The following is a 55,028-nucleotide window of genomic DNA, read 5'->3' on the forward strand; positions in this document are numbered from 1 at the left end:
CTGCGTGTCCACCGTATTGCCGTCCATCGACGGCTGCGTGGGCGTGCGATACGCAAGTTGCTGCGCCGACTGCGCCTGCGGATTGATCTGCCCCGGCTGCGTGATGGTCATGGCCAGCGTGTTGCTGTTGCCACTCGCATTGGCCATGGCCTTCTTGAAGTCGACGTCGCGCGCGAGGTAACCGGGCGTATCGGCATTGGCCAGGTTGCTCGCCAACACTTCGCTGCGCCGCTGCCACGTATCAAGCGCCTGCGTGTGCAAACCGAACAGATTGTCGTTGATCGAACTCATCACTCACTCCTGCGACAGGGGCCGCGGGACGGTTTGAGCAATTTGCGTGCCACGGTTCACGCTGTGGCTGGCAGCCCGCGCCGCTGCTGGATTTGCGCAGGTTTCGCGTTCGGCCTTGGAGTGGGTTTTCGGGTGGGAGTCGGAATTTCGACGCGGGTGGTAGCGGGTTACCGACGCCTGGACTGAGGGAGTTTCCAGTCATGCTCTCGATCGCATCAACCCTCAGCCATTGCCACACCTGGCGCTTGCCTGTGGGAGCGCACCCTGTGCGCGACAGCCACGCTGCGGTGTACCGCTCCGTAGGTTTGTCGCGCACAGGGTGCGCTCCCACAAAGAGCCGACCGGCACCGGGCTGCATGTCCCCTTGTAGGAGCGCACTTGTGCGCGACCGCAGCGCCCGGATCTACCGCTCCGTAGGCTGGTCGCGCACAAGTGCGCTCCTACAAAAAGAAAGACGCCCGGCAATGTGGGACGTGGGGCTCTTGATGCGGCTCTTGATGCGGCTCTTGATGTGGCTCTTGATATGGCTCTTGATGTGGCTCCGGCTCTGCCCCCGGGGTCCCCGTATGACGCGGCGGGCGGGTGGAGGAAAGCCCCCAGGGTGGCCGCATGGATGCGGCCAGTTTTTCGACAGGACAGGGATGTCCTGTCGAAAAACTCCGTAACCCGACCGCGCACCTGGAGGGTCGAAGACCCGGAAGGCGCGTCATCCGGGGGGCCCTTTCTTTTGGTTACTTTTCTTTGGGCAAGCAAAGAAAAGTAACTCGGGCCGCGGCAGCGGCCCGAAAGCCCGCGCAGGCGAGCCAGATCGCCGCATCGCGACAACTAAACACCGAGACTCTGGATGACCAGCCTTCGGCTGTTGAAAAGCGCTTCCGGCAAACGCCGAGATGACGAGCAAGGGAGCCAGCAGTACATACAGACGGTGAGGCTAGATTGGCCCCTCACCCCAACCCTCTCCCCGCAGGGGAGAGGGAGCAGTCGCAAAGACCGGAGGGTCGGCAACGCCAGCACCCCAAAAAATCAAAACTCCTCAAACCTCTCCGGCATCAACTCCAACACCGTCTGCGCCAACAAATCCGGCTGAAACTTCGCAACGAAGCGATCCGCATTCACCTCGCGCACCATCGCCTCATTGAAGATCCCGCTGATCGAACTATGCAACACCACCTTCAACGAACGCAGCGACGGCGTTTCGCGAATCGCACGCGTCAACGCGTAACCATCCATGCGCGGCATCTCGATATCCGACACCACCAGAGTCACGCTTTCCTCGCCCTGCGTTTCCGCCAGCGCCTCCAACCGCTCCAGCGCCTCGCGGCCGTCCTGGGCGATCACGCACTCCACATCCATCTGGCGGAACAGATTCACCAGCTGGTTGCGCGCCACCAGCGAATCGTCCACCACCATCACACGCCGCGGCTGCAGGTCGTGCACGCGGGCGATGCGCTGCATCGGTGCGGACAATTCGGTGGTGTTGGCATTGAGCGTGGCCAGCACGTGCTCCACGTCGACCACGGCGACCAGGGCGCCGTCCACGCGCGTCACCGCATTGACGCGGCTGCCAAAGCCCAGCGCTGCCGAGGGCGCAGCCAGCGATTCGCCATCGCAATGCACCAGCCGTTGCGGCTCGGCCACCAGAAAGCCCTGCACGCTGCGGCTGAACTCCGTAACCATAAGGTGTGCCGAGCTCACGTCACGCAACGACGGGTAGCCCAGCGCCACCGCCAGATCGATGACGGGGATGGTGGTGCCGCGATAATCGCAACTGCCGGCAATCAGCGGATGCGCATCGGGCATGCGTTCCATCGGCGGGCGGCGCATGACCTCCCTCACCTTGAATACATTGATGCCGAAGAGTTGCTCGTCGCCCATCCGGAACAACAGCATGGCTACGCGGTTGTGACCCGCCAGCCGGGTCTGCTGCTCCACCTTGTCCATCCACGCGCTCATGCGGATTCCTCGCCGCGGCCCTGCCGCTTTATCTCCCGCGTATCGGCCGCCAACGCATCGGCTTGAGCAGGCGCATCGCCATGGCACGTCGCTTGCTTCTCAAGTTCCGACGTTCGCCGCCGATGCCGGAGGCGACCCTATAGGAAGGAAAGATCCACCCATGAGTCTGATCTGGAGCCAGCACCTCGCCGAACTTGCCCGCGCTGCCGCGGCGGGTGATCGCGCCCAGGTCGCACAGCTGACGGCCCGCCATCCGCGCGCAGCGCAGGCCATGGCGCCGCTGCTGTCGGCCGTTCTCACTGCGAAGCCGCCGGTGGCCGTGGCCATGCAGACGATGGAGCAGCTGGGTCTGGTGCTAGGCGCGTCGCAGCAGCTCGCACGCGAACAGGCGTCCATGCATCAGTCGGCCCAGGAGAGCCGCGACGACGTCGGTCGTTTGACGGATGGCAGCGCCGGAATCTCGACGTCGCTCCAGCAAGTCGGCACCGGCCTGGATTACGCGCGCCAGACCGGCGAGACCAGCGAGCGCAGCGTGAGCGAGCTTGACGGTCAGCTGCGCCTGCTGCGCACGGCCCTGTCGGCCATGAACCGCAACCAGAGCAAGCTCGCCGAACAAGTGGCGCAGATCCGCAAGCTCACCAGCGTGGTGCAGGAAATCGCCCACCAGACCAACCTGGTGGCGCTCAATGCCGCCATCGAAGCGGCCCGTGCCGGCGAGGCCGGCCGCGGTTTTGCCGTGGTGGCCGACGAAGTGAAGCAGCTGGCCGAGAAGACCAGCCTGGCCACCAATGAGATCGAAACGGTCACCGGCTCCATCGGTGATTTCTCGCTGCAGCTGGACGGCGATGTGCAGCAAGGCCTGCAGCGCCTCGACCGCGCCCAGGGCGGTCTCACCCAGACCGAAACCTCGCTGCGCGACAGCGGCGAAGCGCTGCGCCAGATCGGCGAGCGCATCGGCAGCATGCAGAAGAACCAGGATGTCCATCACGCCCGCGCCGTCGCCGCGCAGGCCGCGCTGGGCGCGTGGCATCGTCGTTCGGCCGAAGCCACCCGCCAGTCCGAAGCCTTGAGCCGCGGCGCCCTGCTCGGCCATCGCCTCGCGCTCGACTGGCTGGAAACCGAAAGCGGCGAAGATCCGGCCAGCCTCAGCCTCACCGTGCGCGAGGCCGCCCAAGGCCTGCGCCAGGCGATGGAGCTGGCGCTGCAGGAGCCGGCCGCGCTTGATCGCCGCTGGTTCGACACCCAGGCCCTCAGCCGCACGCTCGACCGCCTAACCGCAGGTCGCTCCAGCAACGCGGCCGCCGGCGCACTGTCGGCCGCTGGCGCACGCATGCGCGAACAAGGCAGCACGTTTGCCACCCTGCTGTGCGATGGCCAGCTCGATCAAGCCGGTCAACTGATGCGACAGCTCGAAGGCGAACGCGAAACCCTGCTGACCCAATTGAACGTGCTGCTCGCCGATCTATGAAGCCTCCTCTGGCTGCCCTGCTGCTCGGCGCCTTCGTGCTGCCCGTCCATGCGACGGAGCCGGCACAGGCGGCGCGTACGGCGGCGGAACAGTGGTTGCGTGGCCAATACGAGACAGCCGGCAGCCGCGTCGTGGCACAGGCGGCGGAGCTGGATACACGAACGCTCCAGCCCGCGCCCTGCCCGACCTCATTGACGGCGGGGCTTCAAGCCGGCGCCCGACTGATGCCACGCATGAACGTGCTGGTAAGGTGCCCGGGCTCCGAAGGCTGGACCCTGCACGTGCCGGTGCAATTGCAGGTGCTCCGCCAGGTGCTGGTCCTGACTCATCCCTTGCAGCGCGGGGACGGCGTTCGCGCCGACGACGTGCGCAGCGAGGAGCGCGACATCACGCGCCTGGGCTATGGCTATGTCAGTGACATGGCGGAGTTGCAGGGGCGCACGCTGTCCCGTGCCCTGGGAGCCGGCTCGGTGGTCACGCCGGCGGCACTGGGCGGGCGCAGCGCGGTGAAGGCGGGCGACCAGGTGCAACTGGTGTCCCGCCTGGATGGGATCGAAGTCCGTGCCAGCGGCGTCGCGCTGGGCGGCGGGGACAGCGGTTCGCGCCTGAAGGTGCGCAACGGCAGCTCCGGCAAGGTGATCGACGCCATGGTGACGGCCCCGGGGGAAGTCCTGGCGCTACCCTGACTGCAGTGCACAAGCGATTAAAGTTTGCGGCCCCCCGGCCGATCCTGTAAGCAACAGGGCCAGATATCCAAGAGAACGGACCCATGAATACCACGATCTCCAACAACGGCTTGCCCAAGCTTCCTCAGCCCGCCACAGGCCAGGCCAGCGGCTCCACGCAGGGTGCTTCCAGCACGACGGCCAGCGATGCCGCCGGCAGCAGCACGGGCGCAAACGACCGCGTCCAGCTGACCGACTCCGCGCGTGCCTTGCAGGAAGCATCCCGCACGAACAGCGGTGCCACCATGGACACGAAGAAAGTCGAGCACATCCGCCAGCAGCTGGCGAGCGGCACGTACAAGGTCGATGCGGGCAAGATTGCCGATCGCATGATGTCCCTCGAAAACCAGCTCAACGGCAAGTCATGAGCCCGTCACTGCAAGCCGAACTGGACCATGCGCTGACCGCCGCGGTGGACGAGATGCGGCTGGCAGTGGGTCAATTGATGGATGCGCTCACCACCGAGCGCACCGCCCTGGAAACAGCGGACGTCGATACGCTCAATCAGGCCGGCGCCAGCAAGCACGAATTGATGGTGCGACTGGAGCAGCTCGACAGCGAACGCGTGCAGCTCAGCCAGGGCGCGCCGGAAGCCAGCCGCACGCTGGCTCCCCGGTGGCAAGAGATTTTGCAGTCGCTGCGTGCCTGCCAACAGCTCAACCAGCGCAACGGTTATCTCGTCGGCCTTCGCCTGCAGCAGGTACGCAAGGCGCTGGCCGTACTGACCGGCAACGAAGCGGAAGCGAGCGTGTACGGCCGCACAGGTGATCTGCGCACGAGCCTGCGCTCGCAGTCGTTGGCCGAGGCTTAAGCCGTTATGACGCGCGTGCAGCCATCTCATACGCGCGGTTGTTTGCAGGCGGCAATCGCCGCTCCTCTCCACCATCGTCACCACATCGACTGATCATGAGCGAAGCTGCGGCCATCCCCTCCGCCACGGACGCCTCCACCGCCAGCGAACAAGCGCTGCCGGTGATCCGTCTGCCCATGCTGGACAGCAAGCGCGAACTATTCGCCTATGAAATCGTCTTCCAGGACGATGCAGAGGACGAAGCCACGCTGATGCGTCGCGCGCTCGCCACCATCACCGACGGCGCGCTGGCGCGCCTGGTGCGCGGCAATCGCACCTTCCTTCGGCTCACGCACGAATTGCTGATGGAAGAAACCGACGTGCTGCAGCACCAGCCACGCTTTGGCGTGCTGCTGCAGCCGGAGGCTGCCGCGGATGCCGCCCTGGTGGAACGCCTGGCACGCATGGCGCAACGCGGTTGCCCGCTGATGCTCGATGCCGGCGACACCACGCTGGAATTCAATCCAGCAGTGGAACCCTTGCTCAAGATCGTCCAGTTCGTACGCCTCGATGCCAGCAAGCTCGATCCGGCCACGCTGCGCTCACGCAGCGAATACCTGCATGCGCGCGGCACCCATGTCGTCGCCGGCCATGTCGACGATCACGACACCTATCACCGCTGCGAATCGCTGCCGTTGCAGGCGATCCAGGGCCAGTTCCTGCTCAAGCCCGAACCTGTCGCCGTGCCGGTGCTCTCCGCCAGCCGCCTGAGCCTGCTGCGCCTGATGAAGGCCTTGCAGGAAGGCAACCCGGGCCCGGTCGAACTAGGCCAGATCGTGCGCGACGACGCCATCCTCAGCTACAAGCTGCTGGGCTGCGTCAACTCCGCATACTTCGCACTGCCGCGCCAGCTCAAATCCGTGCAGCAGGCCGCCATCTTCTTCGGCGCCGCACGCCTTCGTAACTGGATCTACACCATGGCGCTGAGCGGCACCGGCGACCGCCCGCCGGAACTGCTGCGCGCCGCACTCATCCGCGCCCACATGTGCGAAAAGCTCGCCCAGCACATGCCCGCCGAACAACGCGAAATGGCCTTCACCGCCGGCCTCTTCTCGCTGCTCGACGCGATGATGGAAGCCCCCATGGATTTCGTCCTGTGGCACCTGCCGCTGGCCCGCGAAATCAGCAGTGCACTGCTCGAGAACAAGGGCCCGTTCGCACCGCTGCTGGAACAAATCCGCGCGTGGGAAGCTGGCAACCTGCGTGGCGGCGAAGTGCAGCCGCAGGTGATTCGCCGCATGGCGGCGATTTATCTCGAAGCGACCCAGTGGGCCGATCACGTTTACGCGTTTGCGGATCAGCGGCCGAATTGAGGTTGCTGATTTCGGCGCCGCGCCGAGGTTGATGCAAGCCTGCCTGTGGGAGCGCACCCTGTGCGCGACCGTCACGCCCAGGTGTACCGCTCCGTAGGTTTGTCGCGCACAGGGTGCGCTCCCACAACCGAAAGTCACGACGTGCGCGACCGCAGCGCTTGGGTGCACCGCTTCGTCGGCTGGTCGCGCACAAGTGCGCTCTTACAAGAGAGCCGCCTGCCGAGCGATTAGAACCTCAGGCAGCCGTGGCCCTCAACCTCCATACCGCCACCCCCATCCCCGCCAACGCCACCCCAAACCACATCGCCCCCACCGTCATATCCGTCCCCAACCACATCACGCACGCGACGGCGGAAATCAGCAGCGCACCGCTGCCGACCGCAAGCAAGGCATCGTGATGCGTACGAGGACGCTCGGGGAGCAACAGCAGCGCGCCCAGCATCGCCAGCAGCATGCCGCCGATGCGGCGTGCCCACACGAACGAAGGCGGCGCCGGAACGTCGGGAACGACGTCCACCAAGGAGCGCTCGCCGATCTGCACGTCGAAACCCTTGCCATCGGTGGCATTCGCCGAAGGCACCAACTGGTCGCCGTTGATCTGCGCGAACACCGTGACCACCTGCGCCGGCACAGCTTCCCAGCTGACGCGAAGATCGCCCAACACCGGATGATCAGGATGCTCGCTGGTGGTGAAGTAGTTGCCGTTGGGCGCAAAGCTCGCCGCCAGATTCGCCGGCAGCGTCTTGATGTTCGGCTCGATCAGATCGCCGCCAAGCAGGGCATGCAGCAGCGGTGCGGACAGCACATAGTTGCCCAAGCGCGCCTGGCCGGAATCAAATTGCTTGCCTTCGATCGGGAATCGCTCGGGATTCACGTGACCTGACGCATGCGCAAAACGCTGCGAGTCGACCGGACGATCGACCCAGTCCTGTTCGTAGTGCACGTCGCCGCCCATGCGCAGCTCGCGCCACTGGAACATCTCGACGTGACGGATCAGCACCGGCGCATGCGCGCGCTGTCCGAACTCGGGATCGAAGGGCTCCTCGACCACGCGCACGGCGCCGCTGACGCGCACCAGGTTGCCGTGATGACCTGCGCTCGACGAATCGCCGCCGCCCAGGTCGTAAATCTGTCCGCCGTGGCGATCGGAGGCATGGCGATTGTCGAGCAACCCCTGCTCGGTCATCGCGACCAGGCCCGCACCTGCCAACAGCAACAGCACACCCAATACGCGTCGCAACCAAGGCTGCATGGTGATCCCCTCCCCCTGTGGACGACCGGTCAGGCCGCCTGTCCCCGCATCGCTGCTTGTTCGTCAGCCGTACCGTAACGCCCCCGCTCGTCCCGCACCACACGCGCCACGGCACAGTCGTGGTCGTGGGTGAAAAACAGACGCACGTCGCCGGCCAGCTTGTCGTCCAGGAACGCGCGCTTCTCTTCGATCAATTTTTCCGGATAGCGGTCGTAGCCCATCGTAATAGGCAGGTGCACCCAGAAGCGCCCCGGGATGAGATCGGCGCAGAACACCATGCCGGCCACTTCCGCCAACATCAGTCCGGGCGTATGGCCATCCGAATAGCTGAAGCGAACGGCGTCACCCAGCGCCCTGGAATGCTCGCCCTCGACCAGCTCCAGGCGACCGCTTGCCTCGAGCAGCGGCTGCAGTTCCGGCACGAACGAGGCGCGATCGCGCGCATGCGGCTGCAGCGCGCGACGCCAATGCTCGGCGCCGACGATATAGGTGGCCCTCGGAAACAGGAGGCGCGGCGACTGCCCTTCTTCCCACGCAGCAAGCAAGCCGCCAGCGTGGTCGAAGTGCAGATGCGACAACACCACGGCGTCGATGTCTTCGTGCGTGAGTCCGGCTTCGGCCAGTGAATCGAGCAGCACGTGGCGCTCTTCCACCACACCGTAGCGCTCGCGCAACGCAGGCTCGAAGAACGCACCGATGCCGGTTTCGAACAGCACGTTCTTGCCGTCGAGGTCTTTCACCAGCAGGCAGCGGCACGCCAGCGGGATGCGGTTTTCCGCATCGGGCTTGATCCAGCGCGACCACAGCGCCCGCGGAGCGTTGCCAAACATGGCGCCACCATCAAGCTGCTGCGAGTTGCCAGTAATCGACCAGAGTTCCATATCAAATACCTCGCGTTGCCACGGATTCGCCGGGAGCAAATCCGGACGCCGCAGGCGGCCCCGCGCGAAGCGCGGGGTGAGGCCCATGGATGGGCCGAACAAACATGGCGCCACCATCGAGCTGCTGCGAATTGCCAGTGAGAGACCACAGCTCCATCGTTACTGCACCTTGCCCAGGCCAGACTCGCGGCGCGGATCGCTGGCCGCATCGAGCTTGTTGGTCTTCAGATCCCACGTGACCACGTTCATGTAGCCCCAGGGGCTGCGTTCCTTCAGCTCGTGGCCCATCTGCTTGAGCGCGTCGGCGGTGGCCGGATCAAACGTGCCCGGCTCCACATCCACGCGATCGGGCATGTACTGGTGGTGGTAGCGCTTCTGCGCGGCGATGCCTTCGGCGTTTTTGCCGTCCATGAAGGCGAGTATGCCTTCCAGCACCTGGGTGATGATGGTCGAACCGCCCGGCGAACCGATCACGCCGACGCGATCAGGACCGAACACGATGCTCGGCGTCATCGACGACAACATGCGCTTGCCCGGAGCCGGTGCATTCGCCTCGCTGCCCAGCAGGCCGTAAACGTTCGGCTTGTTCGGCACCAGCGCGAAGTCGTCCATCTCGTCATTGAGCAGCACGCCGGTGCCGGCGGCCACGAAAGTGGAACCCATGGTGTAGTTCACCGTCGAGGTGATCGAGGCGATGTTGCCGTCCTTGTCGATCACCGAGAAATGCGTGGTATGCATGCCCGGATCAACGCCCGTGCTGCCCGGCAGCATCGACGAGGGCGTGGCCTTGTCGGGCAGGATGGTCATGCGCAGACCCGCCGCGTAGTAGGGCGACAACAGCATGTCCAGCGGCATCTTCACGAAGTCCGGGTCGCCGAGGTAGTCGTTATGGTCCCGGAACGCGCGACGCATGGATTCGATGACCAGGTGCGTGCGATGGGCTTCATCGAGCTTGCTGAGGTCGTAGCCGGACAGGATGTTGAGGATCTCCGCCACCGCCACGCCGCCCGACGAGGACGGCGGCGCCGTGACCACGCGATAGCCGCGATAGTCCACCGTGATCGGCGTGCGTTCCTTCACCTGGTAACTCTCCAGGTCTTTAGCCGTCCAGTTGCCACCGGCGGCACGCACGGCGTCGACCATCTTCTTGCCGATCTCGCCGCGATAGAAACCATCGGCACCCTGCTCGCCCAGCACTTCCAGCGTGCGGGCCTGGTCCGGATCGCGCCATGCCTGACCGGCGACGGGCGGCTTGCCGTTCGGCAGGTACTTGGCCACCGACGCAGGCCAGCGCTGGATGTCCTGCTGGCGTTCGCTGATTGCGTTGATCAGGCGGGCATCGGGCTGGAAGCCGTCGCGCGCCAGGCGGATGGCCGGCGTCAGCGAGTCCTTCAGCGGCAGCTTGCCGTAGTGCTTGGCCAGCCACGCAAGACCGGCGGGTTCACCGGGAATGCCGGCCGAAAGCGGCCCGTTCAAGGCAGTGTCGCGATTGGGCGAACCGTCCTTGTTGAGATAGTCCTTGGTGTTAACCGCTGCCGGCGCGGTTTCGCGCGCATCGATGAAAATGTCCTTGCCGTCCGATGCGCGATGCAGCACCGCCATGAAACCGCCGCCAATGCCTGAGCTTTCCGGCTCCACGATGGACAGCGTGGAGGCCACCGCGATGGCCGCGTCGAACGCATTGCCGCCCTTGGCCAGCACTTCGAGACCGGCGTCGGTGGCGTGGAAATTCGCGCTGGCGATGCCGGCATGGCCGGGACGCTGCGCGATGACGTGCGAGGGAGCAGTGGTGGCGGGAGCAACGGCGGGGCGGGTGTCGGCGTACGCAACGCTGGAGGAAACAAGCAGGGCCAGCAGCGTCACGCGCCAGTTCAACGGGTACTTCATGCGTCGTCCTTTGTGGATACATGACCCGACGGCGCCGCGCTATCGCCCTGCGCCATCAGGAATCGGTACTTGAGGTCGAGCTGATCGTGGGTTTCGGTGTGCTCGGGGTCGACGATGATGCACTCGACCGGGCACACATCCACGCATTGCGGTTCGTCGTAGTGACCGATGCACTCCGTGCACAGCGACGGATCGATCACGTAGTACTCCTCGCCCAGCGAGATCGCCTTGTTCGGACAAACCGGTTCGCAGACGTCGCAATTGACGCAGGTATCGAGGATTTTCAGGGACATTCGCTGAGTTTACATGGTGGGCGCGGATGGTGCGCCGCAAGATCCGGCGGTTGGAACCATCAAGATGGATGCGCGCTTGAAAAACAAAAGCCCGCGGCACTTTCGCACCGCGGGCTTCGAAACCGCTCCGGAATCCGGAACTTACATGTTCACGTAACGGATCGTGGCGCCGGTCGGCTGCAGCGCCGCGGTCACCTTGTCCTTGTCGCCGGCGTCGCCGATGACCAGCACGATCACGTCCTTGAAGGAACCGGCCTTGGCGTCCTTGAAGGCATCGGTCACGAACTCGGAGGTCTTGGCCGAATCGGGGCCGGCGAACACCAGCATATTGCCCGGCAGCACGCCGCGGGCCACGGTGTCCTGCACCTGCTCGAGCTGGCGCTGGCGCAGCGCGTTGGCGTCTTCGGTATCGCCGCCCGGCACCAGGTACGGGAACGGACGGTCGGCCGTCATGCCCTGCATGTTCTTCTGGACGATCTGGCCGAGGTAGGCGTTCCACGCCTTGGCATCGTTCGGATCGGTCGGCTTGGTAACGGCGGCGACCTGCTCGGTCGGCTGCTGGGCGGACTCGTCCTGCTGGCTGCAGGCGGTGATGCCGGTGATCGCGATGGCGGCGAGAAGAGCGTACTTGTACATGGTGGTCACCCTGGAATGATGAAATCTGGTCATGGGATCCGTTGGATAACCGACCTTTCGGCCGTCATGCGACAGAGCCTTGTTGGACCGAGGGAATCAACCGGTTCCATGGCGGCCGAGCCACCACCGAAACCTTGCCTACCCCTGATCCGCGGCGAGCGACTGTCCTGTCCGCAGGATGCGGGCGAGGATACACGACGACGCCCGCGCCGGACACCGTCAGACGTGTTGCACTGCGGGTTTGCGGGGGCTCAGTCGTCCGAGGCGGCGCGGTCGCGGTGCCAGCGCTGGCGCATCGCCTGTTGCACGGCGGGATGCACGAAACCTGAGATATCGCCGCCCAGACGTCCGATCTCGCGCACCAGGGTCGAGGAGATGAAGCTGTACTGCTCGGCCGGCGTAAGAAACAGCGTCTCGGCCTGCGGGATCAGGTGGCGATTCATGCTGGCCAGCTGGAATTCGTATTCGAAATCCGAGACGGCGCGCAGGCCGCGGATGATCACGCCAGCGCCCACTTCCTCGACGAAATGCGCCAGCAGGCCATCGAAGCCGCGCACTTCCACATTCCTCAGGTCGGCCAGCGCCAGTCGCGCCAGGGCGATGCGCTCGTTGAGGCTGAAGCCCGGCCCGCGGCCCTTGTTGGGGCTATCGGCCACCGCCACGATGATGCGCTCGAACAGCGGCGCGGCACGTGCCACCAGGTCGGCATGGCCATTGGTGATGGGGTCGAAAGTACCCGGGTAAACGGCGAGGCGCTGGTTGACCGGCGGCTTGTTCACGTGACGAGTCACTGTCAGCGGAGGGGCGGCTAGCTTAGGCCCGTTCGAGGCATCCGCCTAGCCTGTTTCCTGAACCCGGAAATCCACGGACAGGCCCGCGCCCACCCTTGTAGGAGCGCACCCTGTGCGCGACCGCAGCGCTGGGGTGTACCCGCACCATCGGCTGGTCGCGCAGAGCATGCGTCAAGCCCCGCGTCGATAAAGCGTGTAAAGCACATCGCCCGCCGTGCCCTGCCGATGCAACGTCCAGTTGGCGGGCGGCACCGGCGCCGCTTGCCGAGGCGACTCCAGATAGACCCACGCCGACGGCGTCAGCCACCCACCCTGCTCCAACTGCCGGGTCAAGGGCGCCCACAGATCAAGGCCAAACGGCGGGTCGAGAAACACCACCCCAAACGGCTGCGCAGCCCCCTGCAGATAGACCTGCGCGTCGATCGCGGCGACCTGCCCACCGCTTGCCTTCAGCCGCGCCAGATTGTCCCGCAGCGCCTGTGCGGCCCGCGCATCACGCTCGACAAACTGCACGCCGGCCGCGCCACGCGATAGCGCCTCCACGCCCAGCGCACCGGTCCCAGCACACAAATCCAGGCACCGCACCCCATCGATCACCGGCGCCAACCAGTTGAACAGGGTTTCACGCACGCGCTCCGGCGTCGGTCGCAGGCCGGGCAGATCGGGCACATCAAGGCGTGAATTGCGCAACTGTCCGCCAATGATGCGGATGCGCCCGCTCGCGCCCTTCATGGGCGCCATGGCTCAGCGGTGAGTTTGGAAGGGGGTGGTAGCATGCGGGCCATTGTCTTTGAATCGCTGCCGCAATGCTCAAGTTCTGGAAGAAGAAACCCGCTGACGCCGCACCGGGCCAGTCGACCGCGCCAGCGGACGAGATCGCTCCGGCAGCCGGCTTCGCGCATGACACGGATGCCGTCTCGCTCGACCACGCCAGTCCCACCCTGGACGAAGCGCTGGCCGAAACGCCGCCCGCGCCCGATGCGCCCGCCGAAGATGTCGCCACCGAACTTGCCGCAGTCGTCGAAGCCGCCGCTCCATCCAAGCGCAGCTGGCGCGAACGCCTCTCCGGCAGCGGGTTTGCACGCAGCCTCACTTCCCTGTTCATCCGCCATCCCAAGCTGGACGACGATCTGCTGGACGAGCTGGAAACCACGCTCATCACGGCCGACGTCGGCGTCGAGGCAAGCACGACGCTGGTGGAGGATTTGCGCAAGCGCATGCACAAGCGCGAGTTCGCCGATGCCGGCGCGCTGCTGGCCGCTCTGCGCCAGTCGCTGATCGCCATGCTGCGTCCGGTCGAACAGCCGCTGGAGGTCAGCGGCCTCAAGCCGTACGTGATCCTCACGGTCGGCATCAATGGCGTTGGCAAGACCACCACCATCGGCAAGCTCGCCCGTCGTTATCGCGACGAGGGACGCCAGGTGATGCTCGCCGCCGGCGACACCTTCCGCGCTGCCGCCGTGGAACAGCTCAAGACCTGGGGCGAACGCAACAAGGTGCCGGTGATTTCGCAGGGCCAGGACGCCGATGCCGCCAGCGTGATCTTCGATGCACTGCAGGCCGCGCGGTCGCGCAACGCCGATGTGCTGATCGCCGACACCGCGGGCCGCCTGCACACGCAAGGCGGCCTGATGGACGAGCTGGGCAAGATTGCCCGCGTGCTCAAGAAAATCGACACCGCGGCGCCGCACGAAGTGCTGATGGTGATCGACGGCACCACCGGCCAGAACGCCGTGAGCCAGGTGCGCCAATTCCGCCAGATCGTCGGCGTCAGCGGCCTGGTGGTGACCAAGCTCGATGGCACCGCCAAGGGCGGCGTGGTGTTCGCGCTGGCGCGCGAATTCGGCCTGCCGATCCGGTACGTGGGCCTGGGTGAAACTGCCACCGACCTGCGCGTGTTCGATGCCGAGGCTTATGTCGACGGCCTGCTTCCCGCCAGCCTGGGTCAAGGCTGAGGAGCGCTGACGGGTGCCACGCTGGCTCCGCCTCGCCCTCATCGTGCTCAGCAGCGCCACGCTGCTGTTGGTGGCGGTCGCGCTGATCGCGGTACATGTGCTGCTGCAACCGGAACGCATCACCGCGATGCTGCAGCAACAGGCGCAGGATGCCGGCCTTGAGCTGAGCCTCGCCAGCCCCGCCACGCCCGCGCTGTTTCCGCGTCCCGCGCTTGAGCTCGAAGGCATCACGCTCAGCGCGCGCAACGCCAACATGCCCATTCTGCTCGCCGCGCGCGGCACGCTCGCGCTGCCGTGGCGCACGCTGCTGCACGGCGAAACCGTGATCTCGCAGATGCAGATCGACTCGCCGCGCGTCGACCTCGATGCGCTGCAATCGTGGCTGGACGACCTGCCCTCCGGCCCTTCCGCGGTGCCTGCGGCGATACCCAGCATTGATGCCGGTGTGCACATCACGCGCGGCAGCCTGGTGCGCGGCAACCAGATGTTGCTCGGCGATGTGGAGCTCGATGCAGGCCGGCTCGCCGCCAATCATGCGTTTCCGCTCACCATCACGGCGAAGGATGCGCAAGGTATCCCGACCCAATTGCGGCTATCGGTAACTCCGAGCATCAAGAACGGCTCGCTGCTGCTGCAGAACATCGCGCTGTATGTGGCGCACAGCACCACACTCACGTTGCATCTCACCGGCGACGCACGTTGGCGCGGTGCGGCCGATGCATCCGCACAGCTGACGGGCAAGCTCGATCACGCCAACGCGGGCGAATACGACGCCGTGATCCAACTCACTCCTGCCGACCAGAGCGATCCGCTGATGCTCGCGCTGAAGCTGGACGGCCCGGACAATCACGCCGATCTGCATATCCCTCCCTTGGCCCTGGCCAATTGGTGGTCGCAACTCGATCACGACGACGGTCCGCGACTGACCGTGCCGCCCGGCAACGGACATGCGGAGGTAGCCAGTATCGAGGCCGGCGATATCAGCGTCGAAGGCCTCACCATCCAGGCGGGCACCGATGTCCCGGCCCCCGCCGCCAGCACGGCGACACCGCCCAAACCGGCGGCAGCGAAACCCCCGCCGTCCAAGCCCACGCGCAAGTCGCCATGAATCCATTCGCTGCTGCATTGCTGGCCTGGTTCGACGAACACGGCCGCAAGGATCTGCCCTGGCAGCATCCACGCGACGCCTATCGCGTGTGGTTGTCGGAAGTGATGCTGCAGCAGACGCAGGTAGTGACGGTGATTCCGTACTTCCGGCGCTTTGTTGCTGCGTTGCCAACGCTGCGTGATCTCGCTGCCGCCGAGGAAGACACGGTGCTCGCGCTGTGGTCTGGCCTTGGCTATTACCGTCGCGCACGCTTCCTGCAGCGCGCCGCGCAGATCTGCGTGGAAAAACATCAGGGCGAACTGCCGCGGGATTTCGAAGCACTCGCCGATTTGCCCGGCATCGGTCGCTCCACGGCGGGCGCGATCCTCGCGCAGGCTTATGGACTGCGCTTCGCCATCCTCGATGGCAACGTCAAACGCGTGCTCACGCGGTATCTGGGCATCCACGGACATCCAGGCCAAAGCGCCATCGAAAAAACGCTCTGGCAACACGCCGATGCGTTGACGCCGGCACTGCGTACCGCCGACTACACACAAGCCATCATGGATCTGGGCGCCACCGTGTGCGTGCGCTCCAAACCGCTGTGCGATCAGTGCCCGCTTGCAGCGGACTGCGTCGCCAAGCGTGACGGCCTGACCGCGCAGCTGCCCAGCGCCAAGCCCACCAAAGCGATACCCACGCGCGATACTGTGATGCTGATCCTGCGCGACGCCGCTGGACGTGTGCTGCTCGAACGTCGCGGCGCGCAAGGCGTATGGTCCGGCTTATGGAGTCTTCCCGAAGCGAGCGATCACGATCACGCGTGGCGCACCGCCGAGTCCCTCGCGCGGATCGACGACGCGCATGCACTGCCACCGTTCGTGCATGTTTTCAGCCACTATCGGCTCAAGGTCGAGCCGCTATTGTTCGACGAGGCGACGGCGCATCAGCGCATCGCCGATAATGCCAGCCTGCGCTGGTGCGATCCCGGCGAGCGCGCTGCACTCGGCCTGCCCGCCCCGGTACGCACCCTGCTGCAGAACCTCTGAATCACTACCGATGAGTCACCACGCATGAGTCGTATCGTTCACTGCGCCAAGCTCGGCCGCGAGGCCGAAGGCCTGGATTTCGCACCCTGGCCCGGCCCGCTAGGCCAACGCATTTATGCGGAGATTTCCAAGGAGGCCTGGCAGCAATGGCTGGCCCATCAGACCATGCTGCTCAACGAATACCGCCTCAATCCGCTGGATCCCAAGTCGCGCCAGTTCCTGACCGCCGAAATGGAAAAATTCCTGTTCGGCGGCGACGTGAAACAGCCCGAAGGCTACGTCGCCCCGCCCGCAGAGTCTTGACGAGCCGCCCTGCTTCGGATTTAATGCACGGCTCCACGCGGCGTCTTCGACGCACGCTGGCATGGCCGGGTAGCTCAGTTGGTAGAGCAGGGGATTGAAAATCCCCGTGTCGGCGGTTCGATTCCGTCCCCGGCCACCATGATTTCAAGGGCTTGCAGCGATGCAGGCCCTTTTCTTTTGGCTCATGGCCGAACTCGCCTGCCGCTTGCGCCCTCCACCTGCAAGCAGGATCTATATCTCGCGCAGGCCCCGAATCCCAAGTTCATCCGTTGCTTCTATGCGTCGTCATTTTCGTCGCGGGGATCTCCTCACGACCTCGGCATATCCAACGCCACGAGCGCTTGATCGCGGCAAGTGACGGATCGGCGCCGCCCTTCTCCCTCGCCATCGCTCTCGGACCTCGCCCTCAGATTGTTCCGACAGACCGTCTTTTGAGGAGTTGCCATCCTGCTCCCAGCAACACCGCAAGAATCTTTTGCTCACTAGCCTTCCTGGCGATGCGGAAGACGCATGTTCGATCCTCTCGCCTCTCTGATGCTGCGACAGAGCCAGTTGAGTGGAGATGGCAACGGCCTAGATGGATCTCACGCTGCAGATGAAGCCAAAGGGGATGACATGCAGCCAGCAAGTCGAGTTCGTACTGCCGCGTACTTCTTGGCAACGTTTATCGCGCTCGGCGCATGCGCTCAGACGACCCCGCTGCCCGCATCACCGAGCTCTGCCCTCACACTGCCGCCCGTGGCGGTTTCGGGCGTTCTGCCAGGTCCTGCACTATGGAGGGTCAGCAGGGGCAGCCATGTGATGTGGATACTTGGAATCACTTCACCGCTACCCAGAGGCGTGCCATGGGAGTCGCCCAAGATCGAACATCTCATTGCCTCTTCCCAGCAGATACTCAAGCCACCGGGCCTGCAAGTCGGAGCGCAAGTCGGGCTTTGGGGTCGATTGCTGCTGATTCCCTCCATGATCGGACTGAAGAAGCTCCCGGACGGCCGGACGTTGCAACAGGTGCTATCGCCTGACCTGTACGGCCGCTGGCAAGTCCAAAAGAAGAAATTCCTTGGCAATAGCTCGGGTATCGAACATTTGCGGCCGACTTTCGCGGGCCAGAAGTTGTACAGCGCCGCCCTCCTTCAATCCGGGCTAACGGACAACCACAAGGTGGAGGCTGCCATCTATTTCGCCGCAGGCCGGGCCAAGGTGTCCGTAACCGACACTTCCTATGTGATGGTGCTCGATGATCCGCGTCGCGCCGCGAAGCAGTTCAAGCAAGTAGCCATAGATGACCAGCAGTGCCTCAGCGGCATTTTGAGTGTCATCGAGCAGGATTTCTCACAAGCCTCCGAACGGGGACACGCGTGGGCGACTGGGGACATCGAGACCTTGGCGAAAATTCTGTCGGCCAAGCAACAAGATGATTGTCTTTCAGCAATAGGCAACACCGACTTTGCCAAAGACATTGGCATGAACGATATCTCCGTCCGCATCCGACAAGCATGGATCAAGGCAGCCGAGGCCGCACTGACGCAGAACACCCAATCGCTGGCCTTGCTTCCAATGAATCTGATTTTGACTGGCGATGGCTATTTGAAGGAACTTCAAAAGGACGGCTATTCCGTCCAGTCGCCCGCGATGCTGATTGGAGCGAATGCCGATTATTGAGATCAACTGGGCGACGCATCCTGAAAAAAAGAGGATTGCCCAGTTACGGCACGGCACGCCCTGAAGCGGCGATGGCTGGAGATACACGCTGCGAGACCCGGCCAGGGTTTGAGTTCGCACCGCTATAGGTATCTCTTAGGGCCGCACAGGCCCCTCTGCAGGTCTCCACCAAAATGTGATTTGCATCACATTTTTTGCCTGCCGTTTCCGCGGCCCGCGACAAGTCGAACCGCAGGTCCAGGGCCCGGCTGCCGCCAGCGGCTTGCGTCTGCGTGTATGGGTGGCAGCAAGCCGAGACACCGTGTCCCAAGAATCATGAGTCACAGGGGTTGGGACAAACTTGGTGCTACATTCGCCACCGTTGCTCAATGTCTGAGCACATCACCAACAAAGGGGTCCGTTATGTTGAAAGCCCTCTCGCGTCGCGCATGCCTCTTTGGCGTGCTCGCTCTGGCTACGTCCGGAGCTGCCTTCGCCGACCAGCCGCCTGCTTCCGGCCTGGGCCAGTCCTGGCCCAACGCGTCCGACGTCAGCAGCAATCCGAACTTCCACGCCTATGTGTTCACCATTGGCGGGATCAACTTCGTGCAGATCAATGATGCGAACGGCAATGTGCTGGGCGCCGTCGGCGCGGCGGGTGGCCAGTTCATCACGCTACCGGTGGGTCGCTTCTCGCAGCTCGTGGTAACACCGCAGCAGCCTGCGGCCGTACCGACGGCGGCTACGCCGACCACGACGCCGACCACGGTCTATCAGGACAACGCGACCACCGTGACCGCGACCACGTTGAGCGACGGCACCACGCAACTGCGCGCTGCAGCGGCATGCGCAGGTGACCCGATGGTCTGCAACTCCCACATCCAGTAAGAATCAGTGGGAGGCCCGCGATCAGCGGCGTTAGACGCCGCTGATCGTGATGGGGTCGAGCAAGAGCAAGCTGACGCGACGGCCATTGGCGAGCGAATGCTCGCGGGCGTCACCTTCGAAAGTCATGGCGCGATCACGGATACCCGACCAGCCCATGCCGCTGGTGGAGCGCATCACGCGCGGAAGAAGTTCATCCCAACGCACGTTCGAGGATGCTTCTGCCTGGTCGCGGAAAATCATGCTGACGAGCGCCCAGCGGCGACCAGCCTTTTCGCCGCAGCGAACACGCACTACGACTTCGCTGAGGTTGCGCCTGGCACATGCATCGGCCACCACCTCGACGACGAGGCGGTAAATCACCAGGTGCAGGGTCTGCGAGAGGCGGCTCAACGGTCCGCGCAGATCGCACCAGTAGCCCACGCCTGTCTCGTCGAGCGCGCGGGGGATGGCACCCTCGCGCAGTGCCGCCGGCAGACCGCGCTCTCGCCACGATACGGGATAGAGGCTGTCGGCCAGACGAAACAGCTGGTCCTGTGCCACCAGCGCCTGGCGGTGATAGCTGCGATCTTCGATGGTCGGCTGCAAGTGACGCAGGCGGCCCATCATCATCGAAAAACTGGCTTGGACCGTTTCGCGAATCTGCTCCAGCGCCAGCGAGGTTGTGCGCAGCTGCATTTCGCCAATGTGGACATTGCGCTGGGCAAGCGCAATAGCCATCCGAACGTCCATCCGCTCCTGCTCCGCATGCTGGTGCAATGCGCCGATGCGCGCTCCCAGCAACAGCATGGAAGAAATGGCGAAGGCCACGATGGCTTCGGCCTGCATGGTCTGCTGATCGTAAGTAGCCGGCATCAGTGCGACCACGGCCAGACTCGAAGCCGTGCCGCCGATTGCCGCGCCCTGCCAACCGTGACGCATGGCCAGCCAGACAATGGGAAGAAACATGGCGACTTGCGCAATCTGGCGGACGCGCGGGGATTCCAGGCCAATCCAGACCAGCAGCAGCAAGGCGGGCACGACCAGGAAAGTGCTATCCAGCACCGTGCGGTTGTCGAGCAGGCGTGATCCCAGCTCGCGCCAGCGGGCACCGGTAAATAGCTGATGCGCAAACAAGGCCGTCGGCGTTACCGCCAGGATGCCAAGGTAATTGCCGAGCACCCACTCGACAGCCATTTTGTCGAAGTGCAGCGTATAGCCATCCGGCAACTTGGTGATCAGCATGGTGCTGATGTTGTAGGCCGTCATCAGGAATGACAGCACCAGCGCACAACCCAGCAGCGCGCCCATATTGAGCGCTTTGCGCGATTCCATGATCGGCCAGCGCTGGCGCACCGCCCACACCACCGGTGCCATGATGACGATACCCGGGATGACATTGACGATGGCCCAGGGAATACCCCACAGACTCGCGCACTGAATGCTTACGGGCACCAGGACGCCCATTTCGCCGAGCACGAGCCACGGCCAATCGCGATAGCGGGTGAGCAGCAGCGCGGTGAGATGTACGCCGCTCAGCAGCAGGAAGTGGGGAATCGTGACCTGACGAGCAAGGAAAATCAGCAGCCCGTAGGAAACGGCAATGCCGATGCGGCGGAACCACAGATTGGCCCACGGAGCGTCCAGCATTGCATCCCCCTGTCAGTCTTTCCCTCGCCTGCGCTGGGCTTCTGCGCAAGCGGCCGATCACATCGGTTGAGGCGTGAAAGCACTGTGAAACGCCCCGGCGTTCTAGCCCCATTATCGTAGCGCAGCCAGTTGTTGCAAATGTGCACCACGTCAAACATTTCAGCATCGAGTCGTGAAAGTCGCGACAGGTCTTCGACGTGAAATATTGCGGTGCTACCGCCGGGTTCCTGGCGGAAGATCACCCGGCCACCGCCGAATACAGGCGGTCTGGCAGGTAGCTGCGTACGGAGGCGGCGTCCAGATGGACCAGATTCTTGGCCACCTCGAGCATCACCCGCCCCTTGGTGGGGCCGTCCAGTCGATCCCGCAGCGAGCCCAGGAAGGCGGGCGCGGCGATCAGCATCAAGCCGTCGAAGCGCCCGTCGGTGCGGCCCTTGAGCAGGAAGCGGGAGAGTTCCAGGGCAAAATTGCTGGTTTCCTGCTCGACCATGGTGGTGTCGGGCTCTTCCGCATGGCTGCCTGGGCCGGATCGGTCAAAGCCCCGACCTGGCCTATCCGATACCAGATCCTGCTCATGCAGGCGCGCTTCCGGATGGATGAACGCATCCAGTTCCTCCAGCGGACCGGTCGGCTGCCGGGCCTGGAACAGCCGGGCGACGCCTCGATTGGCAACCACGATCCAAACCGTCTTGTTCATCACGCGCTCCCAGGAAGTTTCACCAGGAATGCCGGGCGACTGACATCCGCGCGCCAGGCGATGGCACCGGGCGCTGTCGACACCGTCGGGGAAGTTCGAGAATCCCCTTCAACACGTCAAGCCAACGTGAGCCTGACGGTCAGGCGCAGGTCGCTACGCCCATGACGATCGCCCGGCTGGCGTCCAAAACACCCAGGCCTGACGACGACCCGCGCCCATCCCATCCCTCGAGGGGAGTGCTTTTACGGCGGTCAGGCCGCCGATGCCTTGTGCAGCGCGATGCGTTCGAACGGCTCGAAGGCAGCGCCGGGCGAGGACTCCACGCACAAGGTCAGCGCATCGATACGCGCGGTCGGCAGCATCGACGCGCGCAGCGACAACCAGCGTTGCAGCGCGCGCTCTTCCTCGACGGAAGCCGGTGCCGATAGCGTCATGTGGAAACGGTAGCGTTCAAACACGTAGGGATACCCGTAACGTCCAAGGTAGTGAGTTTCGATGGCATCGAGCCCGGAGGCGCGACGCTGGAAATCGTGTTCCGCCAGCGGCAGACGCAAGGGTTCGATCGCTTCGGTGCAGGCCGCCGCCAGGGCGTTCACCGCTTTGCTGTCGCCCAGCGGACGCAGTGCCGGAAACCCGGCAAGCCGCGCACAGCGCAAGGTGAGATTGATGGGCGCGTGTGACCGGGCGACGACATGCAGGGCTTGGCGCAATTCACTGAGCTCGACGTCGGGCGACAGCGTGAACGGCGATCGCAAGGTCGCGTGCCAGCCGTAACGGCGCACATCCGCCAGCAGCGCATTCCAACGAGTCAGCCCAATCCCTGGAATGCCATTGGCGGCCAGCTCGGTGCTCAGCCAGTCGCGCCCCAAGGCAGCCAGCGCGCTCGCAGGCGCGGGGCAGAAGTAGATGGCGTAACGCATCAGCTGCCGACCAGCGATGCCCGCAGCAGCGGTATGAGCCCGAGTCGAGGGGGTCCGCCAAGCCATGCGCGATGTGCGCACATGCGAGGCATCCTCACATCGTCATTGCCCCGAAGCGCCCTGCCCTGTCCTCGCTTCACCCGTCCCCCTGCCAGTCCAAAATCCGCTGCCGACGATGCCGTACCGCTACCGTCGACAGGCCGCGCCTGATGGCGCTGCGCCCCTTAGCTAACTAAACCTATGTGACAAGACGGGGATCGGCGCGAAGTGCGACCGCGCGCCCTCTATGTTTCCCATCAGTTGCCGGTGTGCGTCGCGCATCCCCTTCGAGCACGGCGGACCTGCACGGCAGCGGCAGAGTTGACCATGAGCGCGGCTGGGGTAACGCGATGGAGTCGGCAGAACGAACGCGCGCATCGGCCGGGCCGCGCGCATGGGACGACGGGTGCCGGCTCAGCCCGGCAGCATGCCACCCGGCGCTAAGGCCGGGTGGCACGGCGGACGCCATCAGCTGATCGGATGGAACTTGCCCCACGGCGAAAGGATGTCCTTCCACGGTTCGGACAAACTCATGTCGCCAACGCCACCGAGCGCGCCGGCGGTGTCCTTCTGCCAGGTCTGCACGGCATCCTGCAGCCCCTTGGCGAAATGCGCCTGCACGTTGGCGGCGATCTGGTTGGTCACGCTGGCGTCGCCCATGCGCTGCTGCAGCTGTCGCCAGAACGTATCGGCGGGCATGGATGCCAGGGCCGCCCAATCCTGCGCCTTGATCAGTTGCTCCACGCGCGCCTGTTGTTCCGCGATGCCGTCGTCCATCGCTCGGGTGGACAGCTCTAGCCACTTCTTCCAGTTTTCCATCACCAGCTTGTTCACGCGCAGCTGAAGCTCGGTGTTGGCTTTGTAGAGGCTCAACGGGAGATCGCTCGGGTTAGCCATGTCATGCCCTCAGTGGGAGATCTTTTGCGGTAGCGCCATCGCCTTCCGGCGGCGGCTTTGCACAGGTGTCGCCATGACACCTCCGGCCACTATGGACCAGCTGCGCGACGGGAGCATGAACCTTCCGGCCTCAACAAAATGTGTGATTGGCGCGAGCTCGATCACTCGCTCGACGACGGCAGTACCGACTCGGCGAGCGGTTCAGATCGGTTCACGGGACGTAGTTTTGAAGGAAAACACATGCGAGCGACAGGGCAGCAAGAAAGTACACGGCCTGACGTACTACGCAGCGTGGATGGCCGAGGCGCGCATCGCCGACGGCAAGAGCACGCCGTTCGCGTAGATCCGCGTATGGGGAAATACTTCCGACTAGCAGGTGCCGCGCCTGAGCGAGGCGCATCGTCGCGTGCGGTAATCCACCCGGGGGCACCCATGTGCATCACATGGACTTCGAGGGCGGCACGTGGAAGGTGAAAGCAGACAACCGGGCCAGCAAGAGCGTCAATCTGCAGTTGAATCGGCAGACGAGTCGAGGCTCGGTACCGACGGGCATGGATGCGGTCGGCGCCAGTGGCCGCTGGCTGCGCAGCGATAAGCCACTTCTCAAAGACGTCAGGTGCGGCGCAAGCGCCGCACCTGACGAGGATGCTCTAGTAAAGCGCTACGCTCAGAGAGCGGCGTCCTTGAGCTTCTTCAGCGCGCGGATCTTCAGCTTCACCGTGGCGGGCTTGGCAGCGAACCACTGCTCTTCCTTGGTGAACGGGTTGATGCCCTTGCGCTTGGGCTTGGCCGGCACGTTGACGGCCGTGATCTTCAGCAGGCCCGGCATGGTGAAATGACCGGCACCCTTCTTGTGCACCGAGCCCGTCACTGCGCCTTCGAGCGAGGCCAACACTGCGCGCACGTCCTTCGCAGCCACGCCGCTGGCTTCAACGATGTGAGCCACGAGGCCCGACTTGCCCAGTGCGTCCTTGATCGGCTTATGAACAACCGCCTTGGCGGCCTTCGGAGCTGCCTTCGGAGCGGCCTTCTTCTTTGCTGCTGCTTTTTGCGCCTTCGCCATACATTTCCCCGTGGTGATCGATAGAGATGGTGTTTGATGCCTCTCGGCATGCGGAATGTATGGCATGCCAGCCCATCACGCCAAGCTGCAAGACGGAAAAAATGCGGTTTTTTTTTGATATTGGCCTGGAAGGGGTGAAGAAAGTCACGATTGGGCACTCGGAAAGGCTGTTTTTTAGGGCTTTTCCTAGCCTTCCCCATCCGGCTGCCGACGGCGCCGCGTCAGGCGGCTATGGACCGGCGGCGCCAGCCGTCTCTACTATCGAGGTTCGTCTCCACGCTAGGTGCTGCCCATGAAGCGATTGGCCTTATCCCTGCTCGCCCTGTCTGTGACGTCGGCGCTGTTCGCTGCCGATGCACCGACCACCCCGACGTTCGACCCGCACCGTTTGTCGGACGACGTCAAAACGCTCTCGTCCGATGCCTTCGAAGGCCGCGGCCCCGCTACGGCGGCCGAAACCAAGACCATCGATTACGTCGTTGCCCAGTTCAAGGCGGCCGGCGTGCAGCCGGGCGGCGACCTGAAGAACGGCAAGCGCGAATGGACGCAAGCCGTGCCGCTGCTGCAGTCCGACATCGCCGGCACGCCGTCGCTGTCGTTCACCGTCAACGGCAAGACCGAAGCACTGACCCAGGGCCAGCAGATCGCCGTGCGTTCCGCGCTCGACGGCTCCAAGGCCGTGTCGATCAAGGACGCGCCGCTGGTGTTCGTGGGCTACGGCGTCAAGGCGCCGGAGCGCAACTGGGACGACTTCAAGGGCGTGGACCTGAAGGGCAAGATCGCCGTCGTGCTGATCAACGACCCGGACTTCGAAACCGGCGTGGGCGACTTCGGCGGCAAGGCCATGACCTACTACGGCCGCTGGACCTACAAGTACGAAGAAGCCGCCCGCCAGGGCGCAGCCGGCATGCTCATCGTCCACGAAACCGCACCGGCCTCCTACGGCTGGGCGACCGTGGCCAACTCCAACACCAACACCCAGTTCGACGTGGTGCGCGACCATCCCGCCAGCGCACATACGCCGGTGGAAGCGTGGATCCAGCGGGATGTGGCGGTTGACCTGTTCAAGTCTGCCGGCCTCGATTTCGAAGCGCTGAAGAAGCAGGCACAGACGCGCGACTTCAAGCCGGTGGTGCTGAAGGGCGAGACCTTCTCGGCCAACTACAAGATCAACTCCAAGGTGATCACCTCCCACAACATCGTGGGCCGCGTCGAGGGCAGCAAGCGCCCGAACGAGACGGTGATCTACAGCGCGCACTGGGACCACCTCGGCGTCGGCGCCCCCGATGCCAAGGGCGACAAGATCTACAACGGTGCGGTGGACAACGCCACCGGCACTGCCGCGCTGATCGAACTGGCTCGCGCCTTCGCCAGCCAGCCCAAGCCGGAACGCTCGGTGGTGTTCCTCAACGTCACCGCCGAAGAAAAGGGCCTGCTGGGTTCGGAGTACTACGCCTCCAAGCCGCTCTACCCGCTCGCCACCACGGTGGCCGACATCAACATGGATGCGCTCGATCCGCACGGCCCGTCGCGCAACTTCACCATCTCCGGCAGCGCCAAGCTCGACCTGCTCGATGAGCTGACCGCCACGGCCAAGCAGTGGAACCTCGTGTATTCGGCCGATCCGAAGCCCGAAGCCGGCCACTTCTTCCGCTCCGATCACTTCTCCTTCGCCAAGCGCGGCGTGCCGGCCGTGTCGTTCGGCTCGGGCAACGACTGGGTGGATGGCGGCCTCGCCGCCGGCAAGGCGGCCGAGGACGAGTACGTGGCCAAGCACTATCACCAGCCGTCCGACGAGTGGCAGGCGGATTGGCCGTTCACCGGCATGGCCCGCGATCTGCAGGTCCTCTACAAGCTCGGCAGCGACCTCGCCAACTCCGACACCTGGCCCAACTGGAGCAAGGATTCGGAATTCCGTGCGGCCCGCGACTCTACGGCGGCACAGCGCAAATAACCGCGATTTGGTTGCAGTACACGAAAAGGCCCGCAGCAATGCGGGCCTTTTTCTTTAACCGCGCCAACTCGCGGGAACATGTTTTTCACGCGACGCTGATTCAGATGACGGCAAAACACAACGGCAATATGGCAGTCACCGTCGAGCCAGACAGGAATCACAAGAAGGTCATGCATCGACGGCAAGCTGCGCACCACGGACTACTAAAAAAGTTGAATCCTATGCTGGCGCAATACGTCCACCCCTCGAAAACCGGCCTGTTCCGCATCGTTCGCCATGGCCGCCAATGGCGCGTGTTGTGCGATGAGTGCGAAATGGGCCGCCACGAAACGGCCGAAGCCGCACTCATCGCCATTCGCATGGACTGCGCGCAGGCGCGCCTCCCCGGCGACCTGAGCGAGTGGCGCTATATCCCCGAACTCGCCCTGGCGCACTCGCGCGTATCGAGCGAAGGCACGCGCTGGCGGCTGGCTGGCTAAGCCGTCTCACTTCTCCTTCTCCCCTTTGGGGGAAGGCCGGGACATTGCCACCTTTACGGTGGTGAGGGGCGGGTGCTCGCGGAAGAGTCACCTAATTGCCCTTGCCAGCTACTCGTGTGCGTTGATCACCGCCAAAAAGTCCCGCCCATAGCGCTTGAGCTTCGCCTCACCCACGCCACTGATCGCCGACAGCTCTGTCTCGTTCGCTGGCAAGGCACGCAGCATCGCCAGCAAGGTCGCGTCGTGGAAGATCACGTACGGCGGCACACCATGTTGCTTCGCCAGCTGCGTACGCAACTTGCGCAATTCATCCCATAGCGGCTGCTCGTAAGCCTCCACGCCAAGGCTGCCACCGGTCACCAGCTGGCTGTCGCGACGACGCTTGCGCGTGGCGCGTGCCGGCGTTGCGTCCTCGCGCAGACGCACCGGACGATTGCCCACCAGCACCTCACGACTGGCCTTGCTCAGGCGCAGCGTGCCGAAGCCTTCCGCATCGGCTTCCAGCAAGCCCATCGCGAGCAATTGGCGAAACACCGAGCGCCACTGCTTTTCATCCATGTCGGCGCCGATGCCGAACGTGGAAAGGCGATCGTGTCCCAAGTCGGTCATGCGCGTGCTGTCCTCGCCGCGCAAAATACTGATGACATGGCCGGAACCAAAGCGCTGCCCGCTGCGATACACCGCAGAAAGCGCCTTCTGCGCAGGTACCGTGGCATCCCAAGTCTTGGGCGGTTCGATGCAGTTGTCGCAGTGGCCGCATGGCCCCTGGAACGATTCGCCAAATGCGGCGAGCAACAGTTCACGACGGCATTGCGTGGCTTCCGCATACGCCAGTTGCGATTCCAGTTTCTGGCGCTCGACACGCTTGCGCTCATCCGCCGATTCCGATTGCGCAATCATCTGGCTCATCGTCACCACGTCCGACAGGCCGTAGATCATCCACGCCTCGGACGGCAGGCCGTCGCGACCCGCGCGTCCGGTCTCCTGATAGTACCCTTCCATGCTGCGCGGAAGATCCAGATGCGCGACGAAGCGCACGTCGGGCTTGTCGATGCCCATGCCGAAGGCCACCGTGGCCACCATCACCACGCCGTCCTCGCGCAGGAAACGCCGCTGATTTGCGTTGCGCGTCGCGGCATCCAGACCGGCGTGATAGGGCAACGCCTCGATCCCCGCTTCCGTCAGCCACGTCGCCGTTTCATCCACCTTGCGCCGACTGAGCGCGTAGACGATGCCCGTCTCGCCGCGATGCCGTTCCAGGAATTCCATCAACTGCCGTCGCGCGTTGTGGCGCAGGCCGACCTGATAGCGGATGTTCGGCCGATCAAAACTCGATACGAACTGACGCGCCTCTTGCAGCGCCAGCCGCTCGACGATTTCATCGCGCGTGCGCTGATCGGCCGTTGCAGTGAGCGCGATGCGCGGAATCTGCGGGAAACGCTGATGCAGCACCGCCAGCTCGCGATACTCAGGGCGGAAATCGTGTCCCCATTGCGACACGCAATGCGCTTCGTCGATGGCGAACAGCGCGACCTCGGTGCTCTCGAGCAAACCGAGAAAACGAGACGTCAACAATCGCTCCGGTGCGACGTAAAGCAGGTTCAGCTCACCGGCAAGCAGACGGCGCTCCACCTCACGCTGATCTTCCGCGCCCAGGCTGGAGTTGAGATAAGCCGCAGAAACGCCGGCTTCGCGCAACGCATCCACCTGATCCTGCATCAACGCGATCAGCGGCGACACCACGATGCCAGTGCCCTGCCTCACCAACGCAGGAATCTGATAGCACAGCGACTTGCCGCCACCCGTAGGCATCAGCACCAAGGCATCGCCACCGTCGATCAATTGTTCGACGACGGCTTGCTGCTGACCGCGAAATTGCGCGTAGCCAAAAACGCTTTGAAGAATATCGAGAGGGGCTGGAAGCATCGGCGAATGCTAGCAAATGTCGAATACCGCTTTGCATCTCGCGTGGCTGTGTTTTGTCAAGACGTACGCAGATCGGCCAGCCAGCCGACGCTCTGCTCGGGGGAAAACCGACTAAGTGCAGCAGCTCAATCGCGCGTAGGCATAACTGGAGGAAATCTGCGATACCCGATACTTGCCACCGGGCAGATCTAGCCTGGCATCCCCCACAACGCCCGATCGAGATTGGCATCCAGGCCAAAACTTGCCAACGGCACGCGGCCGTTCTTGACTTCCACGCCCTCGGCTTTCAGGCGCTTGCTCTGCTCGCGAAAACTCCGACTGCCGGGAGGAAACGCGATGTGGCCGCTGGAACGGAGCACGCGAAACCAGGGAAGCTCCATGCCGTCCGGAACTTCGCCGAGCGCCTTGCCTACCAGCCGTGCGCGCCCTGGCAATCCCGCTCGCGCAGCGATGGCACCGTAGCTGGCGACGCGACCGGCGGGAATAGCTGCGATGGCAGCAAAGATGCGGGCGTGCGCCTCTGATTTGGGCTTGTCCATGATCTTCAACAGGCTCTTTACACCGGGTCGTGGCACAGTAGCGAGCCTGGATCGGCCTGCCAAGGAGATCGCACCATGCGCCATTTCGAAGCCGTGCGTTCCCACATCGGCAGCTTGCACGCGCTGCGCCACAATGACCCGTACCTGATCAGTTTCGACCTGACTTTGCCGCATGATCGGCACCAGGGCATCTATCTCGCCGAACTCGAAGACGAGTCCGGCCGGCGTTATCTGCGCATCTCCACACCGGTGGGCCCGCTCGCCGGCGCTGACCCGCGCCGATGCCTGCGTTTCAACTGGGAGCAGCGGAAAGGTTTCCTGGCTGTCGCAGACCTGGATGGTTCGCCCTACCTGCACCTATGCGAAAACCGGCCGTATGAATTGCTGGATGCGGTGGAATTGAGACGCCTGATTGAGGAGCTCGGCGAGCTGGGCGATCAGTTGGAGAGGATAGTCGCGGTTGGGGGCGATGACCTCTGATTGAAGGCGGTAACGGCCCCTCGCACGAGTTGCGCGGCGGGGAAAAGGAGAAGCCGCGCATCGTATTTCCGTGCAGGCAGCAGCCCAGCCACAACGCGACTGTAGGAGCGCACCCTGTGCGCGACAGGCCAACGGAGCGGTACACCCATGCGCCGCGGTCGCGCACAAGGTGCGCTCCTACAAGGGAGCGCGCGGCCCGTGTGTCGGGTCAAAGTGCTGGTCGGGTATTTTGTGGGAGCGCACCCTGTGCGCGACAAGCCGACGGAGCGGCACACCGCATCGTGGCTGTCGCGCACAGGGTGCGCTCCCACAGACAAGCAGGCGCGCGAAGGGCTGGAGGGCAAAAGCCGATGCGGAGCGAGGCCCGGCTTTAAGTCCTCTGCGATTCGGGCGCGTTGCGCAGCGCTTTGAGGTACCCGCTGTGTACCCTCGGAAGTTGTCCCACAACAAAGCGCATCGAGCGCTCGGGCTTATCCCAGCACAATGCTGCGGGCGTTATCAGGCCATTTTCTTTGGGTTACTTTTCTTTTACGCCGGGCATCCTGCCCTCCGCCCTTCGGGCCGGCTTCGCCATTCGCACGCGCTCCTGCGCGTGCGTGGGCCAGCAAAAGAAAAGTGACTCGAGCGGCGGCAGCCGGTCGAAACGCCCGCCGCGTAGGCGGCAAGCTGGCCGAGAGGCGACGACCGAAGACTAACGAAACGGGACGCCCAGCCTTCGGCTGTTGAAGAGCGCCTGCGACTTGCGCCGGGATGACGGCAATGAGGGAGCGTTCCCGCGAGCACCCGCCCCGCACCCCGGCCCTCTCCCCGGCGGGAGAGGGAGAAGTGTGGTGCACCGCTTGAATGCTTGATCGCTTAACTCGCGCGACAAAACGAGTCACAACAACCAAGCCCCACTCAAAACGTCGCCGCCAACCTCACAAACCCATACGCCAACAATGCCGTAATCGGCAACGTAAGTATCCACGCCCACACCATCCGCTCCACCACCGACCAGCGAATCGCATTCCATCGCTTGGCCGCGCCCACACCCATGATGGACGCCGACACGTTATGCGTGGTCGACACCGGAATGCCGAACGCGGACGCGGTGAGGATGACCGCCGCCGAGCTGCCCTCGGCCGCAAAGCCGTTGATGGGGTGCAGCTTCACCATCTTGTGACCCAGCGTCTTGATGATGCGCCAGCCGCCACCTGCGGTGCCGCCTGCCATGGTGAGCGCGCAAACCACGGCCACCCACGCAGGCACATTGAAGCCGCCGTCGGCCGAACCGTGGATGCGCAGGAAACCCAGCCACTCGGGCAGGCCGTCGAACTGACCGGCGGTGGTTGCGCCCGCCAGCGCGAGCGCAATGATGCCCATGCTCTTCTGCGCGTCGTTCATGCCGTGGGCGAGGCCCATCGCGCTGGCCGAGACGATCTGCGCCTTGCCGAAAAATGCATTCACGAACGGCGTGCGGCCAAATCGCCGCAAAAAGCCGGTGCGACTGGAGAACCAACTCAGCAAGGCGTACAGCCCGCCCATCAAGAGGAAGCCGATGACGAAACCCAGCAGGGGTGAAATCACCATCGGCAGAATGACCTTGGGCACCACCCCCTTGCCATCCCACCAATGCGCCCCGCCCTGCGACCAGATCACCGAAGCGAAGTTGTTGCCGGAGGCCGCGATCGCCGCGCCTACCAGCGCGCCAACCAGCGCATGACTGGAGCTGGACGGCAGGCCCCACCACCAGGTGATGAGGTTCCACACCGTGGCCGCCAGCAAGGCGCATATGAGCAATTGCGGCCCCGCATCGATCACATGCGTATCGATCAGGCCCGACGCGATGGTCTTGGCCACGGCCGTGCCCCACAGTGCGCCGATCAGGTTGGTGATCGCCGCCATCATCACGGCCTGGCCGGGCGTCAGCACCTTGGTCGCCACCACCGTGGCGATGGAGTTGGCGGTATCGTGAAAACCGTTGATATAGGTGAAAGCCAGCGCGATCAGCACCACGGCAATAGCCAGACCGATGCTCATGCGCGCACCTCGCGCACAACGCCGTGTGCCCGGAATGTGACCGGGCGGCTTAGCTGATAGGGATTCATCAGGTCGCGCCTCAGGAATTCTTCAGCACGATCGAATACACGGTGTTGCCCACGTCGCGGCACTTGTCGATGGCTTTTTCGAGCAGCTCGAACAAGTCCTTCGCCAGCATTGCGCGCATCGCATCGCCGCCTTCCACGTACAGCGTGCGATACGGCGAGAGCAACATGCGGTCGCCTTCCGACTCCAGCGTCTGCAGGCGGTCCTGCAGCTTCTTCACTGGATCGATGCGCAGGCCGCGGCGCAGCTCGCCGATCATTTCCGACACCACGCCGGTGGCGCGTTCAAGGATCAGCGCGCGCGCGGCGAAATCCACGTCGGCGACCCGGCCGGCGACGATCTCATAGCGCTCGGCAAATTTCTCGATGGTCTTGGGGATCTTGTAGAGCGCCGAGTTGAGCGCTTCGATGTCCTCGCGATCCAGCGCGGTGACGAAGGTGTTCACCAGTTCCTCGCTGATCTGCCCCGCCAGCGCCTTCTCGCGCTGGCGCGCGGCGGCGAAGGCAGCCATCACCGGGGCGTGATCGCGGCGCGTGACAAGTTCGTGCAGGGCTTTGGCGCTCTCGCGAGCAGCCTCGGCGCTCTGTTCGAGCAGGCCATAGAACTTGTCGCCTTTGCCGAAAATCGTTTGCAATGAAAACATGCGGTTATTGCCTGGGTGCGAGGGGGCGGAAAATGACGGGTATGTTACAGGAGCCCCGCGCCGCACCGCATCAAACCCATCCGGCCCCACCGGGCCACTTAGGACTTACACTGCGTCTCATGTCCAAACGCGACCTTCCCACCGGCCGGCTGCCCGCATGCTGACCGAAATCGCCCTCGTCATCGTGCTGTCCCTGTTCAACGGCTTTTTCGCGCTGTCGGAAATGGCCCTGGTGGCCTCGCGCAAAAGCCGCCTCAAGCAGATGGCCCGCGACAGCCGCCGTGCCCGCATGGCCCTGCGCAACGCCGAAGCGCCCGAACGCTTCCTATCCACCGTCCAGGTGGGCATGACGATGGTGATCCTGATCACGGGCGCCCTCGCCGGCGACGCGCTGGGCGACCACATTGCCAACGCCATCCATGGCGGGCGCGCGGCCTGGATGGAGCCCTATGCCAGGATCATCGGCCTGGTGCTGGGCTTCGTGCTGATTTCCTTCATCAATATCGTGATTGGCGAGCTGGTGCCCAAGCGCCTCGCACTGTCCGCACCCGAGCTGATCTCCGGCTATGTATCGATGCCGATGATGGTGTTGTCGCGCATCGCGGCGCCCTTCGTGTGGCTGCTCAATCTTTCCAGCAGCTTCCTGTTGCGCCTGCTGCGCGTAAAAGGACGAGGCAGCGACGTGGCGACGGAAGAGGAAATCCGCCTGCTGGTGGCGGAAAGCGCCGAGCATGGCGTGCTCGACCGCGACGAACACAATATGGTCAATCGCGTGCTGCGCCTGGGCGACCGCACGGTCGACAGCGTGATGACGCCGCGCACGCGCATCGTCTGGCTTGATGCCGCAGCGAATTACCAGGAGAGCGCGGACATCCTGCGCACCACGCCCTATTCGCGCTACCCGGTATATCGCGGCGACGAAAGCGACATCCTCGGCGTGGTCGAAGTAAAACGCCTGCTGCGCAGTTACGCCGAAGGCAAACCCGACCTCTTCGGTCAGTTGTCCAAGTCCTTGTATGTGCCCGCCACCGCGCGAGCGCTGGATCTGTTGGAAGAATTCCGCGATGCGGAAACGCAGCTGGCCCTGGTGGTGGACGAGTACGGCGACATCGAAGGCCTGGTGACGCTCAATGACCTGCTGGCGGCCATCGTGGGCGCCACCCAGCTGGGCAGCAGCGACACCAAGGAAAGCCCGCTGATCACGCCGCGCGAGGACGGCAGCTGGCTGATCGATGGCTCGCTGTCCACCGACGATCTGCGCGAACTGCTGGGGGTCGATGCGTTGCCCGGCGAGGAAGAGCACGAATACCGCACGGCGGCCGGCATGGTGATGGCCGTGCTCGGCCATATCCCGCAGACCGGCGAAACCTTCGAGTGGCGCGGCTTCCGGGTGGAAGTGGTGGATCTTGATGGCGCGCGCATCGACAAGCTGCTGGTCATGCGGTTGCCGAAGATCGATGTGGAAGAAGACGGGTTCTGATCGAAGCCCTCCAAGAATCCACTGTGGGAGCGCACCCTGTGCGCGACGGCCTCAGTGGCGATGACTGCCTCGCCGTCGCGCACAGGGTGCGCTCCCACCATTAAACGAAGCGCCACCCAGCGGCTTATTCGCCCTTCGACGCCTTGATCTTGTCCGTAGCAATCTGCGCCATCCGCTGCGCATCGGCAAAAATGCCATGCATCACCCGCAACTCCCGCTCATCGGGCTGCGCCCGCTGAAACAGCTTGCGCAGTCGCAACATGATCGTGGTCGGCGCGCGGCCCTTGTGGAAATCGATATCGTCCAGCATCTGCGTCAGGTGCTCGAAGAAGCGCTCCATCTGCGCCGCATCGGCCGGTGGTTCGGCATCGGCTCGAACCGGAACGTTGACCTCGCCCAGCGATGCAACGCGCAACTCGTACGCCATTACCTGCACAGCCTGCGAGAGGTTCAGGGAACTGAAATCGTCCACGCTGGGGATGCGCACCATCGCATGGCAGCGCGCCAGCTCTTCGTTCTCCAGGCCGGTGCGCTCATTACCGAACACCAGCGCCACCTGCTCGCCGCGGGCGGCCGCGGCCAGGGCGCGGCTGGCCGCTTCGCGCGGGGTGAGCTCTTCGAGGTCCACGCCGCGGCGCCGGGCCGACAGGCCAAGGGCCAGGCTGGTGCCAGCCAGGGCATCGACCAGGCCTTCGCTTACGGTGGCATTTTCCAGCACCTCGTCGGCGCCGGCGGCCAGGGCCGATGCCTCCCGATCCGGAAAGCGGTGCGGGGCCACCAGGGCCATCCGGTCGAAGCCCATGGTGCGGATGGCACGGGCAGCGCTGCCGATATTGCCGGGGTGCGAGGTGCGCACCAGCACGTAGCGGATGCGGGCGGCGAGGTCGGATTCAGCGCTCATTGGGGCAGGAAAACTCGGGTAAACGGGCGCAAAGCTTGGAAACCTCCGGGCTTCCTGTCAAACGCGACGTGCCCGGCCCGGTCCCTGGCACTGCCTCGCGGCCATGTCTCTGTTAGACTTCGCGGCCAAAACCCCGTTCTTTTGAAAGCCGAAGCCATGCCAAGACCCGCCGTTAATGTCGCGGTGCGCGCCGCGCGCGCCGCAGGAAACATCATCCTGCGTTACATGAATCGCATCGACGGACTCAATATCGTCGAGAAGCAACGCATGGACTTCGCCTCGGAAGTCGACCGCCTGGCCGAAGCCGAGATCGTGAAGGAACTCAAGCGCGCCTACCCGACCCACGCCTTCCTCGCCGAAGAAAGCGGCGCGATCGGCAAGGGGCCGCTGGTGTGGGTGATCGATCCGCTCGACGGCACGCACAATTATTTGCGCGGCATCCCGCACTTCTCCGTTTCCATCGCCCTGCTCGACAAGGGTGAGCCGGTGTATGCGGTGGTGTTCGATCCGCTGCGCGACGAACTGTTTACCGCCAGCAAGGGCGATGGCGCCTACGTCAATGACCGCCGCATGCGCGTGGCCAAGCGCGAGAATCTGGGCGGCGCCATGATCGGCACGGGCTTCCCGTACCGCCAGCGTTCGCACCTGGACTCCCAGCTGGATATGACCCGCGCCCTGCTCGGCCAGGCCGAGGACATCCGTCGCTCCGGTTCGGCCGCGCTGGACCTGGCCTATGTGGCCGCCGGTCGCTTCGACGGCTTCTTCGAGATCGGCCTCAAGCCGTGGGACATGGCCGCCGGCGCCCTGCTGGTGCGCGAGGCCGGTGGTCGCTACTGCGATTTCGCCGGTCGCGACGGCATCCCGGAGAGCGGCAACATCATCGCCGGCAACCTCAATGTGGCGCAGGCGATGGTGGATGCGATCAGCGCGAATGCGACGCCGCGTTTGTTGATGGCGTGAGGTTGGATTTTCGGCCAGTAAAAAAAAGGCGCCCTAGGGCGCCTTTTTTTCTATCCAGAACCACCTAACCCTCTGTGGGAGCGCACCCTGTGCGCGACCGTCCCGCCGCGTTCGACCTCAGTCGCGCACAGGGTGCGCTCCCACAAGGGACGGGAAACATCAGGCGCCCGGCTCGGACTCACGCAAAAACACCCGCAAAAATGGCACCGTAATTCGCCGCTTCGCCGCCAGCGAAGCCCGATCGATCTGGTCCAGCAGATCAAGCAGCGCGCCTAGATCACGCGCATAGCGATTGAACAGCCAATCGAGCACCGTGTCGTCCAGCTCGATGCCGCGCGTGGCCGCCTGCTCGCGCAGTACGTTGCGCCGCTCGGCATCGTCCAAGGGCTTGAGCAAAGCCTGTTGGCACGCACCCAGGCGCGAGCGCAGATCGGGCAGAACCAGACCCAGCTGCACAGGCAACACCTCGGCCGCAAACAAGATCGCGGCGCCTTCGGCCTTGGCCTGGTTGTACAGGTCAAACAGGGCGTGTTCGGCCTCGCGATCGCCCGCGATGGCGCCCAGGTCGTCCAGCGCGAGGAATTCGCTGCCGGCCACGCCGCGGATAGCAGCAGCCCGGTTGCCAATGCTGGCCAACGGCAGGTATTGCACCGTGCGACCGCCCTGGATCGCGGCCTGGCACGCGGCCATCAGCAGATGGCTCTTGCCGCTGCCGGTGGGACCTGCCAGATAGAGCCAAGGCGTGTGCGCCGCATGGGCCAGTTGCTCAACGGCAGCGAGCGTCCCGGCGTTGCTGCCGGGATGGAAATGTTCGAAACGCTGGCGGCGAGGCCAACGCAGGGCAAGCGGCAACTGCGGAATCATGGGGGTGGTACTGCGTCCTTCGGGTTGCCTCGGTCGTCGACCACGGTGCGGGTTTCCACTTCGCCCTGCGGCGTGTCGACGACCACATCCACTTCGGCGAGCACGGGATCACCCGCGCCCTCCTCCATGTACAGATCGCTTTGTCGGTAGCGCTCGGTCAGGTAGCGCAGCAGCACCAGGATCACCGAAGCCGCCGGCAAGGCCAACAGCACGCCCAGGAAGCCGAACAGATAGCCGCCGGCCAGCACGGCAAAAATCACCGCCACCGGATGAAGTCCGATCTTGTCGCCCACCAACTGCGGCACCAGCACGTAGCCTTCCAGCAACTGGCCGACGGTGAAGATGCCTGCCACGATCAGTACATGCGTCCAGTCGCCGTATTGCACCATCGCTGCGATCAGCGCCGAGCCGAAGCCCACGATAAAGCCCAGGTACGGCACGAAACTGAGCAAGCCGGCGATCATACCGATCAGCGGGCCCACCGACAGCCCCATCAGCGTGAGCGCCACGCCGTAGAAGATACCCAGCGCGAGCATCACCAGCAGCTGGCCGCGCACGAAGGCACCGAGCACGCTGTCCGCTTCACGCGCTAGGTGGGCAACCGTCGGCTCGATCGAGCGCGGCAGGATGCGGTCGATCCACGCCACCATGCGGTCCCAGTCGCGCAGCAGGTAGAACGCCACCACTGGAATCAGTACCAAGTTGGTGAGCCACAGGATGACCCCCACGCTGGAGCGGGAAATCTTGCCCAGCACGACCGAGGCCGCATTGCCGATCGAGCCCAGGTGATCCTTGATCTGCTGGATCAGGCGATCGGTGTCGAACGCGCTCGGATCGAGATGCAGCTTGGCCTGCACCCACGGCAGCGCCGTATTGCGGGCCCAGTCCACGTAGCGGGGCATGTTTTCCACCAGATTGTCGATCTGGCGGGAAATCAGCGGGACCAGCAGGATCAGCGCGCCAACGGTGACCAGCAGCAGCACGATGAAGACGATGCTGACCGCCAGCGTGCGCCCCATGCCCAGCCGCTGCAGCCGATCGGCCAACGGATCGCCCAGGTAGGCCAGCATGGCCGCCACCACGAACGGCATCATCACCGGTGCCAGCAGCCAGAACACGTAAAGGATGACCGCGGTGATCGCGAGCATTTGCCAGCGGCGGGAGCTGTCAGGCGTCATCGACATGGCTCATCCCATGAGAAGGGCGGTAAGAAACGCGCGCCGGATCCAGGCTGGCGCGCGCATGACGCGGCTTTCGCCGCGAAATGATCAGTGGACCCAACGCAGGCTGGCATCCGCATCGCTATGCGAGTCGCCGCGCAGGACGCGGCCGCCGGCGGCGAGGCTATTGGTCAGGGCATCCATCGGCAGGCTGGACTTCACCGAGAACAGCATGCCATCGCCCTTCGCGCTCAGCGTGGTCACCTGACGCACGTTGGGATCGGCGCGCAGGACGGCCACGAGGTTGGCGTAATCCATGGCCGAATTGATCTGCGAAACCCACAGCTTGCCGTCGACCGTCACCGAACCGATCACATTGAGCTGCTTGCCGAGGCGATCGGCCAGTCCGTTGCCCGCGTCGGTAAGGGCGGCAGCGACGTTGGCGCCCTGGGTGCTCCACTTCTGCTGCGCACCACCCGACACCAGCACCCAGTCGGCGGCGTTGCCATGAACCTGGCCCAGCAGCATCAGGCCGGTCTTGTACTGCCGCGCCATGGCGGCGACCTGGTCGGGCTCGGCGCTGGTCAGATTCGGCGTGTCGCCGGTCTTGGCCGGATCGGCCAGCACGGTGCTGTAGCCCTTGGCGGCGACGGCCTGGGTCAGCGCGGAAAGCGCATCGCGGGTGAGCACGCTGCCGTCCTCGTCACGCACCACCAGCAGCACCGGCGGACGGGAACCGCCACCGGAGACACCCATCTGGGACACGGCACGCTGCACGGCAGCCTGGTCAAAGGTGACCTGCAGGGCCATACCGGTGGTGGCGCGCTGGTACTGGTATTGCTGGACGATGCCCGAGGCGCCCTTGAGCACATCGGCGTAGCCCGCCTTCGCGCTCAGGTCCTGGCCACCGGACGTGCGCGCCAGCACCTGGGCCAAGGCGTCGCCAAAGGCATTGTTGCGGGCGGCCTCGCTGGTATCGGCCACCGACACGGTCACGGTGTACGGCGACACCTGCCCCTGCGCGTGCACGGACAGCAGCGGGGCAAGGCCCAGCATGAAACAGACGAGCAGCAGGCGGGACAGGCGCATGGGGACCGAAATCCGGTGGGGGACGCCGGAAGTCTGCCCAATCCGCCCCCTAGCGTCCATCGAAGATGTCCCGGTTCGGCGTCGCCACTCAGGAAACGGTCCCCCTACGCTGCTACAATTTGTCGTTTCTCCCCGCCGGGTTGCCCCCATGTCCGACGCACTCACCTACCGCGCCGCTGGCGTTGATATCGACGCAGGCAATGCCGTGGTCGAACGCATCAAGCCGCTGGTCAAGCGCACCTCCCGCCCTGAAGTGATGGGCGGCCTGGGCGGTTTCGGCGGCCTGTTCGACCTGTCGGGCAAGTACAAGGAGCCGGTGCTGGTCTCCGGCACGGACGGCGTGGGCACCAAGCTCAAGCTTGCCCAGCAGCTGGGCCGCCACGACACCATCGGCATCGACCTGGTCGGCATGTGCGTGAACGACGTGCTGGTGCAAGGCGCCGAGCCGCTGTTCTTCCTCGATTATTTCGCCACCGGCAAGCTGGATGTCGACACCACAGTGGCCGTGGTCGGCGGCATCGCCAAGGGCTGCGAGCTGGCCGGTTGCGCGCTGATCGGCGGCGAAACGGCGGAAATGCCCGATATGTACCCGCCGGGTGAATACGATCTAGGTGGCTTCACCGTCGGCGCCGTGGAAAAATCGCAGCTGCTCAGCGGCAACGCCATCGTGGCCGGCGACGTGATCCTGGGCGTGGCCTCTTCCGGCCCGCACTCCAACGGTTATTCGCTGATCCGCAAGATCCTCGAGCGCGCCGGCAACCCGCTGGATCTGGACCTCGGCGGCGTCACCCTGGCCGACGCGCTGATGGCGCCGACCACCATCTACGTGAAGCCGATGCTGGACCTGCTGAAGAACCAGCCGGTGCACGGCATGGCCCACATCACCGGTGGCGGCCTGAAGGAAAACATCATCCGCGTGGTGCCCGACAACCTCGGCATCCATATCAATGCGGCCGCCATCGTGCTGCCGCCGGTGTTCGAGTGGCTGATGCGCGAAGGCAACGTGGCGCGTGAGGAAATGTGGCGGACGTTCAACTGCGGCGTCGGCTTCACCGTCATCCTGCCGCGCGATGCTGTCGATGCTGCAAGCGCCCTGCTCGCCAAGCACGGCCTGGCCAGTTCGGTGATCGGCGAGATCGTGCCCGCGCAGGGCGACGAGCGCGTGCACATCGGTTGAGTTCGTGACTGCGCCGCGTCTTCGTGTCGCCGTGCTCGCATCCGGGCGCGGCAGCAACCTGCAAGCCTTGATCGTCGCTCGCGATGCGGGCGTGTTGCCGGTCGACTTCGTGGTAGTCGGCAGCGACAAGCCCAATGCAGGCGCGCTGCAGCTGGCGAAGGATGCGTGCATCCCAACCTTCACGCTGAACCCGAAGGATTTCGCCAGCCGGCGCGACTTCGACCTCGAACTGTTTCGACGACTCGACGCCAGCGGTGCGCAGGTACTCGTCCTCGCCGGCTTCATGCGCATCATCGATGGCGAGGCACTCGCGCCTTGGGTTGGCCGCATGATCAACGTCCACCCATCGCTGCTGCCCAAGTATCGCGGCCTGCACACGCACCGCCGTGCGCTTGAAGCGGGCGACACGGAACACGGCGCCAGCGTGCACTATGTGACCGCCGAACTCGATGGCGGTCCGGTGATCGCGCAAGCACGCATCCAGATCCAGCCTGGCGACGACGAAGGTCAGCTCGCCCAGCGCCTGCTCACCTTCGAACACCAGCTGCTGCCTGCAGTGCTGAAGCTGATCGCCGAGCAACGCCTGGACCTGATCGCACCCAACCGCGTGGCGCTGGACGGCAAGCTGCTGGATGCGCCGCTGCAACTGCGCCACGGCGCTTTGGTTGACTGAGCGTTTTTTAGTCCTCTACAAGTCGTTCAGGAACGGCCCGTAGACTGAGGTCCCATGACCTCATCCCATTCCCTCCGCACGTTCGCTGCCGGTCTCGCGCTGGCCCTTTCCACGACGGCCGCGTTTGCCGCAGCACCTGCCCCGACCCCGTTTACCGCGACCTATCAGGTATCGCAAGGTGGCCAGGTGATCGGCGAGGCGGTGGTCTCGCTCAAGCCCGCCGGCAATGGCCAGTGGGTGTACAGCAACCAGATCAAGGGAACCGGCGGCATCGCCGCGGCGCTGGGGGCCAACTCGAATGAAACCACTACGTTCCGCTGGAACAACGGTGCGCCGGAAACCGTCAGCTACGACTACAAGATGGATGCCGGCTTCAAGAACAAGCAGCGCCACACCGACGTGAACTGGACCAGCGGCCAGGTGACGGTGGACGACGGCAAGGGACCGATGACGTATCCGAGCGCGCCGGGCATGGTGGATCGCAACACCACGTCGTACGCGATCGGCCTCGCCCTGCGCGGCGGCAAGCAGTCCGTGTCGCTGCCGGTTGCGGTGAAGCGCAATGTGGAAACCCAGGAATTCAAGGTCGCCGGCAAGGAAGCAGTGAAGGTGCCTGCCGGCAGTTTCCAGGCGGAACGCGTGGTGCGCAGCAGCGACCAGAACAGCTTCAGCGCCTGGTATGCACCGCAGAAATATCCGGTGCCGGTGAAGCTCTCGCAGAGCGACGGCGGCAATCTGGAATTGCAGCTGGTGAGCTACAGGGGCAACTGAGCGATCGTCACTGGACTAAGAGCCTGTCCAAAATCCTCACCGTCATTCCCGCGAAAGCGGGAATCCAGTGACGTTGCTCTTTCATACGGACTAAAGGCGAGTGGCGCTGGATTCCCGCTTTCGCGGGAATGACGTTGAGGGAGTGAACCTGGCCGCGAGATTCTGGACAGGCTCCAAAAGAAAAAGGCCGCAACAGCGGCCTTTTTCATATCACGAGTCGAGCATCACTCAAGACGGCAATCGACGAATCTTCGCACCAAGCACGCCGAGCTTCTCCTCGATGTTCTCGTAGCCGCGATCGATGTGATACACGCGATCCACCGTGGTGTCGCCCTCGGCCACCAGGCCGGCGAGCACGAGACAGGCGGAAGCGCGCAGGTCGGTCGCCATGATCGGCGCGCCGCTCATCTTTTCCACGCCCTTGATGATGGCCGTATTGCCTTCCAGGCGGATATCCGCCCCGAGGCGCTGCAGCTCAAGCGCGTGCATGAAGCGGTTTTCGAACACCGTCTCGGTGATCACGCCCACGCCCTCGGCCACGCAGTTGAGCGCGGTGAACTGTGCCTGCATGTCGGTGGGGAATGCCGGGTACGGCGCGGTGGTGATGTTTACTGCCTTGGGACGACGGCCCTGCATGTCCAGCTCGATCCAGTCCGGACCGGTGGAGATATGCGCGCCGGCTTCTTCCAGCTTGGACAGCACCGCGTCCAGCGTATCGGCACGGGCATTGCGTGCACGCACCTTGCCGCCGGTCATCGCCGCGCCCACCAAGAACGTGCCGGTTTCGATGCGGTCGGGCAGCACTTCGTACTCGGCGCCGTGCAGGCGTTCCACGCCGTGGATGACGATCGTGGAGGTGCCGGCGCCTTCGATCTGCGCGCCCATGGCGATCAGGCAATGCGCCAGGTCGACCACTTCCGGTTCCTGCGCGGCGTTCTCGATCACGGTGGTGCCCTGCGCGAGCGCGGCGGCCATCATGATGTTCTCGGTGCCGGTCACGGTGACCATGTCCATCGAGATGCGCGCGCCCTTCAGGCGCTTGGCCTTGGCCTTGATGTAGCCGTTCTCCACGACCACCTCGGCGCCGAGCGCCTGCAGGCCGCGGATGTGCTGGTCGACCGGACGCGAGCCGATTGCGCAGCCGCCCGGCAGCGATACTTCCGCCTCGCCGAAGCGGGCCACCAGCGGGCCCAGCACCAGGATCGAGGCGCGCATGGTGCGCACCAGGTCGTAGGGGGCGAAATGGCGGTCGGTGGTGCGCGGGTCGATGTGCATCTTCATGCGGTCGTCCAGCACCAGCTGCGTGCCCATCTGGCCGAGCAGCTCGATGAAGGTGGTCACATCGTGCAGGTGCGGCACGTTGCTGATCGCCACCGGCTCGTCGGCCAGCAGGCAGGAAGCGAGAATCGGGAGTACGGCGTTCTTGGCGCCCGAAATACCCACCTCACCGTGGAGCGGCTCGCCGCCACTGATCAGGATCTTGGCCATGGAAAGTCCTTGCGAATGAATGGCTCGGGAGTGCAGCGCAGCCTCAATGGCGCGCTGCGACTTCCGCGGGGGTCAGCGTCTTGAGGGCCAGCGCGTGGATCGCACCGCCCATGAGATCGCCAAGCGTGGCGTAAACCAGGCGGTGCCGCGCCAGCGGGAGCTTGCCGGCGAACTGTTCCGCCACCACTTGGGCTTCGAAGTGCACGCCGTCGTCGCCACTGACGGAAGCCTGAGCACCGGGCAGGCCTTGTTCGATCATTGCCTGGATGGTGGCAGCGTCCATGGTTTTTCCACTTGCAGAGTTGAGGTCAGCGCCGCCGATCCGGTGAGGAACCGAACCCAATGGCAGCGACTATGACGTTAAAATGCGAATATGCCATGTTAATGGAAAACCTCTGTCGCAGAAACGACACGTGAAGTCAGCGTCCTCTCAATTGGGCCGTTGACTACGCACAACCCATTGATACACCCGAGTTTCCCGTCTACTGACGCCCATTCAGGGTTATGACGGGAAGCCGCAAGACTTTTGAGGACGCATGAACGCCTACGTCGCCCCAGCCAACCCGCTTGCGATCAATGCCGATGCCATCGTGCAGAGCGCGCGCACCGTGATCGCCACCGAGGCGGCGACCATCCGCGCCCTGGAGCCCCGCATCGGCCCCGAATTCGTGGAAGCCTGCCGCCTGATCATGAGCTGCGCCGGCCGCGTGGTCGTCACCGGCATGGGCAAGTCGGGCCATGTCGCCCGCAAGATCGCCGCCACGCTGGCATCCACCGGCACGCCGGCCTTCTTCGTGCATCCGGGTGAAGCCAGCCATGGCGACCTGGGCATGATCCTGCCGCAGGACATCGTGCTGGCCCTGTCCAACTCGGGCGAGACCGACGAGGTGCTGTTCATCCTGCCGGTGATCAAGCGCCAGGGCATTCCCTTGATTGCGATCACAGGCAACGCGAATTCGTCGTTGGCTGACCAGGCCAACGTGCACCTGGACGCCAGCATCGCCGCCGAAGCCTGCCCGCTGGGCCTGGCGCCCACGGCCAGCACTACCGCTGCCCTGGTCATGGGCGATGCGCTGGCCATCGCGCTGCTTGAAGCGCGCGGCTTCACCTCCGAAGACTTCGCCCGCTCCCATCCGGCGGGCAGCCTGGGCCGTCGCCTGCTGCTGCACATCAGCGACGTGATGCACACCGGCGAAGGTATTCCAGCCGTGCCGCCGAACGCCTCGCTGACCCAGGCGCTGATGGAAATGACCCGCAAGCACCTGGGCATGACCGCCGTCGTCGATGCCGATCACCACCTTCTTGGCGTGTTCACCGACGGTGATCTTCGCCGCGCGCTGGACGACGACGACCTGGACCTGCGCGGCGCCACTGTGGCCGAGCTGATGACCCGCGGCCCCAAGACCATCGGCGCGGACAAGCTGGCCATCGAGGCCGCCCAGTTGATGGAAAAGCACCAGATTCACGCGCTGCTGGTGGTCAACGACAAGCAGCAGGTGGTGGGAGCGCTTAACATTCACGATCTGCTCCGCGCCCGTGTGGTCTGATCGAAAGGCTCGGCTGCTATCTATTCCTGCGTGCACCGTCTGCGCTGACCGGCGTTTGACGGTATCGCCCTTCCCTCTTGCCGACGGCTCCCATGTATCTGGCTGACCTTCCCGCCGATGTTCTCGCCCGTGCCGCCAAGATCCGCCTCGTCGTGTTCGACGTGGATGGCACCCTGACGGATGGCCGCCTGTGGTACGCCGAAGACGGCCGCGAGACCAAGGTGTTCCATGTGCACGACGGCCTGGGCCTGAAACTGCTGATGGGCCACGGCGTGCACGTGGCCATCATTTCCGCCCGCATCAGCCATCCGGTTGCATTGCGCGCGGAGGAACTGGACATCGCCCACGTCTACCAGGGCCAGGGCGACAAGCGCGCCTGCCTGGAGCAGTTGCTGGAAGCGCTGAACCTGGCGCCGGAACAGGCTGCCTTCGTGGGCGACGACCTGCCCGACCTGCCCGCCATGCGCATTGCCGGCCTGGCCGTCGCGGTGGCCAACGCCCATCCGTGGGTGGCTGAGCAGTCGCACTGGCGCACCCGCCTGGGCGGTGGCCAGGGCGCTGCTCGCGAGGTTTGCGACCTGATCCTGCATGCCCAGGGCAAAAGCGATGCCGAGCGGGAGCGCTGGCAGTGAGTTTGCGATCCTATCTGCGCGACCGGGGCCTCCCGGTGGCGATCGTGCTGATCGGCCTGGCGACCGGTGCGGCGCAGTTGCTGTACTGGGCGCTGGCGCCCGCGCCCAAGGTCAGCGACTTCGTGGGGCCGCCGCGTTCGGGCTATACGCTGACCAATTTCCAGCTGTGGTCCTATGACGTGGACGGCTTGCCGAGCTTCGAGATGGTCGCCCCGCACCTGGAGCGCCGCGAGAACGACGAGTCGCTGTACATCAACACGCCCGACTTCACCCTGCCCTCCAACGAGGCCGGCGTGCCGCCCTGGCTGGGCAAGTCGCTGTACGCCTGGGTCGACAAGAGCGGCACCCTGCTCAAGCTGCAGGGCCCGGTCTACATGCACCGGGCGGCCTTTGCCCAGACCGATGCGGCCGAAATGCACACCTCCGAGGTCACTGCCTGGCCAAAAGAAAACCGAATGGTGACGGACGCCCCAGCGCATATGAAGCAAGGCGCACGTACACTTAACGGGGTGGGCATGCGTGCCAACCTCAACACCAATCATCTGGAGCTGTTCGATGAAGTCACCGGCTCGTTTCCGCCGCGACCCAAGAAGTCTCAAGCTGCACCTCGCCCTGCTGGGCCTGGGACTGCTCATCCTGCAGCCGGCGCTGGCCAAGCAGGATGACCGCAATCAGCCGATGAACTTCTCGTCCAAGTCCATGGACGGGTTCAACGCGCCCAATACGGTCACCACGCTCACCGGCAATGTCGTGGCCACGCAGGGCACGATGAAGCTGACCGGCGCCCTGGCCAAGCTGTATCTGGATGCCGACACCCAGGTCGCACGCGCGGTCGTGACCGGCAACCTGGCCCATATCGAGCAGCTCGACGACGCCGGCAACCTGATGCAGGGCGACGCCTTGCAGCTGGACTACGACAACATCAACGGCATTGCGGTGCTCACGGGTAACGCCGTGGTGCGCCAGCAAGGTCGCGGCGAGTTCCATGGCGACAAGCTGGTCTACAACACACAGACCTCGCTGATCACCGGTGAAGCGGCCGGCGACGGCCTGGTGCACGGTGTGATCCTGCCCAAGCAGAAGCCGGCGGGCGCTCCCGCCGCCACGCCGCCGAAGCCGGGCACGCCGCCTGCGCCGCCGCAACCGGCCGCGAAACCGGCCGAGGGCCACTGATGCTTTCTGCTGAAGGTCTGCAAAAAAGTTTCAAGGCGCGCCAGGTCGTGCGCGACTTCGCGTTCTCCATTCGCGAAGGCGAAGTGGTCGGTCTGCTCGGCCCTAATGGCGCGGGCAAGACCACATGCTTCTACATGGTGGTCGGCCTGATCGAAGCCGACGCCGGCACCATCAAGCTGGACAAGCAGGACATCACCGGCCTGCCGATGCACCAGCGCGCCAAGCTCGGTATCGGTTATCTGCCGCAGGAAGCCTCGGTGTTCCGTCGTCTTACCGTCGCCGACAACATCATGGCCGTGCTGGAACTGCGTGAAGGCTGGGACGAAAAGCGTCGCACCAACGAGCTGGAAAGCCTGCTGGACGAGCTGAAGATCTCGCATATCGCCGACCAGAAGGGCATCAGCCTGTCCGGTGGCGAACGCCGTCGCGTGGAAATTGCACGCGCACTGGCCGCGCATCCGCGTTACATGCTGCTGGACGAACCCTTTGCGGGCGTCGACCCCATTTCGGTGGGCGAAATCCAGCGCATCGTGCGCCATCTCAAGGAACGCGGCATCGGCGTGCTGATCACCGACCACAATGTGCGCGAGACACTGGGCATCTGCGATCGCGCGTACATCCTCAACGACGGTGAAGTGCTTTCGCGCGGAACGCCAGCACACATTCTGGCCGACGAAAAGGTCCGCGAGGTGTACCTGGGTCGCGAATTCCGCCTGTAACGGCCTCGGAACAGGCGGCTTTCCGCACTAAATCTGAGGTAGTACGCGAATTCGCCTTCGACCTATGGCCGACCTCGGAGGCAAGAGTTAGGATGACCTTCACGTTCATCCTGACCGGCTGGCATGAAACCCGGACTGCAGTTTCGCCTCAATCAACAGCTCACGCTGACACCACAGTTGCAGCAGGCCATCCGCCTCCTGCAGCTGTCGCAGCTTGAGCTTGAGGCTGAGCTGCGTCAGATAGCCGAAAGCAATCCTTTGCTCGAGTTCGCCGACGACAATCCCGACAATCTCGAGGGCGACGAACGCGAGTCCGAGCCACCGATGGATGCGATACCGGTCAGCTCGTCCAGCTCCAGCAGCAGCAGCGATACCGTCGACGACGCCGAAGCACCCGAATGGGGGGATGTGGAGCGCGACGGCGGCAGCGACGATCCGGTCGACTTCTCGCTCAGCGGCGCTTCGTCGCGCAACAACAACCCGGATGAAGACGGCTTCGAGCCGCAAAGCGCCGCGCAGGAAACGCTGCAGGAACATCTGCTGTGGCAGCTCAACCTCACGCATATGAGCGCGCGCGATCGCACCATCGCCACGGTGTTGATCGACGCGCTCAATCCGGATGGCTATCTCACCGAGAGCATGGAATCGCTGATCGCAGCGCTTCCCGCCGACATCAGGGCGACCGAAGCGGAAGTGGAGTATGTGCGGCACATGCTGCAGCGCTTCGATCCGACGGGCGTGGCAAGCTTCGACCTGCGCGACTGTCTGCGCGTGCAGCTCGAGCAGTTTGATGCGGACACGCCGCAGCGCGAACTCGCGTTGCGTATCGTTGACGCCGAACTGGAATTGCTCGCGCGCAATGACATCGCACGTCTCGCGCGCAAGCTGCGCGTGAGCGAAGACGACACCGCGGCAGCGGCCGTGTTGATCCGCAGCCTCGATCCGCGACCGGGCGCAGCGCTTGATGTCACGCCGGTCGAATATGTCGCCCCCGACGTCTATGCACGCAAAGACGTCGGTCGCTGGCGGGTCAGTCTCAATCCCGATTGCCAGCCGCGGCTCGGCCTCAACCAGCACTACTGCGGTCTGATCGCCCAGGCCCGTGGCACCGACGCCAGTTGGATGCGCGGACAGCTGCAGGAGGCCCGCTGGCTCATCAAGAGCCTGGAATCGCGCGCCGAGACGCTGCTGAAGGTGGCCGAAGCCATCGTGCGCCGGCAGAGCGCCTTCCTCGATTACGGCCCCGAAGCGATGCACCCCCTGGTGCTGCGCGAAGTGGCCGAGGAAGTGGGCATGCACGAATCGACCATTTCACGTGTAACTACCCGCAAATACATCCATACGCCGCGGGGCACGTTCGAACTCAAGCATTTCTTCTCCAGCGGCGTGTCCACCGAAGACGGTGGCAGCGCGTCGGCCACCGCCATCCAGGCCATGCTGCGCAAGCTGGTCGATGCCGAGGACCCGCGCAAGCCGCTGTCCGACCAGGCCATCGCGGAGGAGTTGCATCGCAAGGGCATTCAGGTTGCCCGACGCACCGTCGCCAAGTACCGCGAAGCCATGCGCATCCCCAGTTCCAGCGAGCGCCAGCGCGCTGGCTGAACGAGTTTGCCCGCATCTGCGGCAACGTCGCCCCGGGAACTTGGCGGCAAAAAAGGCGTCCCCATACTCATAGGTAAGTCGATACGACGGGAAAGCTGTCATGTCTGAGGCGTGAAGGTCTTTCTAACGCACAGGCAACTTCAGAGGTGCATAGTGACTATCCCGACTTGGTGAGGAGGCCTGAGAAAACCTTCGCAATACCGGAGTTTTCAAAGGTGTGTCGGCCACGACATGGGCGACCGGCGCATCGATTCCAGCCGCGTCTGCGGCAAGTACCAGAGGAGGCGCAACATGCAAGTTCAACTCAGCGGTCAGCAGATTGAAGTCACCCCGGCCCTCCGGGATCACGTGAACAACCGGCTTGACCGCCTCACCCGCCTCGATGAGCGCATTCTCAGCCTGAGCATCGTTCTCTCCGTGAACAAACTGCAGCAGCGCGCCGAGGGCACGCTCAATGTCACGGGCAGCACCCTGCACGCCGAAGCGCTTGAGAATGACATGTACGTCTCCATCGACGTGCTATTCGACAAGCTGGTGACCCAGTTGCGCAAGTACCGCGAGAAGATCTGCGACAAACATCAGCGCGCCGCCCGCGAGGAGCGCCTGTACGGCTGATCTGTGCCAGGCCCGCCCGGCTCCGGGCGGGCCCTCTGCCTCATCCAAGGCGTCCGCCGGTGCGAACTGGCACAATGTCCATGTGGCTGCCCTGTTCCGGCGGCGCAAAGGACAAAGCTTGGACCGGCTCTCCGCCCGACAACTCTATGACAGCGTTCACGAGCGCATGGCCTTGCGCTGGGTCTCCGGCATGCGCGGCGAGTCGCGCGCGCTCGAACAAGCCGCGACGACCACGCGCCGCCCCTCGCTGATCGGCTACCTCAACGTCATCTATCCGAACAAGATCCAGATCATCGGCACCGAGGAGCTGAACTACCTCGACAGCCTCGATTCGCGCCAGCGCTGGGAGGCGATCAACAAGATTGCCGCCTATCAGCCGGTGGCGATGATCGTGACCAAGGATCAGGCCATCCCCAGCGACCTGCGCGAAGTGGCGGAAGAAACCAATACGCCGCTATGGATCAGCTCCAAGCGCGGCCACGAGTTGCTGACCTGGATGCAATACCACCTGGCGCGCATCCTGGCGCCCAAGGTCACGCTGCATGGCGTGTTTCTGGAAGTTTTTTCGATCGGCGTACTGATCACCGGCGAATCGGGCTCGGGCAAGAGCGAGCTTGCGCTGGAACTGATCAGCCGCGGTCATCGACTGGTTGCCGACGACGCCACCGAATTCACCCTGATCGCGCCGGATGTGATCGACGGCACCTGCCCCGAGCTGCTGCAGGACCTGCTGGAAGTGCGCGGCCTGGGCGTGCTGAATGTGCGCGAGATGTTTGGTCACACGGCGGTCAAGCCATCCAAATACCTTCGCCTCGTCGTGCACCTGAAACCGTTGCGCGAGGGGGAAGACACCGATGGACTCACTCGCCTCACGGGCGATATCGGGCACCGCGAAATCTTCGAGGTGCCAGTGCCGATGATCACCATCCCGGTGGCGCCCGGCCGCAACCTTGCGGTGCTGGTCGAAGCCGCCGTGCGCAACCACGTGCTCAAGAGCAAGGGCATCGACCCGGCACAGACTTTCATCGACCGCCAGGCGCACCAGATGCGCCGGCTGCCTCCGTGGTGACCCATGAGCGACACGAAATCCACTAGCAACCCAGCCGACGCGATCAATCTGATCGTGCTCACCGGCATGTCCGGTGGTGGCAAGACAGTGGCCTTGCGCGCGCTGGAAGACCTGGATTTCTACTGCGTCGACAACCTGCCCACCGCCCTGCTGCCGCAGCTGGTCGCGGCGGTGAGCCGCAATGTGGAAGGCAAGCGTCGCCACGTCGCCGTGGGCGTGGACGTGCGCAATCCTGGCGAAGACCTCAAGCGCATGCCGGCCATCCTGTCGGAGCTGGCCGCGGCGGGCGTGAAGGCGCATCTGATCTTCCTCGACTGCCGCGACGATGTGCTGATCAAGCGCTATTCGGAAACGCGTCGCCGCCACCCGCTGTCGTGGCAGGGCCTGTCGCTGGCTGATGCGATCGCCGAAGAACGCCGCGTGCTGCGCCCGCTCTCGGCTATTGCCGACAAAGTGATCGATTCGAGCGAGCTCAACGTGCATCAGCTGCGCCGCCTGTTCGCTGCCGGCTATGCGGAAGCCACCGAAGGCCTCACCCTGATGTTCCAGTCGTTCGCGTTCCGCCGCGGCTTGCCGCTGGACGCGGACTTCGTGTTCGATGCGCGCTGCCTGCCGAACCCGCACTGGGATCCCACGCTGCGTCCGCTGTCGGGCAAGGATGCCGCCGTGAGCGCCTATCTGGATGCCCAGCCCCTGGTCGCCGAATACTATGCCGACACGGCGCGCTGGCTCGACACCTGGCTGCCGCGCTTCGAGGCGGACGATCGCAGCTACGTCACCATCGCCATCGGCTGCACCGGCGGTCGGCACCGCTCGGTGTATCTGGTGGAAAAGCTTGCCGCCCATTACCGCGCGCTACGCAATGGCGTGCTTACCTTCCATCGCGAACTCGAGTGATAGCCATGCTGAGCATCCCTGTCCAACGGATCGGCACGCCGTCATGAGCGTCGGCGTGCTGTTGATGACACACGAGGCGGTCGGCCAGGCACTGATCTCCGCCGCCCACCACGTGCTGCCCAAATTGCCCCTGCGCGTAGAGGCTGCCGAAGTTCCGCCGCACTCCGATCCGGATGTGATGCGCACGCTCACGGCCAAGCATGCGCGTGAACTGGACGAAGGCGACGGCGTACTGGTGCTGGCCGACCTTTACGGCGCCACGCCCTGCAATATCGGCTTGTCGCTGGGTGCGCTTGGCGTGCGCTTGCGCTGCGTGTCGGGACTGAACCTGCCGATGCTGCTGCGCGTACTCAATTACGCAGAAAAACCGTTGGACGAGCTGGCGGAAATCGCCGCCAGTGGTGGCCGCGGAGGAATCTTCATCGACCATGCTTGAAAAAGAGATTGTTGTTTCCAACAAACTGGGCTTGCATGCCCGCGCCTCGGCCAAGCTGGTGCAGCTGGTGCAGGGCTTCAAATCCACCGTGTGGCTTATAAGCAAGGGCCGCGAAGTGAATGCACAAAGCATCATGGGCGTGATGATGCTGGCCGCCGGCATCGGCACGCCGCTGGTGGTTCGGGCCGATGGCCCGGACGAGGCGTCCGCCATCGATGCCGTGGTCGCGCTGTTCGATCGCAAGTTCGACGAAGGAGCCTGAGTGCGGAAAGAGATTGCCCGCGACTGCCGAGGTGAGGCCGTATTCACGGCCCGGTGGGCTGCGTCGTGCGATCTTTCTGATCCAGCATTCGACACGTTGGCCGGATGCCGACGTCGCGCACGGCCGGACCGGCCGTTACACCATGGAAGGCATGCATGAGACAGGTACTGACAGGCACCACGGCAGCAAAAGGCATGGCCCTTGGCCGCGCCCGCCTGGTGCAGCCCAGTCGCTACCTGGTCGACACCCGTCCGCTCAATGAAGACGAAGTCGAGAGCGAACTTGCCCGGCTGCATCGCGCACTCGATACCGCGCGACAGGAACTGCGCGAGCTGCGCGGCAAGCTGCACGGCGCACTCGCCCGCGAAGTGAACGAGTTCATCGATGCGCACAGCCTGCTGCTCGATGACCCCGAACTGCTGCGCGGCCTGGATGATCTCGTTCGCATCGGTCACTACCGCCCCGGTGCGGCGCTGAAGAAGCAGCGCGATCGCCTCGCGGCGGTGTTCGAGGCGATGGACGATCCCTACCTGCGTTCGCGCAAGGAGGACGTCGACCAAGTGATCGGTCGCGTGATCTCGGCCCTGCAGCGCCAGACCAGTCGCGAAGAACGCAAGCTGGCCGCACGCGTGGGCGAAATCCTGATCGCCGACACCATCGCCCCGGCCGACATGGCGCATCTTGCGGGTGCCGGCCTGCTTGGCGTGGTGGCCAGTTCCGGCAGCCCGTATTCGCACAGCGCGATCCTCGCGCGCAGCCTCGATCTACCCATGCTGGTGGGCGCGCGCGATGCGTTGTCGACCATCCACGATGACGACCTGATCCTGCTCGATGCCGAACGCGGCGAAGCCGTGGTGCATCCCACCGCACAGGATCTGGCTCATTACCGCGCCTGGCAGCGCGAAGCCGCAGCCGAAGGTCGTCGCCTCGCTACGCTGGCGAATGCGCCGACGCGCACGCGCGACGGCGTCGACATCCGTCTGTTCGCCAACGCGGAGATGCCTGCCGACATTGCCATGGCGCGCGCACGCGGCGCCGACGGTGTGGGCTTGTATCGCACCGAATTCCTGTTCTTGCGCCAGAAGGGACTGCCCACCGAAGACGAGCAGTTCATCGCCTATCGCGATCTCGTGCTCGGCATGGGCGGCTTGCCGGTCACCATCCGCACGCTCGATCTGGGTGCGGACAAGGCCGACGCTGCAGGCCTCGTCTTGCGCGGCGAAGACAACCCGGCGCTGGGTGTGCGCGGCGTGCGCTTGTCGCTGCGTTATCCGGCGGTGTTCTCCACGCAGATTCGCGCCATCCTGCGCGCGGCCTGCTACGGACCGGTGCGCGTGCTGGTGCCGATGGTGACGCAGCCCGACGAACTCATCGCGGTGCGCACGCTGTTCAAGCTGGCTCGCCAGGAGCTTAAGCGCGAGAACATCGACCTGCCGGAAAAACTGCAGCTCGGCGCGATGATCGAAGTGCCGGCAGCGGCCATCAATGTGCGCGCCCTGCTTGAGCACGCCGACTTCCTGGCCATCGGCACCAACGATCTGGCGCAGTACGTGCTCGCCGCCGACCGTGGCAACGATGCGTTGGAAAACATCTACAACCCGTTGCAGCCCGCGCTGCTGCGCCTGCTTGCCTACGTGATCACCGAAGGCCGCCGCGCCAAGAAGGGCGTGAGCCTGTGCGGCGAGATCGGCGGCGATGCGAATTTCACCGGCCTGCTGCTGGCCCTGGGCTTGTGCGAGTTCAGCATGCATCCCAGTCAGTTGCTGCATGTGCGCGACCGCCTTGCCTCGCTCGACCACGCCGTACTGCGGGCGCATGCGCCGCGCATTCTTCGTGCACGCACGCATGAGGAAGCTGAGGCGTTGCTGGCAAGCATTACTGCCTAACCCTACCGCCGGAACGGTTCTTTGTGGGAGCGCACCCTGGGCGCGACTGGTTGTCGCGTCAGGCCAGTCGCGCACAGGGTGCGCTCCCACAGTTATTCGAGGCCGTCAGGCCGCACTGGCGAGAAACGCCTCGATCAACGCCCCGCGATAGCGCTGCCGATGCAGCAGCAACGACAGCTTGCGATGCAGATCGAGGAACGGCGTGCGCAACACTTTCAGCCGCCCCGCGGCCACCGCATCGATGATGGCTACTTCGGGAATACAGGCGATGCCCAAGCCAGCGATCACCGCTTGCTTGATCGCTTCAGCCTGATCCAGCTCCAGCACCGTTTCGCCGGGCGGCAAATTGGCAAGCGCACGCTCGCTCAAACTGCGCGTGGCCGAGCCTGGTTCGCGCAGCACCCAGCGGGTTCCGGCAAAGTCCTCGGGCTCCAGACGCCGTTTGCGCGCCAGCGGATGATCGGGCGACGTGCACACCACCAGCGCGTCGTCGCGCCACGGTCGTACTTCCAGCGAGGGATGGGCCACGGGCCCTTCGACACAGCCCAGCTCCAGCTCATGATCGAGCATGGACGCCACAATTTCGGAAGTGTTCGACACCCGCAATCGGACCGAGACATGCGGATGCGCGCGCACGAACGCACCGAGCAATTCACCCACACGGTAATTGCCCACCGTGTTGCTCGCGCCCACGCGCAGCTCGCCGCCCAGCTCGTCGACGCGACCGCTGCCCAGGCGTCCGAATTCCGCATAGCGCTCCAGCAGCTCCTGCGCCAGCGGCAGCAATTCCCGGCCACGCGTGTTGAGGCGCAGCCGGCCGCGCTCGCGGGCGAACACGGCAGCGTCGAGCTGCCGTTCCATCTCCGCCAGCGCCATGCTCGCCGCCGGCTGGGTGAGATGAAGCATCTCGGCCGCCGCACGCACGCTGCCGAGGCGTGCGATCTGCACGAACACCTCCAACTGGCGCGGGCTGATATTGATCATCAGGCTATCTTATAACAGCCATCAATAATTCA

Annotated in this window: 56 protein-coding genes and 1 tRNA gene (1 of these 57 running past the window's edge); 32 read left to right on the forward strand and 25 right to left on the reverse strand. The window is 64.5% G+C overall.

Annotation, left to right across the window (positions count from 1 at the left end; all coding sequences use genetic code 11):
* Both flgB and AC1DMY_RS13150 read right to left on the reverse strand, forming a co-directional pair.
* Positions 1–291 carry the 5' portion of a flagellar basal body rod protein FlgB gene (gene flgB, locus AC1DMY_RS13145; RefSeq protein ID WP_441602997.1) on the reverse strand. It extends 111 nt beyond the left edge of the window, so 291 of the gene's 402 nt are visible here — the first part of the coding sequence; it begins with the start codon at positions 289–291; its stop codon lies off the left edge, out of view.
* Between the two features lie 1,023 nt (positions 292–1,314).
* Positions 1,315–2,244 carry a chemotaxis protein gene (locus tag AC1DMY_RS13150; protein ID WP_477165390.1) on the reverse strand — a complete coding sequence of 310 codons (930 nt, stop codon included), beginning with the start codon at positions 2,242–2,244 and terminating at the stop codon, positions 1,315–1,317.
* Positions 2,245–2,404: 160 nt separating this feature from the next.
* On the opposite strand from AC1DMY_RS13150, the gene AC1DMY_RS13155 reads away from it, so the two are divergent.
* The 5 genes from AC1DMY_RS13155 to AC1DMY_RS13175 all read left to right on the forward strand — a co-directional run bounded on the left by AC1DMY_RS13155 (position 2,405) and on the right by AC1DMY_RS13175 (position 6,600).
* On the forward strand, positions 2,405–3,712 hold the full coding sequence (locus AC1DMY_RS13155; protein ID WP_477165391.1) for a methyl-accepting chemotaxis protein: 1,308 nt from the start codon (positions 2,405–2,407) through the stop codon (positions 3,710–3,712).
* The gene (gene flgA, locus AC1DMY_RS13160) at positions 3,709–4,398 is read left to right on the forward strand and encodes a flagellar basal body P-ring formation chaperone FlgA (protein WP_477165392.1); all 690 of its coding nucleotides are present in this window, start codon (positions 3,709–3,711) and stop codon (positions 4,396–4,398) included. Before AC1DMY_RS13155 ends, flgA begins: the two co-directional genes overlap by 4 nt.
* An 83-nt stretch (positions 4,399–4,481) precedes the next feature.
* The gene (flgM, locus tag AC1DMY_RS13165; RefSeq protein WP_046972354.1) at positions 4,482–4,805 is read left to right on the forward strand and encodes a flagellar biosynthesis anti-sigma factor FlgM; all 324 of its coding nucleotides are present in this window, start codon (positions 4,482–4,484) and stop codon (positions 4,803–4,805) included.
* The gene (locus AC1DMY_RS13170) at positions 4,802–5,248 is read left to right on the forward strand and encodes a flagella synthesis protein FlgN (protein ID WP_441603002.1); all 447 of its coding nucleotides are present in this window, start codon (positions 4,802–4,804) and stop codon (positions 5,246–5,248) included. Before flgM ends, AC1DMY_RS13170 begins: the two co-directional genes overlap by 4 nt.
* 95 nt (positions 5,249–5,343) lie before the next feature.
* Positions 5,344–6,600, forward strand: a complete 1,257-nt coding sequence (locus AC1DMY_RS13175; RefSeq protein ID WP_477165393.1) for an EAL and HDOD domain-containing protein — start codon at positions 5,344–5,346, stop codon at positions 6,598–6,600.
* Positions 6,601–6,835: 235 nt separating this feature from the next.
* Here AC1DMY_RS13175 and AC1DMY_RS13180 read toward each other — a convergent pair whose 3' ends face one another.
* The 7 genes from AC1DMY_RS13180 to rsmD all read right to left on the reverse strand — a co-directional run bounded on the left by AC1DMY_RS13180 (position 6,836) and on the right by rsmD (position 13,072).
* Positions 6,836–7,852 (reverse strand): TMEM43 family protein, encoded by a 1,017-nt coding sequence (locus AC1DMY_RS13180; RefSeq protein ID WP_477165394.1) that lies wholly within the window; start codon positions 7,850–7,852, stop codon positions 6,836–6,838.
* A gap of 29 nt (positions 7,853–7,881) precedes the next feature.
* Positions 7,882–8,733 carry an MBL fold metallo-hydrolase gene (locus AC1DMY_RS13185; protein ID WP_477165395.1) on the reverse strand — a complete coding sequence of 284 codons (852 nt, stop codon included), beginning with the start codon at positions 8,731–8,733 and terminating at the stop codon, positions 7,882–7,884.
* 159 nt (positions 8,734–8,892) lie between these two features.
* Positions 8,893–10,620, reverse strand: a complete 1,728-nt coding sequence (ggt, locus tag AC1DMY_RS13190; RefSeq protein ID WP_477165396.1) for a gamma-glutamyltransferase — start codon at positions 10,618–10,620, stop codon at positions 8,893–8,895.
* Positions 10,617–10,913, reverse strand: a complete 297-nt coding sequence (locus tag AC1DMY_RS13195) for a YfhL family 4Fe-4S dicluster ferredoxin (protein ID WP_046973115.1) — start codon at positions 10,911–10,913, stop codon at positions 10,617–10,619. Before AC1DMY_RS13195 ends, ggt begins: the two co-directional genes overlap by 4 nt.
* A 141-nt stretch (positions 10,914–11,054) precedes the next feature.
* Positions 11,055–11,549 (reverse strand): hypothetical protein, encoded by a 495-nt coding sequence (locus AC1DMY_RS13200; protein ID WP_477165397.1) that lies wholly within the window; start codon positions 11,547–11,549, stop codon positions 11,055–11,057.
* Between the two features lie 251 nt (positions 11,550–11,800).
* Positions 11,801–12,328 carry a pantetheine-phosphate adenylyltransferase gene (gene coaD, locus AC1DMY_RS13205; protein ID WP_477165398.1) on the reverse strand — a complete coding sequence of 176 codons (528 nt, stop codon included), beginning with the start codon at positions 12,326–12,328 and terminating at the stop codon, positions 11,801–11,803.
* 183 nt (positions 12,329–12,511) lie between these two features.
* Complete coding sequence (gene rsmD, locus AC1DMY_RS13210; protein ID WP_477165399.1) at positions 12,512–13,072, reverse strand: 16S rRNA (guanine(966)-N(2))-methyltransferase RsmD; 561 nt, start codon at positions 13,070–13,072, stop codon at positions 12,512–12,514.
* Positions 13,073–13,146: 74 nt separating this feature from the next.
* On the opposite strand from rsmD, the gene ftsY reads away from it, so the two are divergent.
* The 7 genes from ftsY (at position 13,147) to AC1DMY_RS13245 (ending at position 19,263) form a co-directional block, all read left to right on the forward strand.
* Positions 13,147–14,295: a signal recognition particle-docking protein FtsY gene (ftsY, locus tag AC1DMY_RS13215; RefSeq protein WP_477165400.1), complete on the forward strand. Its 1,149-nt coding sequence runs from the start codon at positions 13,147–13,149 to the stop codon at positions 14,293–14,295.
* A 13-nt stretch (positions 14,296–14,308) separates the two neighbouring features.
* A complete protein-coding gene (locus AC1DMY_RS13220; protein ID WP_477165401.1) occupies positions 14,309–15,403 on the forward strand; it encodes an AsmA family protein in 1,095 nt (364 codons plus the stop codon).
* Positions 15,400–16,431, forward strand: coding sequence for an A/G-specific adenine glycosylase (mutY, locus tag AC1DMY_RS13225; RefSeq protein ID WP_477165402.1), 1,032 nt, complete (start codon positions 15,400–15,402; stop codon positions 16,429–16,431). The genes AC1DMY_RS13220 and mutY overlap by 4 nt, the downstream gene beginning before the upstream one ends.
* A 24-nt stretch (positions 16,432–16,455) precedes the next feature.
* Complete coding sequence (locus AC1DMY_RS13230; protein WP_477165403.1) at positions 16,456–16,734, forward strand: oxidative damage protection protein; 279 nt, start codon at positions 16,456–16,458, stop codon at positions 16,732–16,734.
* A gap of 63 nt (positions 16,735–16,797) precedes the next feature.
* Positions 16,798–16,873: transfer RNA gene (locus tag AC1DMY_RS13235), tRNA-Phe, on the forward strand.
* A gap of 371 nt (positions 16,874–17,244) precedes the next feature.
* The gene (locus AC1DMY_RS13240) at positions 17,245–18,396 is read left to right on the forward strand and encodes a TraB/GumN family protein (protein WP_477165404.1); all 1,152 of its coding nucleotides are present in this window, start codon (positions 17,245–17,247) and stop codon (positions 18,394–18,396) included.
* A 402-nt stretch (positions 18,397–18,798) separates the two neighbouring features.
* The gene (locus AC1DMY_RS13245) at positions 18,799–19,263 is read left to right on the forward strand and encodes a hypothetical protein (protein ID WP_477165405.1); all 465 of its coding nucleotides are present in this window, start codon (positions 18,799–18,801) and stop codon (positions 19,261–19,263) included.
* 30 nt (positions 19,264–19,293) lie between these two features.
* On the opposite strand, the gene AC1DMY_RS13250 is transcribed toward AC1DMY_RS13245, so the two are convergent.
* The 5 genes from AC1DMY_RS13250 to AC1DMY_RS13270 form a co-directional block, all read right to left on the reverse strand.
* Complete coding sequence (locus AC1DMY_RS13250) at positions 19,294–20,889, reverse strand: MASE1 domain-containing protein (RefSeq protein WP_477165406.1); 1,596 nt, start codon at positions 20,887–20,889, stop codon at positions 19,294–19,296.
* A gap of 238 nt (positions 20,890–21,127) precedes the next feature.
* Positions 21,128–21,586, reverse strand: a complete 459-nt coding sequence (locus AC1DMY_RS13255; protein ID WP_477165407.1) for a host attachment protein — start codon at positions 21,584–21,586, stop codon at positions 21,128–21,130.
* 251 nt (positions 21,587–21,837) lie between these two features.
* Positions 21,838–22,506 (reverse strand): DUF1045 domain-containing protein, encoded by a 669-nt coding sequence (locus AC1DMY_RS13260; protein ID WP_477165408.1) that lies wholly within the window; start codon positions 22,504–22,506, stop codon positions 21,838–21,840.
* A gap of 507 nt (positions 22,507–23,013) precedes the next feature.
* A complete protein-coding gene (locus AC1DMY_RS13265) occupies positions 23,014–23,442 on the reverse strand; it encodes a phasin family protein (protein WP_477165409.1) in 429 nt (142 codons plus the stop codon).
* Positions 23,443–24,109: 667 nt separating this feature from the next.
* Entirely contained in the window at positions 24,110–24,505 is a 396-nt protein-coding gene (locus tag AC1DMY_RS13270) for an HU family DNA-binding protein (RefSeq protein WP_046973133.1), read from the reverse strand.
* A 292-nt stretch (positions 24,506–24,797) separates the two neighbouring features.
* Here AC1DMY_RS13270 and AC1DMY_RS13275 point away from each other — a divergent pair, with 292 nt between their 5' ends.
* Both AC1DMY_RS13275 and AC1DMY_RS13280 read left to right on the forward strand, forming a co-directional pair.
* On the forward strand, positions 24,798–26,459 hold the full coding sequence (locus AC1DMY_RS13275; RefSeq protein WP_477165410.1) for a M28 family metallopeptidase: 1,662 nt from the start codon (positions 24,798–24,800) through the stop codon (positions 26,457–26,459).
* A 38-nt stretch (positions 26,460–26,497) separates the two neighbouring features.
* On the forward strand, positions 26,498–26,938 hold the full coding sequence (locus tag AC1DMY_RS13280) for a hypothetical protein (protein WP_477165411.1): 441 nt from the start codon (positions 26,498–26,500) through the stop codon (positions 26,936–26,938).
* Positions 26,939–27,046: 108 nt separating this feature from the next.
* Here AC1DMY_RS13280 and recQ read toward each other — a convergent pair whose 3' ends face one another.
* Complete coding sequence (gene recQ, locus AC1DMY_RS13285; protein WP_477165412.1) at positions 27,047–28,864, reverse strand: DNA helicase RecQ; 1,818 nt, start codon at positions 28,862–28,864, stop codon at positions 27,047–27,049.
* Positions 28,865–29,052: 188 nt separating this feature from the next.
* On the reverse strand, positions 29,053–29,403 hold the full coding sequence (locus tag AC1DMY_RS13290; RefSeq protein WP_477165560.1) for an MGMT family protein: 351 nt from the start codon (positions 29,401–29,403) through the stop codon (positions 29,053–29,055).
* A 75-nt stretch (positions 29,404–29,478) separates the two neighbouring features.
* Between AC1DMY_RS13290 and AC1DMY_RS13295 the strand changes: the two genes are divergently transcribed.
* Positions 29,479–29,883, forward strand: coding sequence for a hypothetical protein (locus AC1DMY_RS13295; RefSeq protein WP_477165413.1), 405 nt, complete (start codon positions 29,479–29,481; stop codon positions 29,881–29,883).
* 897 nt (positions 29,884–30,780) lie between these two features.
* On the opposite strand, the gene AC1DMY_RS13300 is transcribed toward AC1DMY_RS13295, so the two are convergent.
* Together AC1DMY_RS13300 and AC1DMY_RS13305 are read right to left on the reverse strand one after the other, a co-directional pair.
* Positions 30,781–31,902, reverse strand: a complete 1,122-nt coding sequence (locus tag AC1DMY_RS13300) for an inorganic phosphate transporter (protein WP_211259212.1) — start codon at positions 31,900–31,902, stop codon at positions 30,781–30,783.
* A gap of 79 nt (positions 31,903–31,981) precedes the next feature.
* Entirely contained in the window at positions 31,982–32,611 is a 630-nt protein-coding gene (locus AC1DMY_RS13305; RefSeq protein ID WP_121882340.1) for a pit accessory protein, read from the reverse strand.
* Between the two features lie 157 nt (positions 32,612–32,768).
* Here AC1DMY_RS13305 and AC1DMY_RS13310 point away from each other — a divergent pair, with 157 nt between their 5' ends.
* Positions 32,769–34,091, forward strand: a complete 1,323-nt coding sequence (locus AC1DMY_RS13310) for a hemolysin family protein (RefSeq protein ID WP_477165414.1) — start codon at positions 32,769–32,771, stop codon at positions 34,089–34,091.
* Between the two features lie 124 nt (positions 34,092–34,215).
* Here AC1DMY_RS13310 and AC1DMY_RS13315 read toward each other — a convergent pair whose 3' ends face one another.
* Entirely contained in the window at positions 34,216–34,992 is a 777-nt protein-coding gene (locus AC1DMY_RS13315; RefSeq protein WP_477165415.1) for an RNA methyltransferase, read from the reverse strand.
* A gap of 156 nt (positions 34,993–35,148) precedes the next feature.
* Between AC1DMY_RS13315 and AC1DMY_RS13320 the strand changes: the two genes are divergently transcribed.
* Positions 35,149–35,952 (forward strand): inositol monophosphatase family protein, encoded by an 804-nt coding sequence (locus tag AC1DMY_RS13320; protein ID WP_477165416.1) that lies wholly within the window; start codon positions 35,149–35,151, stop codon positions 35,950–35,952.
* Between the two features lie 159 nt (positions 35,953–36,111).
* Here AC1DMY_RS13320 and hda read toward each other — a convergent pair whose 3' ends face one another.
* The 3 genes from hda to AC1DMY_RS13335 form a co-directional block, all read right to left on the reverse strand.
* On the reverse strand, positions 36,112–36,816 hold the full coding sequence (gene hda, locus AC1DMY_RS13325) for a DnaA regulatory inactivator Hda (RefSeq protein ID WP_477165417.1): 705 nt from the start codon (positions 36,814–36,816) through the stop codon (positions 36,112–36,114).
* Positions 36,813–37,994 (reverse strand): AI-2E family transporter, encoded by a 1,182-nt coding sequence (locus tag AC1DMY_RS13330; RefSeq protein ID WP_477165561.1) that lies wholly within the window; start codon positions 37,992–37,994, stop codon positions 36,813–36,815. Before AC1DMY_RS13330 ends, hda begins: the two co-directional genes overlap by 4 nt.
* A gap of 90 nt (positions 37,995–38,084) precedes the next feature.
* Positions 38,085–39,065 (reverse strand): DUF2066 domain-containing protein, encoded by a 981-nt coding sequence (locus AC1DMY_RS13335; RefSeq protein WP_477165418.1) that lies wholly within the window; start codon positions 39,063–39,065, stop codon positions 38,085–38,087.
* Between the two features lie 148 nt (positions 39,066–39,213).
* Here AC1DMY_RS13335 and purM point away from each other — a divergent pair, with 148 nt between their 5' ends.
* The 3 genes from purM to AC1DMY_RS13350 are packed head-to-tail and all read left to right on the forward strand — an operon-like array spanning position 39,214 to position 41,686.
* Positions 39,214–40,242, forward strand: a complete 1,029-nt coding sequence (gene purM, locus AC1DMY_RS13340; protein WP_477165419.1) for a phosphoribosylformylglycinamidine cyclo-ligase — start codon at positions 39,214–39,216, stop codon at positions 40,240–40,242.
* A gap of 4 nt (positions 40,243–40,246) precedes the next feature.
* Positions 40,247–40,915, forward strand: coding sequence for a phosphoribosylglycinamide formyltransferase (gene purN, locus AC1DMY_RS13345; protein ID WP_477165420.1), 669 nt, complete (start codon positions 40,247–40,249; stop codon positions 40,913–40,915).
* 54 nt (positions 40,916–40,969) lie between these two features.
* On the forward strand, positions 40,970–41,686 hold the full coding sequence (locus tag AC1DMY_RS13350; protein ID WP_477165421.1) for a DUF3108 domain-containing protein: 717 nt from the start codon (positions 40,970–40,972) through the stop codon (positions 41,684–41,686).
* 228 nt (positions 41,687–41,914) lie between these two features.
* On the opposite strand, the gene murA is transcribed toward AC1DMY_RS13350, so the two are convergent.
* Positions 41,915–43,174: a UDP-N-acetylglucosamine 1-carboxyvinyltransferase gene (murA, locus tag AC1DMY_RS13355; protein WP_477165422.1), complete on the reverse strand. Its 1,260-nt coding sequence runs from the start codon at positions 43,172–43,174 to the stop codon at positions 41,915–41,917.
* Positions 43,175–43,217: 43 nt separating this feature from the next.
* On the reverse strand, positions 43,218–43,457 hold the full coding sequence (locus tag AC1DMY_RS13360; protein WP_441603036.1) for a BolA family protein: 240 nt from the start codon (positions 43,455–43,457) through the stop codon (positions 43,218–43,220).
* A gap of 253 nt (positions 43,458–43,710) precedes the next feature.
* Between AC1DMY_RS13360 and AC1DMY_RS13365 the strand changes: the two genes are divergently transcribed.
* The 12 genes from AC1DMY_RS13365 to ptsP all read left to right on the forward strand — a co-directional run bounded on the left by AC1DMY_RS13365 (position 43,711) and on the right by ptsP (position 54,012).
* Positions 43,711–44,721, forward strand: coding sequence for a KpsF/GutQ family sugar-phosphate isomerase (locus AC1DMY_RS13365; protein ID WP_046973278.1), 1,011 nt, complete (start codon positions 43,711–43,713; stop codon positions 44,719–44,721).
* A gap of 92 nt (positions 44,722–44,813) precedes the next feature.
* The gene (locus AC1DMY_RS13370) at positions 44,814–45,353 is read left to right on the forward strand and encodes a KdsC family phosphatase (RefSeq protein ID WP_477165423.1); all 540 of its coding nucleotides are present in this window, start codon (positions 44,814–44,816) and stop codon (positions 45,351–45,353) included.
* On the forward strand, positions 45,350–46,018 hold the full coding sequence (gene lptC, locus AC1DMY_RS13375; protein ID WP_441603039.1) for an LPS export ABC transporter periplasmic protein LptC: 669 nt from the start codon (positions 45,350–45,352) through the stop codon (positions 46,016–46,018). The genes AC1DMY_RS13370 and lptC overlap by 4 nt, the downstream gene beginning before the upstream one ends.
* Entirely contained in the window at positions 45,909–46,526 is a 618-nt protein-coding gene (lptA, locus tag AC1DMY_RS13380; protein WP_477165424.1) for a lipopolysaccharide transport periplasmic protein LptA, read from the forward strand. Before lptC ends, lptA begins: the two co-directional genes overlap by 110 nt.
* Positions 46,526–47,245, forward strand: coding sequence for an LPS export ABC transporter ATP-binding protein (lptB, locus tag AC1DMY_RS13385; RefSeq protein WP_477165425.1), 720 nt, complete (start codon positions 46,526–46,528; stop codon positions 47,243–47,245). Before lptA ends, lptB begins: the two co-directional genes overlap by 1 nt.
* Positions 47,246–47,368: 123 nt before the next feature.
* Positions 47,369–48,847 (forward strand): RNA polymerase factor sigma-54, encoded by a 1,479-nt coding sequence (locus tag AC1DMY_RS13390; protein ID WP_477165426.1) that lies wholly within the window; start codon positions 47,369–47,371, stop codon positions 48,845–48,847.
* Between the two features lie 291 nt (positions 48,848–49,138).
* Entirely contained in the window at positions 49,139–49,462 is a 324-nt protein-coding gene (gene hpf, locus AC1DMY_RS13395; protein ID WP_477165427.1) for a ribosome hibernation-promoting factor, HPF/YfiA family, read from the forward strand.
* Positions 49,463–49,580: 118 nt separating this feature from the next.
* Positions 49,581–50,531 carry an HPr(Ser) kinase/phosphatase gene (gene hprK / locus AC1DMY_RS13400; protein WP_477165428.1) on the forward strand — a complete coding sequence of 317 codons (951 nt, stop codon included), beginning with the start codon at positions 49,581–49,583 and terminating at the stop codon, positions 50,529–50,531.
* A 3-nt stretch (positions 50,532–50,534) separates the two neighbouring features.
* Positions 50,535–51,428, forward strand: a complete 894-nt coding sequence (gene rapZ, locus AC1DMY_RS13405) for an RNase adapter RapZ (RefSeq protein ID WP_477165429.1) — start codon at positions 50,535–50,537, stop codon at positions 51,426–51,428.
* 43 nt (positions 51,429–51,471) lie between these two features.
* Complete coding sequence (locus tag AC1DMY_RS13410; RefSeq protein ID WP_477165430.1) at positions 51,472–51,864, forward strand: PTS sugar transporter subunit IIA; 393 nt, start codon at positions 51,472–51,474, stop codon at positions 51,862–51,864.
* On the forward strand, positions 51,857–52,126 hold the full coding sequence (locus tag AC1DMY_RS13415) for an HPr family phosphocarrier protein (RefSeq protein ID WP_441603044.1): 270 nt from the start codon (positions 51,857–51,859) through the stop codon (positions 52,124–52,126). Before AC1DMY_RS13410 ends, AC1DMY_RS13415 begins: the two co-directional genes overlap by 8 nt.
* A 155-nt stretch (positions 52,127–52,281) precedes the next feature.
* Positions 52,282–54,012 (forward strand): phosphoenolpyruvate--protein phosphotransferase, encoded by a 1,731-nt coding sequence (gene ptsP / locus AC1DMY_RS13420; RefSeq protein ID WP_477165431.1) that lies wholly within the window; start codon positions 52,282–52,284, stop codon positions 54,010–54,012.
* 105 nt (positions 54,013–54,117) lie between these two features.
* Here ptsP and AC1DMY_RS13425 read toward each other — a convergent pair whose 3' ends face one another.
* Positions 54,118–54,996, reverse strand: a complete 879-nt coding sequence (locus AC1DMY_RS13425) for a LysR family transcriptional regulator (protein WP_477165432.1) — start codon at positions 54,994–54,996, stop codon at positions 54,118–54,120.
* Positions 54,997–55,028 lie beyond the last annotated feature (32 nt).

This window comes from Dyella sp. 01L423 (assembly GCF_056399945.1).

What these genes read in the sequence shown, in the direction of transcription:
- AC1DMY_RS13150 (WP_477165390.1), bottom strand. Translation starts at nt 2,244, where the DNA reads ATGAGCGCGTGGATGGACAAGGTGGAGCAGCAGACCCGGCTGGCGGGT.
- ggt (WP_477165396.1), bottom strand. Translation starts at nt 10,620, where the DNA reads ATGAAGTACCCGTTGAACTGGCGCGTGACGCTGCTGGCCCTGCTTGTT.
- ftsY (WP_477165400.1), top strand. Translation starts at nt 13,147, where the DNA reads ATGCTCAAGTTCTGGAAGAAGAAACCCGCTGACGCCGCACCGGGCCAG.
- AC1DMY_RS13330 (WP_477165561.1), bottom strand. Translation starts at nt 37,994, where the DNA reads ATGACGCCTGACAGCTCCCGCCGCTGGCAAATGCTCGCGATCACCGCG.
- AC1DMY_RS13250 (WP_477165406.1), bottom strand. Translation starts at nt 20,889, where the DNA reads ATGCTGGACGCTCCGTGGGCCAATCTGTGGTTCCGCCGCATCGGCATT.
- AC1DMY_RS13365 (WP_046973278.1), top strand. Translation starts at nt 43,711, where the DNA reads ATGAACGCCTACGTCGCCCCAGCCAACCCGCTTGCGATCAATGCCGAT.
- ptsP (WP_477165431.1), top strand. Translation starts at nt 52,282, where the DNA reads ATGAGACAGGTACTGACAGGCACCACGGCAGCAAAAGGCATGGCCCTT.
- AC1DMY_RS13200 (WP_477165397.1), bottom strand. Translation starts at nt 11,549, where the DNA reads ATGTACAAGTACGCTCTTCTCGCCGCCATCGCGATCACCGGCATCACC.
- flgM (WP_046972354.1), top strand. Translation starts at nt 4,482, where the DNA reads ATGAATACCACGATCTCCAACAACGGCTTGCCCAAGCTTCCTCAGCCC.
- AC1DMY_RS13315 (WP_477165415.1), bottom strand. Translation starts at nt 34,992, where the DNA reads ATGAGCGCTGAATCCGACCTCGCCGCCCGCATCCGCTACGTGCTGGTG.
- AC1DMY_RS13300 (WP_211259212.1), bottom strand. Translation starts at nt 31,902, where the DNA reads ATGAGCATCGGTCTGGCTATTGCCGTGGTGCTGATCGCGCTGGCTTTC.
- AC1DMY_RS13305 (WP_121882340.1), bottom strand. Translation starts at nt 32,611, where the DNA reads ATGTTTTCATTGCAAACGATTTTCGGCAAAGGCGACAAGTTCTATGGC.
- AC1DMY_RS13370 (WP_477165423.1), top strand. Translation starts at nt 44,814, where the DNA reads ATGTATCTGGCTGACCTTCCCGCCGATGTTCTCGCCCGTGCCGCCAAG.
- AC1DMY_RS13415 (WP_441603044.1), top strand. Translation starts at nt 51,857, where the DNA reads ATGCTTGAAAAAGAGATTGTTGTTTCCAACAAACTGGGCTTGCATGCC.
- AC1DMY_RS13320 (WP_477165416.1), top strand. Translation starts at nt 35,149, where the DNA reads ATGCCAAGACCCGCCGTTAATGTCGCGGTGCGCGCCGCGCGCGCCGCA.
- AC1DMY_RS13350 (WP_477165421.1), top strand. Translation starts at nt 40,970, where the DNA reads ATGACCTCATCCCATTCCCTCCGCACGTTCGCTGCCGGTCTCGCGCTG.
- AC1DMY_RS13255 (WP_477165407.1), bottom strand. Translation starts at nt 21,586, where the DNA reads ATGAACAAGACGGTTTGGATCGTGGTTGCCAATCGAGGCGTCGCCCGG.
- AC1DMY_RS13155 (WP_477165391.1), top strand. Translation starts at nt 2,405, where the DNA reads ATGAGTCTGATCTGGAGCCAGCACCTCGCCGAACTTGCCCGCGCTGCC.
- AC1DMY_RS13290 (WP_477165560.1), bottom strand. Translation starts at nt 29,403, where the DNA reads ATGGACAAGCCCAAATCAGAGGCGCACGCCCGCATCTTTGCTGCCATC.
- AC1DMY_RS13245 (WP_477165405.1), top strand. Translation starts at nt 18,799, where the DNA reads ATGTTGAAAGCCCTCTCGCGTCGCGCATGCCTCTTTGGCGTGCTCGCT.
- AC1DMY_RS13410 (WP_477165430.1), top strand. Translation starts at nt 51,472, where the DNA reads ATGAGCGTCGGCGTGCTGTTGATGACACACGAGGCGGTCGGCCAGGCA.
- lptA (WP_477165424.1), top strand. Translation starts at nt 45,909, where the DNA reads ATGAAGTCACCGGCTCGTTTCCGCCGCGACCCAAGAAGTCTCAAGCTG.
- purM (WP_477165419.1), top strand. Translation starts at nt 39,214, where the DNA reads ATGTCCGACGCACTCACCTACCGCGCCGCTGGCGTTGATATCGACGCA.
- hpf (WP_477165427.1), top strand. Translation starts at nt 49,139, where the DNA reads ATGCAAGTTCAACTCAGCGGTCAGCAGATTGAAGTCACCCCGGCCCTC.
- AC1DMY_RS13175 (WP_477165393.1), top strand. Translation starts at nt 5,344, where the DNA reads ATGAGCGAAGCTGCGGCCATCCCCTCCGCCACGGACGCCTCCACCGCC.
- AC1DMY_RS13240 (WP_477165404.1), top strand. Translation starts at nt 17,245, where the DNA reads ATGTTCGATCCTCTCGCCTCTCTGATGCTGCGACAGAGCCAGTTGAGT.
- mutY (WP_477165402.1), top strand. Translation starts at nt 15,400, where the DNA reads ATGAATCCATTCGCTGCTGCATTGCTGGCCTGGTTCGACGAACACGGC.
- AC1DMY_RS13275 (WP_477165410.1), top strand. Translation starts at nt 24,798, where the DNA reads ATGAAGCGATTGGCCTTATCCCTGCTCGCCCTGTCTGTGACGTCGGCG.
- murA (WP_477165422.1), bottom strand. Translation starts at nt 43,174, where the DNA reads ATGGCCAAGATCCTGATCAGTGGCGGCGAGCCGCTCCACGGTGAGGTG.
- AC1DMY_RS13295 (WP_477165413.1), top strand. Translation starts at nt 29,479, where the DNA reads ATGCGCCATTTCGAAGCCGTGCGTTCCCACATCGGCAGCTTGCACGCG.
- lptB (WP_477165425.1), top strand. Translation starts at nt 46,526, where the DNA reads ATGCTTTCTGCTGAAGGTCTGCAAAAAAGTTTCAAGGCGCGCCAGGTC.
- recQ (WP_477165412.1), bottom strand. Translation starts at nt 28,864, where the DNA reads ATGCTTCCAGCCCCTCTCGATATTCTTCAAAGCGTTTTTGGCTACGCG.
- AC1DMY_RS13230 (WP_477165403.1), top strand. Translation starts at nt 16,456, where the DNA reads ATGAGTCGTATCGTTCACTGCGCCAAGCTCGGCCGCGAGGCCGAAGGC.
- AC1DMY_RS13360 (WP_441603036.1), bottom strand. Translation starts at nt 43,457, where the DNA reads ATGGACGCTGCCACCATCCAGGCAATGATCGAACAAGGCCTGCCCGGT.
- AC1DMY_RS13170 (WP_441603002.1), top strand. Translation starts at nt 4,802, where the DNA reads ATGAGCCCGTCACTGCAAGCCGAACTGGACCATGCGCTGACCGCCGCG.
- AC1DMY_RS13425 (WP_477165432.1), bottom strand. Translation starts at nt 54,996, where the DNA reads ATGATCAATATCAGCCCGCGCCAGTTGGAGGTGTTCGTGCAGATCGCA.
- AC1DMY_RS13280 (WP_477165411.1), top strand. Translation starts at nt 26,498, where the DNA reads ATGCGGGCCTTTTTCTTTAACCGCGCCAACTCGCGGGAACATGTTTTT.
- AC1DMY_RS13390 (WP_477165426.1), top strand. Translation starts at nt 47,369, where the DNA reads ATGAAACCCGGACTGCAGTTTCGCCTCAATCAACAGCTCACGCTGACA.
- AC1DMY_RS13310 (WP_477165414.1), top strand. Translation starts at nt 32,769, where the DNA reads ATGCTGACCGAAATCGCCCTCGTCATCGTGCTGTCCCTGTTCAACGGC.
- AC1DMY_RS13260 (WP_477165408.1), bottom strand. Translation starts at nt 22,506, where the DNA reads ATGCGTTACGCCATCTACTTCTGCCCCGCGCCTGCGAGCGCGCTGGCT.
- rsmD (WP_477165399.1), bottom strand. Translation starts at nt 13,072, where the DNA reads ATGAAGGGCGCGAGCGGGCGCATCCGCATCATTGGCGGACAGTTGCGC.
- AC1DMY_RS13180 (WP_477165394.1), bottom strand. Translation starts at nt 7,852, where the DNA reads ATGCAGCCTTGGTTGCGACGCGTATTGGGTGTGCTGTTGCTGTTGGCA.
- flgA (WP_477165392.1), top strand. Translation starts at nt 3,709, where the DNA reads ATGAAGCCTCCTCTGGCTGCCCTGCTGCTCGGCGCCTTCGTGCTGCCC.
- AC1DMY_RS13265 (WP_477165409.1), bottom strand. Translation starts at nt 23,442, where the DNA reads ATGGCTAACCCGAGCGATCTCCCGTTGAGCCTCTACAAAGCCAACACC.
- rapZ (WP_477165429.1), top strand. Translation starts at nt 50,535, where the DNA reads ATGAGCGACACGAAATCCACTAGCAACCCAGCCGACGCGATCAATCTG.
- AC1DMY_RS13185 (WP_477165395.1), bottom strand. Translation starts at nt 8,733, where the DNA reads ATGGAACTCTGGTCGATTACTGGCAACTCGCAGCAGCTTGATGGTGGC.
- AC1DMY_RS13195 (WP_046973115.1), bottom strand. Translation starts at nt 10,913, where the DNA reads ATGTCCCTGAAAATCCTCGATACCTGCGTCAATTGCGACGTCTGCGAA.
- AC1DMY_RS13335 (WP_477165418.1), bottom strand. Translation starts at nt 39,065, where the DNA reads ATGCGCCTGTCCCGCCTGCTGCTCGTCTGTTTCATGCTGGGCCTTGCC.
- hda (WP_477165417.1), bottom strand. Translation starts at nt 36,816, where the DNA reads ATGATTCCGCAGTTGCCGCTTGCCCTGCGTTGGCCTCGCCGCCAGCGT.
- AC1DMY_RS13270 (WP_046973133.1), bottom strand. Translation starts at nt 24,505, where the DNA reads ATGGCGAAGGCGCAAAAAGCAGCAGCAAAGAAGAAGGCCGCTCCGAAG.